The 45,306-nt window shown below is 60.1% G+C and carries 41 protein-coding genes, 1 tRNA gene and 1 pseudogene; 29 read left to right on the top strand and 14 right to left on the bottom strand.

Annotation, left to right across the window (positions count from 1 at the left end):
- Window position 1: 1 nt before the first annotated feature.
- The 5 genes from BMW66_RS16935 to BMW66_RS16915 all read right to left on the bottom strand — a co-directional run bounded on the left by BMW66_RS16935 (window position 2) and on the right by BMW66_RS16915 (window position 4,254).
- Window positions 2-78, bottom strand: a tRNA-Asp gene (locus BMW66_RS16935).
- Between the two features lie 189 nt (window positions 79-267).
- Window positions 268-450, bottom strand: coding sequence for a hypothetical protein (locus BMW66_RS16930; RefSeq protein ID WP_093120191.1), 183 nt, complete (start codon window positions 448-450; stop codon window positions 268-270).
- Between the two features lie 308 nt (window positions 451-758).
- Window positions 759-1,628, bottom strand: a complete 870-nt coding sequence (locus tag BMW66_RS16925) for a 50S ribosomal protein L11 methyltransferase (RefSeq protein ID WP_093120189.1) — start codon at window positions 1,626-1,628, stop codon at window positions 759-761.
- A gap of 55 nt (window positions 1,629-1,683) precedes the next feature.
- On the bottom strand, window positions 1,684-3,027 hold the full coding sequence (locus tag BMW66_RS16920; RefSeq protein WP_093120188.1) for an MATE family efflux transporter: 1,344 nt from the start codon (window positions 3,025-3,027) through the stop codon (window positions 1,684-1,686).
- Between the two features lie 3 nt (window positions 3,028-3,030).
- The gene (locus BMW66_RS16915) at window positions 3,031-4,254 is read right to left on the bottom strand and encodes an MFS transporter (protein WP_245729529.1); all 1,224 of its coding nucleotides are present in this window, start codon (window positions 4,252-4,254) and stop codon (window positions 3,031-3,033) included.
- A 148-nt stretch (window positions 4,255-4,402) separates the two neighbouring features.
- Here BMW66_RS16915 and BMW66_RS16910 point away from each other — a divergent pair, with 148 nt between their 5' ends.
- Window positions 4,403-5,461, top strand: coding sequence for a YeeE/YedE family protein (locus BMW66_RS16910; RefSeq protein ID WP_093120185.1), 1,059 nt, complete (start codon window positions 4,403-4,405; stop codon window positions 5,459-5,461).
- A 30-nt stretch (window positions 5,462-5,491) separates the two neighbouring features.
- Here the strand turns inward: BMW66_RS16910 and BMW66_RS16905 are convergent, their stop codons facing one another.
- A complete protein-coding gene (locus BMW66_RS16905; RefSeq protein ID WP_245729528.1) occupies window positions 5,492-7,687 on the bottom strand; it encodes a primosomal protein N' in 2,196 nt (731 codons plus the stop codon).
- A 105-nt stretch (window positions 7,688-7,792) separates the two neighbouring features.
- Here BMW66_RS16905 and fsa point away from each other — a divergent pair, with 105 nt between their 5' ends.
- The 3 genes from fsa to BMW66_RS16890 all read left to right on the top strand — a co-directional run bounded on the left by fsa (window position 7,793) and on the right by BMW66_RS16890 (window position 10,264).
- Window positions 7,793-8,446 (top strand): fructose-6-phosphate aldolase, encoded by a 654-nt coding sequence (gene fsa, locus BMW66_RS16900; RefSeq protein ID WP_093120183.1) that lies wholly within the window; start codon window positions 7,793-7,795, stop codon window positions 8,444-8,446.
- A gap of 187 nt (window positions 8,447-8,633) precedes the next feature.
- A complete protein-coding gene (locus BMW66_RS16895) occupies window positions 8,634-9,353 on the top strand; it encodes a DUF484 family protein (protein ID WP_093120182.1) in 720 nt (239 codons plus the stop codon).
- Complete coding sequence (locus BMW66_RS16890) at window positions 9,350-10,264, top strand: tyrosine recombinase XerC (RefSeq protein WP_093120180.1); 915 nt, start codon at window positions 9,350-9,352, stop codon at window positions 10,262-10,264. Before BMW66_RS16895 ends, BMW66_RS16890 begins: the two co-directional genes overlap by 4 nt.
- Window positions 10,265-10,382: 118 nt before the next feature.
- Here BMW66_RS16890 and BMW66_RS16885 read toward each other — a convergent pair whose 3' ends face one another.
- A complete protein-coding gene (locus tag BMW66_RS16885) occupies window positions 10,383-11,048 on the bottom strand; it encodes an ArsR/SmtB family transcription factor (RefSeq protein ID WP_093120193.1) in 666 nt (221 codons plus the stop codon).
- Between the two features lie 84 nt (window positions 11,049-11,132).
- On the opposite strand from BMW66_RS16885, the gene BMW66_RS16880 reads away from it, so the two are divergent.
- The 5 genes from BMW66_RS16880 to BMW66_RS16860 all read left to right on the top strand — a co-directional run bounded on the left by BMW66_RS16880 (window position 11,133) and on the right by BMW66_RS16860 (window position 15,048).
- Complete coding sequence (locus BMW66_RS16880) at window positions 11,133-11,987, top strand: sterol desaturase family protein (protein WP_093120179.1); 855 nt, start codon at window positions 11,133-11,135, stop codon at window positions 11,985-11,987.
- Complete coding sequence (locus BMW66_RS16875; RefSeq protein ID WP_093120178.1) at window positions 11,984-13,294, top strand: MFS transporter; 1,311 nt, start codon at window positions 11,984-11,986, stop codon at window positions 13,292-13,294. Before BMW66_RS16880 ends, BMW66_RS16875 begins: the two co-directional genes overlap by 4 nt.
- A 53-nt stretch (window positions 13,295-13,347) precedes the next feature.
- Window positions 13,348-13,995: a DUF1499 domain-containing protein gene (locus BMW66_RS16870; protein WP_175483288.1), complete on the top strand. Its 648-nt coding sequence runs from the start codon at window positions 13,348-13,350 to the stop codon at window positions 13,993-13,995.
- A 9-nt stretch (window positions 13,996-14,004) separates the two neighbouring features.
- The gene (locus tag BMW66_RS16865; protein ID WP_093120175.1) at window positions 14,005-14,358 is read left to right on the top strand and encodes a DsrE/DsrF/TusD sulfur relay family protein; all 354 of its coding nucleotides are present in this window, start codon (window positions 14,005-14,007) and stop codon (window positions 14,356-14,358) included.
- Window positions 14,359-14,640: 282 nt separating this feature from the next.
- Entirely contained in the window at window positions 14,641-15,048 is a 408-nt protein-coding gene (locus tag BMW66_RS16860; RefSeq protein ID WP_093120174.1) for a (R)-mandelonitrile lyase, read from the top strand.
- A gap of 384 nt (window positions 15,049-15,432) precedes the next feature.
- Here BMW66_RS16860 and BMW66_RS16855 read toward each other — a convergent pair whose 3' ends face one another.
- From BMW66_RS16855 to BMW66_RS16840, 4 genes are all read right to left on the bottom strand, one after another.
- Entirely contained in the window at window positions 15,433-16,860 is a 1,428-nt protein-coding gene (locus tag BMW66_RS16855; RefSeq protein ID WP_093120172.1) for a hypothetical protein, read from the bottom strand.
- 161 nt (window positions 16,861-17,021) lie between these two features.
- The gene (locus tag BMW66_RS16850; RefSeq protein WP_093120171.1) at window positions 17,022-18,305 is read right to left on the bottom strand and encodes a beta strand repeat-containing protein; all 1,284 of its coding nucleotides are present in this window, start codon (window positions 18,303-18,305) and stop codon (window positions 17,022-17,024) included.
- Between the two features lie 95 nt (window positions 18,306-18,400).
- Window positions 18,401-19,708, bottom strand: a complete 1,308-nt coding sequence (locus tag BMW66_RS16845) for a hypothetical protein (protein WP_093120169.1) — start codon at window positions 19,706-19,708, stop codon at window positions 18,401-18,403.
- 108 nt (window positions 19,709-19,816) lie between these two features.
- The gene (locus tag BMW66_RS16840) at window positions 19,817-21,217 is read right to left on the bottom strand and encodes a hypothetical protein (protein WP_175483287.1); all 1,401 of its coding nucleotides are present in this window, start codon (window positions 21,215-21,217) and stop codon (window positions 19,817-19,819) included.
- Between the two features lie 799 nt (window positions 21,218-22,016).
- Between BMW66_RS16840 and BMW66_RS16835 the strand changes: the two genes are divergently transcribed.
- From BMW66_RS16835 to BMW66_RS16810, 6 genes are all read left to right on the top strand, one after another.
- The gene (locus tag BMW66_RS16835; RefSeq protein ID WP_093120167.1) at window positions 22,017-22,490 is read left to right on the top strand and encodes a curli assembly protein CsgF; all 474 of its coding nucleotides are present in this window, start codon (window positions 22,017-22,019) and stop codon (window positions 22,488-22,490) included.
- A gap of 26 nt (window positions 22,491-22,516) precedes the next feature.
- Window positions 22,517-23,581, top strand: a complete 1,065-nt coding sequence (locus BMW66_RS16830; RefSeq protein ID WP_093120166.1) for a CsgG/HfaB family protein — start codon at window positions 22,517-22,519, stop codon at window positions 23,579-23,581.
- Between the two features lie 221 nt (window positions 23,582-23,802).
- Window positions 23,803-24,315, top strand: a complete 513-nt coding sequence (locus BMW66_RS16825; protein ID WP_093120164.1) for a hypothetical protein — start codon at window positions 23,803-23,805, stop codon at window positions 24,313-24,315.
- 82 nt (window positions 24,316-24,397) lie between these two features.
- Window positions 24,398-25,000 carry a hypothetical protein gene (locus BMW66_RS16820; protein WP_139196210.1) on the top strand — a complete coding sequence of 201 codons (603 nt, stop codon included), beginning with the start codon at window positions 24,398-24,400 and terminating at the stop codon, window positions 24,998-25,000.
- Between the two features lie 13 nt (window positions 25,001-25,013).
- The gene (gene csgH, locus BMW66_RS16815; RefSeq protein WP_093120161.1) at window positions 25,014-25,409 is read left to right on the top strand and encodes a curli-like amyloid fiber formation chaperone CsgH; all 396 of its coding nucleotides are present in this window, start codon (window positions 25,014-25,016) and stop codon (window positions 25,407-25,409) included.
- Window positions 25,410-25,433: 24 nt separating this feature from the next.
- A complete protein-coding gene (locus tag BMW66_RS16810) occupies window positions 25,434-26,189 on the top strand; it encodes an AprI/Inh family metalloprotease inhibitor (RefSeq protein ID WP_093120159.1) in 756 nt (251 codons plus the stop codon).
- Between the two features lie 164 nt (window positions 26,190-26,353).
- On the opposite strand, the pseudogene BMW66_RS16805 reads toward BMW66_RS16810, so the two are convergent.
- Window positions 26,354-26,626: pseudogene (locus BMW66_RS16805) on the bottom strand (helix-turn-helix domain-containing protein); the annotation flags it as partial.
- Between the two features lie 168 nt (window positions 26,627-26,794).
- Here BMW66_RS16805 and BMW66_RS16800 point away from each other — a divergent pair.
- From BMW66_RS16800 to BMW66_RS16735, 14 genes are all read left to right on the top strand, one after another.
- Window positions 26,795-28,036, top strand: coding sequence for a cytochrome P450 (locus BMW66_RS16800; protein ID WP_245729527.1), 1,242 nt, complete (start codon window positions 26,795-26,797; stop codon window positions 28,034-28,036).
- A gap of 34 nt (window positions 28,037-28,070) precedes the next feature.
- A complete protein-coding gene (locus tag BMW66_RS16795; RefSeq protein WP_093120157.1) occupies window positions 28,071-28,256 on the top strand; it encodes a ferredoxin in 186 nt (61 codons plus the stop codon).
- 7 nt (window positions 28,257-28,263) lie between these two features.
- Window positions 28,264-29,481, top strand: coding sequence for an NAD(P)/FAD-dependent oxidoreductase (locus tag BMW66_RS16790; protein WP_217639330.1), 1,218 nt, complete (start codon window positions 28,264-28,266; stop codon window positions 29,479-29,481).
- 7 nt (window positions 29,482-29,488) lie between these two features.
- On the top strand, window positions 29,489-30,805 hold the full coding sequence (locus tag BMW66_RS16785) for a type I glutamate--ammonia ligase (RefSeq protein ID WP_093120154.1): 1,317 nt from the start codon (window positions 29,489-29,491) through the stop codon (window positions 30,803-30,805).
- Between the two features lie 29 nt (window positions 30,806-30,834).
- A complete protein-coding gene (locus tag BMW66_RS16780) occupies window positions 30,835-32,349 on the top strand; it encodes a glutamine synthetase family protein (protein WP_093120152.1) in 1,515 nt (504 codons plus the stop codon).
- Between the two features lie 33 nt (window positions 32,350-32,382).
- Complete coding sequence (locus BMW66_RS16775; protein ID WP_093120151.1) at window positions 32,383-33,573, top strand: PAS domain-containing protein; 1,191 nt, start codon at window positions 32,383-32,385, stop codon at window positions 33,571-33,573.
- The gene (locus tag BMW66_RS20875) at window positions 33,483-34,961 is read left to right on the top strand and encodes a sigma-54 interaction domain-containing protein (RefSeq protein WP_093120149.1); all 1,479 of its coding nucleotides are present in this window, start codon (window positions 33,483-33,485) and stop codon (window positions 34,959-34,961) included. Before BMW66_RS16775 ends, BMW66_RS20875 begins: the two co-directional genes overlap by 91 nt.
- A 53-nt stretch (window positions 34,962-35,014) precedes the next feature.
- Entirely contained in the window at window positions 35,015-36,028 is a 1,014-nt protein-coding gene (locus BMW66_RS16765) for an ABC transporter substrate-binding protein (protein WP_245729524.1), read from the top strand.
- 79 nt (window positions 36,029-36,107) lie between these two features.
- Window positions 36,108-37,202: an ABC transporter ATP-binding protein gene (locus BMW66_RS16760; protein WP_093120146.1), complete on the top strand. Its 1,095-nt coding sequence runs from the start codon at window positions 36,108-36,110 to the stop codon at window positions 37,200-37,202.
- Window positions 37,202-38,068 carry an ABC transporter permease gene (locus BMW66_RS16755; RefSeq protein WP_093120145.1) on the top strand — a complete coding sequence of 289 codons (867 nt, stop codon included), beginning with the start codon at window positions 37,202-37,204 and terminating at the stop codon, window positions 38,066-38,068. Before BMW66_RS16760 ends, BMW66_RS16755 begins: the two co-directional genes overlap by 1 nt.
- Window positions 38,069-38,075: 7 nt before the next feature.
- On the top strand, window positions 38,076-38,912 hold the full coding sequence (locus BMW66_RS16750; RefSeq protein ID WP_093120192.1) for an ABC transporter permease: 837 nt from the start codon (window positions 38,076-38,078) through the stop codon (window positions 38,910-38,912).
- Between the two features lie 8 nt (window positions 38,913-38,920).
- Entirely contained in the window at window positions 38,921-39,643 is a 723-nt protein-coding gene (locus BMW66_RS16745; protein ID WP_093120144.1) for a type 1 glutamine amidotransferase, read from the top strand.
- A complete protein-coding gene (locus BMW66_RS16740; protein WP_093120143.1) occupies window positions 39,640-40,920 on the top strand; it encodes an RNA polymerase factor sigma-54 in 1,281 nt (426 codons plus the stop codon). Before BMW66_RS16745 ends, BMW66_RS16740 begins: the two co-directional genes overlap by 4 nt.
- 183 nt (window positions 40,921-41,103) lie before the next feature.
- Window positions 41,104-42,246, top strand: coding sequence for a glycosyltransferase family protein (locus BMW66_RS16735; RefSeq protein WP_093120142.1), 1,143 nt, complete (start codon window positions 41,104-41,106; stop codon window positions 42,244-42,246).
- 248 nt (window positions 42,247-42,494) lie between these two features.
- Here the strand turns inward: BMW66_RS16735 and BMW66_RS16730 are convergent, their stop codons facing one another.
- Together BMW66_RS16730 and BMW66_RS16725 are read right to left on the bottom strand one after the other, a co-directional pair.
- On the bottom strand, window positions 42,495-43,457 hold the full coding sequence (locus BMW66_RS16730; RefSeq protein ID WP_093120140.1) for an ATP-binding protein: 963 nt from the start codon (window positions 43,455-43,457) through the stop codon (window positions 42,495-42,497).
- Window positions 43,457-45,306: DDE-type integrase/transposase/recombinase (locus tag BMW66_RS16725; RefSeq protein WP_093120139.1), on the bottom strand; the 1,850-nt coding region annotated here is incomplete at its 5' end. The genes BMW66_RS16725 and BMW66_RS16730, both read right to left, overlap by 1 nt.

The following is a 45,306-nucleotide window of genomic DNA, read 5'->3' as shown; positions in this document are numbered from 1 at the left end:
GTGGCGCGGTTGACGGGACTCGAACCCGCGACCCCCGGCGTGACAGGCCGGTACTCTAACCATCTGAGCTACAACCGCTCACTGCCAGCCCGGGCAGGCCCGAGCGTGAGCGGTGGTTTAGGCGTGCGCGCCCACGGCGTCAAGCAGATATGAAACGCTCCTGACAAAATTGTTCGCGCTCCGCCGACCTCTTTGACAGCTTCGGGAAATCTGTCTGCCCACGACCGAACAAGGGCACACCCAACGACCCGTGAGAGCCGTCAAACGTTAGCGAAGCTGATTGATGAAATCTGCCACGAAAAGGGAGATCGGGTCGGCCTGAAGCGTCCACATGTTGAACTTGCCCAATGTGGTACTCGTCTCGACCCCGTTCAGACGCTCCTGATAGCCCTCGGTCCCCATGTTGACCAGAAGCGCAGCCTTGAAGCCAAAGGACACGCAGGCGATCATTATCAGTCCTGTCCAGGGAATGCGTCCCCTGAACATGCTGCGGCGACGGGACGAAATGACAAGGCAGCCGTTACGATCAATTCGCGTGGATCGACGACCAAAGCGCGAGCGACGGCCGCGTATCCTGTCGATACGATCCAGCCGACTGTAAAAGTCAGAAAATGTGTCAGACATGACTGCAGCCTTACGTTTGGCCCCCACCAAACATGGCCCCAATGGTGTGAAATTGTGGCAAAATTAGGGCAACTGTCACAAAATGTCCGAAATTCGCCGTATTTCCCGCACACATGGGGCGCGCCGCCCCAATCTCAGCACATTTGAAGGGTCAGCGTCGCCCATTCATTCACCTCGTCGCGCGTGTGAACGCGAAACCCCTGCGCCGCATAGGCCGCCACGACCTCATCGGCCTGCTCATGGAGAAGACCCGACAGGATTGCATAGCCTCCAGGCGCGACATGGCGCTTCATGTCCCCGGCCAGCGCAATCAGCGGCGCCTTCAGAATATTGGCGAAGATCAGATCGAATGGGGCGCGGGCGCGGATGTCGGGGTGGTCGAACCCGGCGGCCTCCAGACAGATCACACGCCCTTGCAGTTCGTTGGCGACAACATTGGACTGTGCCACCTCGACCGCCACTTCATCAAGGTCACTGGCCAGAACCGGGTTCGGCCAAATGCGCGCCGCAGCCATCGCGAGCACTGCGGTGCCACAGCCGATGTCGGCCACATTCTCACCGACAACCCCCCCGGTCGCCAGCCGGTCCAGCGCCCGCAGGCATCCCAGAGTCGTGCCATGGTGGCCAGTCCCGAATGCCATCGCCGCCTCGATCAGAAGCGCCTCGACCCCGGCCGGAACCTTGTCGGCGTCGTGACTGCCATAAACAAAGAAGCGCCCGGCCACGACCGGGGCGAGTTCGCGCTTCACCTGGGCGACCCAATCCACCTCGGGCAGTTCCGACACCGCAAAGGGCTTTGCACTGAAACTAACGGCCAGAAGCGCCAGCCCTGCCTCGTCAGGCGCCTCCGTGAAATAGCCACCCACTTCCCATAGGCCGGACCCGTCCTCCAGTTCCATCACGCCAACGCCGGTCGGTTCCGGCGTCAGGCGCTCCATCGCCTCAGCGAGGCGGTAGGCCTCGTCTTTTCCGGCGAGGGTGGTCAGGGCGGTAAAGGTCGGCATGAAAGCGCTCCGGGGGTCAAGGGTGCAAGCGGCCTATGTCCAGATACGATCGGCGTCAAGCGCCCTGCGCAGGCGGCGCGTCGAAGCGGCGCAGAAACCACCACCCCCAGAGCGCCGAGACGATCCCCATCACACCGCCAACAAGGGCCTGCGCGTAAACGACCCCGGGCGCACCCGCCAGATCAGCCAGCCACCAGGCGGCCGGCAGAATCAAGACGCCGTCACGCAGCCAGTTCACAAGGGTGGAGCGTCCGGGCTTTCCGAGATTGTTGAACGCCGCGTTGGACACAAAGAACGCCCCGATGAAGATGAACGACCCCGCCCCGATGCGTGCAAACGCCTTGTAGACCTCGGCTCCGTCCGGAGGCAGGCCAAAGCCGTCGATCACGTATTCCATGCTCACGAGCAGAAGCATCCAAGCCGTGAAGGTATAGGCCGCACAGAACATCATCGCATCGCGATACGTCATGCGCAGCCGGTCGTGCAGGCGTGCGCCGTAATTCTGACCGAAGATCCCCCCGATCGCTCCGGAAAGCGAGAATATTCCCCCAAAGGCAACCACGGTGACGCGGTTGACCACCGCCCACGCCGCCACGGCCGCATCGCCAAAGCCGGCAATCACCCCGGTCAGCAGGTAGTTTCCGAAGGGCGCGGCCATCTGCGTGAGGATCGCGGGCAGCGCCACGGCGACAAACGGAAGCGCCGCGCGCCGCACCGCCCAGAGCGCGGGAGGCGCGAAAAGATCGTGCCGTATGATCGCGAAGCGCAGCGCCTGAACGACCATCACCACCCGCGACAGCACCACGCCCCAGGCCGCCCCGTCGAGCCCCAGCTCCAGCCCGAGGATCAGAAACGGATCGGCCATCATCGCCACCGCCCCGGAGGTCAGCGTGACATACATCGATCGGCGCCCCTCGCCCTCGGCCCGAAGCGCGCCCTGTCCCGCCATGCCGGCAGCCATGATGATCAGCGACGGCATCGAGATAAGCAGATAGCGCGAAGCCAGAGCCAGCGTCTCGCCTGTCGCCCCGACCAACTCCAGAAGCGGCACGCGGAACACGACGACAAGCACCGTCACAATTGTCTGCGCCAGCACGCTCAGCACCGCCGAGGCAGTGGCCTCATGCCGCGCGCGCTCGGGATCGTCCATGCCGATCCGGCGAGAGATCACCGCAGTGGCCGCGATCATCAACCCGACCCCGATCTGCACCGTGAAGAACTGAATGGCAAAGGCGAACCCGATGGCCGCGATCAGGATCGGCTCCCCGATCTGTGACAGCCAGAACAGATTGGCCAGATCGACAAGGAAAACGAAGGTGATGCCCATTGCACCTGTCAGGGTCATGCGCGCCACATGGCCCATTGTGGACCCGTCGAGGAACCGTCCTCGTCGTTGCATTCGCTACTCCGCCGGGGTTGGTGCCATCCAAAGGCTTAGGCGTGTTTCATTTCCCTTTTCTGGATGCCGGGGGATGAGAAGCGCAAGCAGAAACGACACCCCCGCCATGGCTGCGGCGAGCATGAAGACGGCGCCGGGTGAGACAAGCCAGACATACCCAAGCAATGCGGGTAGGACGACGGCTGCAATATGATTGATGGTAAAGGCGACCGCCGCCGTCGGCGCGATATCCCTTGGATCGGCGATTTTCTGGAAATAGGTCTTCAGCGCGAGTGCGAGCGAGAACAGGATATGGTCAACCACATAGAGCGACGCCGCCAGCACCACGCCCCAGCCAAAATAGTAGATGCCGCCATAGGCCAAGAACACGATCACCAGTCCGATATACTCGGCCACCAGTGTCCGCTGCTCACCGAAACGCGCCACCGCTCCGCCCAGAAGCGGCGCGAAGATCATGTTGGCAACAAGGTTGATCAGGAAAAGCGCCGTGACTTCATGCACCTGAAAGCCGAACTTCTCCACCATCATGAACCCGGCGAAGACGACGAAGATCTGCCGCCGCGCGCCGGACATGAACTGCAGCGCGTAATAGAGCCAGTAGCGGCGGCGAAACACCATTGTCTTGATCTGCGGGTCCGGGCTTTCGAACTGCGGATAAAGCACGAAACACAGAACCGCGATCAGCACCGTCACACCGCCCGAGACGAGATAGACGAAATCGTAACTCAGCCCGAGGCTTTCCCACGTCATCACGATCAGCAGATAGGCCACCAGCGTCGCCCCCGATCCCGCGGCCAGCAGCAGGCCGAGGATCTGCGGAGCGCGCTCTTTCGGCAGCCATTGCAGTTGCAGGGACTGGTTCACCGTCTCGAAATAGTGAAAACCTATGGAACTCAGCATGGTGATCGTCAGGATACCGCCGAGCGTCGGGAATTGTGCGGTTAGCGCCGTCGCCACCCCCAGCAGGATAAGCGACACAAGACCGAGCACCTGTTCGCGCATGAACATGATGATGGCGATCACGCCAACGGCCAGAAACCCCGGAATCTCGCGCACCGTGTGAAGCCAGCCGATGTCCGACCCGTCAAAGTTGGCAACCTCAACCACGAAGTTGTTGAGCAGCGCGTTCCACGTCGCGAACGCGATCGGCATCCCCACGGCCATCAGGAACAAAAGCCCCACGGGCCGCCGCCAAAGCGGCAAGTTCCGGGACTCGTCGAGGGTCATTTTAGTTAACATGTGACCTCAATACGCCCGCCCTGAAAAAATGGCGAGCCAAAACAGACCCGCGCGCGCTCGGCCTGATCTGAATCAAGGCAGGAATTCACCACCCCCCTACAAATTTTTAAAATTCGCACATGATTCGAGGCGCGGCATGGATATCCTGACGCTCGTGGAAAACATTGATGAGGCGCCCACTGCGGCGCTTCTGGGACTCGTGACCGGGGTGATCTTCGGCGTCGCCGCGCAACGCTCGCGTTTTTGCCTGCGCGCGGCAACCGTGGAATTCGCCCGTGCGCAGATGGGCCCGCGCGTTTCGGTCTGGCTGCTCACCTTCTCCACAGCGCTTGTCTGGGTGCAGGCGGCGCATCTTCTGGGCCTCATGGACAGTGGGCAGGCCCGCATGATGGCGGTGCCGGGAAGCTGGTCCGGCGCAATCATCGGCGGGCTGTTGTTCGGCGTCGGCATGGTCTTGGCGCGCGGTTGTTCGGGACGTCTTTTGGTGCTGGCGGCGACCGGCAACCTGCGTTCTCTGGTCTCGGGGCTGATATTTGCCGTGGTGGCGCAGATGAGCCTTTCCGGCTGGCTCGCGCCGCTGCGTGACCGGCTCGCCGCACTCTGGATCACCGAAGGGGGCCGCAATCTCGATCTGCTGACCGCACTGCACCTGCCGCGTGAAAGCGGGCTGATACTCGGCCTTGCCATCGCCGTTCTGGCGCTGATCATCTCACGTCGCAACCGGATCGGTACAGGACGTCTGGTATTCGCCTCCGGCGTCGGTTTTTCCGTGGCTGTCGGCTATGTCTTCACCTTCGGGCTGAGCCAGGTCGCCTTTGACCCGGTACAGATCGAAAGCATCACCTTCTCCGGCCCATCGGCGCACACGTTGATGTTCGTTCTCGATCTCAACGCGGTTCTGCAGTTTGACATCGGACTGGTGCCGGGGGTCGTTCTGGGCTCGTTTCTGGCGGCCTGGCTGACCGGGGAGTTCAAGTTCGAAGGGTTCGATAGCGAAGGCAACATGCGCCGGGCAATGACAGGGGCGGTCATGATGGGCTTTGGCGCAATGCTCGCAGGGGGCTGCGCGATTGGCGCGGGCGTCACCGGAGGGTCCATCTTCGCAGGCACGGCTTGGCTTGCGCTCTTTGCGATGTGGGTGGGCGCAATGGCCACCGACTTCGTTGTGGATCAACGCCGCACAGTCGTCGCCTGACGCCGGAAAACAAGGCGGGGATCGGCCCGCTCAGTAGAAACTTTGCGGGTCGATATCGACAGCCAGCCGCATATCGCCCTTGATCTTCACCTGCGCGACCCATTTGGTCAGTGCCGATTGCAGCGCCACGCCCTTGCCCGCTTTCACCAGAAGACGAACGCGATGCCGTCCCTTGATGCGTGCAATCGGCGCAGGGGCAGGGCCAAACACCTCTGCACCGATCGCGCGCAATGGGGCATCGTTGCGCGCCAACAGGTTGCCCGCGTCGAATGCCTCCTGCATGTCGGTGGAACTGATAATGATACCCGCCATGCGACCATAGGGCGGCACCCCCGCCACACGCCGCCCCTCTGCCTCCGCGCGCCAGAACCCCTCTTCGTCGCCCGCCAGAATCGCCCGGATCACCGGGTGTTCCGGCTGATAGGTCTGCAACAGCGCGGTGCCCGGTTTTTCCAACCGGCCGGCGCGCCCCGCGACCTGCCGCATGAGTTGAAACGTGCGCTCGGCCGCGCGCAGATCCGAGCCCTGAAGCCCCAGATCGGCGTCAATCACACCCACAAGCGTCAGGTTCGGGAAATTGTGCCCCTTGGCAACAAGCTGCGTGCCGATCACCACATCCGCGCCGCCCTCGGCAATCGCCCGCACCCCCTCTTTCAACGCGCGGGCCGAGGCGAACAGATCCGAGGACAGCACCGCCAGTCGCGCATCGGGAAAAAGCGCATCCGCCTCTTCGGCGAGGCGCTCCACCCCGGGGCCCACCGGCGCGAGCCGACCTTCGGCCCCACACTCCGGGCAGGTCTCCGGCATCGGTTTGGTCTCGCCGCACTGGTGGCACATCAGCCGTTTGAGAAAACGATGTTCAACCATCGACGCATCGCAATGATCGCAGTTGATCTGGTGTCCACAGGCACGGCAGACCGTCACCGGGGCATAGCCGCGCCGGTTCAGGAACAAAAGCGCCTGCTCCCCGCGTGCGACCCGCGCCTGAACCGCCCGTTGCAGGCTGGGCGAAATCCAGCGCCCGGATGGCAGGGTTTCTGCCCGCATGTCGATCGCCCGCATCTCGGGCAAGACGGCTGTCCCGAAGCGCGCCGTCAACTCCAGCCGCGCATATTTGCCCGCCTGCGCATTGGCCCAGCTCTCAAGTGACGGCGTGGCCGAGGCGAGCACGACCTGCGCCCCGCACAGGCTTGCGCGCAGAACCGCCATGTCACGCGCGTTATAGAGAACACCATCTTCCTGCTTGTAGGAATTGTCATGTTCCTCATCGACAACGATCAGGCCAAGATCGCGGAACGGCAGGAAAAGCGCCGACCGCGCCCCGATGACAAGCTGAACACCACCCTGCCCCGCCATCTTCCAGATGCGCCGGCGCTCTGTCATGGTCACACCCGAATGCCATTCGGCAGGCTGCGCCCCGAACCGCGCCTGCACCCGCGTCAGAAACTCCGCCGTCAGCGCAATCTCGGGCAGAAGCACCAGCGCCTGCCGCCCCTGCCGCAGGCATTCCGCCACGGCCTCCAGGTAAACCTCGGTTTTGCCCGATCCGGTCACGCCGCGCAGCAAGGTCGTGCCATAGCCTCCCGACCGAATACCGTCGCAAAGCTGCTCCGCCGCCACCTGCTGATCGTCGGTGAGGGTCTTGCCACTGAAACCGGGGTCCAGATGGTGAAACGGCAGATCGCGCGGGCTGTCCTCCTCGCGTACCACCCCCTGTTTTACCAGACCCTTCACCACCGAAGACGACACCCCCGCCGCCTCGCTCAGCTCCTTGAGGGTAAAGGCCAGCCCGCCGTACTCGCGTAGCACGTCCAGAACGCGGCGGCGCGCCTCCGTCTCCCGATCGGGCGTCCCATCGCCCAGCCGGTAGACCTTGCGCATCGACGGAGGATTGCCCAGTCCCGGCGCGCGTGTCGCCAGCCGCAGCATCGCGGGAAGCGGCGTGAGCGTGTAGTCGGCCGCCCTCTGAAGAAAGGCGCGCATCTCCTGCCGCATGGGCGCCACATCCAGCACCCGGATCACCGAACGCACCTTCGCCGGATCCCAGTTGCCGCGCCCCGGCCCCCAGACCACTCCCATCACCTTGCGGGGCCCGAGCGGCACCTCGACGAAGGCTCCCTGCCAGCAGCCACCTTCGGGCGCGCGATAGTCCAGTACCCGGTCCAGCGGCTGGGTGGTCAGCACGCCGATCAGCGCGCCCTCGTCAAAAAATTCCGGCTCATCCAAGACTTGCTCCGGCTCCCGCGTTATGGCCCTCAAGAGGGGCTTTCCGCCCTGCCCCTCATGAGGTAAAGCCAACCCGAGCCAAGGCCAAGCCCAAAGGAGCCGCGTATGAAATTCTTCGTAGACACCGCCGACATCGACGCCATCAAGGAACTGCATGCCCTTGGCATGGTCGACGGCGTGACAACCAATCCCTCCCTGATCGCCAAGTCGGGACGCAACATCCTCGAAGTGACCAAGGAAATCTGCGACCTCGTGGACGGCCCGGTGTCCGCCGAAGTCGTCGCCACCGAAGCCGGCGCGATGATCGACGAGGGCCGCAAACTTGCGCAGATCGCTGGCAATATCGCCATCAAGGTGCCGCTCACATGGGATGGGCTCAGGGCGTGCAAGGTGCTGTCCGGTGAAGGCAACATGGTCAACGTGACCCTTTGCTTCTCGGCCAATCAGGCCCTTCTTGCCGCAAAGGCGGGCGCGACCTTCATCTCGCCCTTTATCGGACGGCTCGACGACCTCAATCTCGACGGGCTCGACCTGATCGCCGACATTCGCCAGATCTATGACAACTACGGATTCGACACGCAGATTCTCGCGGCCTCGATCCGCAGCGCCAACCACATGAGCGAATGCGCAAAGATCGGCGCCGACGTGGCCACCGCGCCGCCCGCCGTGATTCAGGCAATGGCTGATCACGTTCTCACCGACAAGGGGCTCGCCACCTTCCTCAAGGATGCCGAAAAGGCCGGAATCAAGATCGTCTGAACCTGCCGGGTGGCGTGCCGCCGCACCGCGACGCGGCGCGCCCCTTCCCGACGTCCCACCGGACCCGCCGACGGCGGAAACCCGCCGCCCTCGCGACCGCACTCCGATCCGCACAAATCCGCGAAGAAAATTGGGGAAATCGTAGCGCGGCTCTGCTAAGGTGCCGTCAAACAGACAAGAGGCCGGCATGAACAGCACCGCCAGAATAGCCCCGAAAATCGAAGACGACCTGCGCGAGAAGATCATTGAGCAGCCCGATCTGATCCTCGACGATCAGGACGTGATGCGCGCGCTGATAGCCGCCAACGAAAAGACGATGGGCGGCAATATCGTCGATCTGCGCGGCATCGCGATGGAGCGGCTGGAGGCACGCCTCGACCGACTGGAGGACACGCATCGCTCTGTCATCGCGGCGGCGTACGAGAATCTCGCCGGCACAAATCAGGTGCATCGCGCGGTCATTCGTATGCTCGATCCGGTGGATTTCGAACCCTTCCTGCACAATCTCAGCGGAGAAGTGGCCGACATCCTTCGGGTGGACGCGGTGCGACTGGTGCTCGAATCGGTTCAGAATGAGGACGACCCGGCGATCCGCAAACTGGGCGACGTGCTTCATGTGGCAGAGCCGGGGTTTATCGACGCCTATCTTACCTCCGGACGCAATGCCCCGCTTCGCCAAGTCACGCTCCGTCAGGTTCAGAGCGGAGCGGGCGCCATCTACGGCGATGCGGCGGGCTGGATCCGGTCCGAAGCCTGCCTGAAGCTTGACTTCGGCGCCGGCCGTTTGCCCGGTCTTCTGGTCATGGGCGCCGAAGACCCGCATCATTTCACGCCGCAGCAGGGCAGTGACCTATTGGCCTTCTTCGCCGGCGTGTTCGAACGGGCCATGCGCCGCTGGCTGTCATGATTTCGCCCGCCGCGCGGGATGCGCTGGCGGGCTGGCTCGCGGCGCAGAGGGCGCTCAGGGGCGCATCCGAGAACACGATTGACGCCTATCGCCGCGATGTCGTCGATTTTCTTGCCTTCATGACGGCCTACAAGGGCGGCGAACAGGGTCTTTCGCCGCTGCTTCAGGTGGGCGTGCGCGACATGCGCGCGTGGATGGCAAAAACGCGCGGTGAGGGTGTGGGCAGCCGATCGCTCGCCCGTAAACTCAGTGCGGTCAAAAGCTTCTATCGCTGGCTTGCCGATCGCGAAGGGGCCGACCCGACGGCGGTGCTCTCGGCGCGCGCCCCGAAATTCACCCGCAAACTGCCCCGTCCGCTGGCCGAGGACGCGGCGCGCGCCGTGATCGGCGCGGTGGATCTTCAATCGCGGCAAGGCTGGGCCGGCGCGCGCGATGTGGCGGTTGTCACGCTCCTCTATGGCTGCGGGCTGCGAATTTCCGAGGCTCTTTCACTCAACCGCCGTGACGCGCCGCTACCCCGATCATTGCGTATCACCGGCAAGGGCGGGAAGGAACGCATGGTTCCGGTGATCCCAGCGGCGCGCAACGCCGTCGATGCCTATCTGCGGCTCTGCCCGTTCGAGGGGGATGACGCCGCCCCGCTTTTCGTCGGCGCCCGGGGCGGTCGCCTCAACGCCCGGACCGTGCAAAAGGTGATGCAGCAGACACGCGCGCTGCTTGGCCTTCCGGCATCTGCCACACCGCACGCCCTGCGTCACAGCTTTGCCACCCATCTGCTCAGCGCCGGCGGGGATCTGCGCGCCATTCAGGAACTTCTCGGCCACGCATCACTGTCAACGACGCAGGCCTATACCGCCGTCGATACAGCACGCCTGATGGAAGTATATCTCCAAACTCACCCAAAGGCATAGGCCAACCGGCCAGCTTCTTGCGTCCCCGTAGCTCGGCAAAGTTCTTTTAAGCATGCGAAGTAAGAGTTGCCGAAGCTCGATCTTTCCGTCTCTCCGACGACAAGACGCCCAGAGTTTCTTAGAGCGCGGCCGTTTTCACTGTGCGCCCCTCTTCCCGCCACTCCGGCAGTCCGCCGTCCATGCGCCGTGCGTTGAATCCGTGCTTGCGCAGGGTGGCAACGGCCTGATGGGCGTAGATGCAGTAAGGGCCGCGGCAGTAGGCAACGATCTCACGGCCCGGATCGAGCGTGGGCAGGATTGCCTCGATGTCATCCAGCGTCGTGTTGCGCGCGCCGGGTATGTGTCCGGCCGCGTATTCGTCGACGGGGCGAACATCGAGCACTGTGACTGACCCTTCGTCAAGCCGTGCGGCCAGATCGTCGCGACCGACCGGTTCCGGTGCGTCTTGTCCGCCCGAAAGCCCGCGCAGGATACGCTCGACCTGCGCCAGATTACGCTCGGCGACGAGGCGCAACAGGTCCATCAGCGCAAGCGTCTTCGCGTCGGTCAGCCGGTAGATCACGGCCTTGCCGTCACGTCGACTGGTGACCAGAGCTGCACGGCGAAGCTGCTGTAGATGCTGGGAGCAGTTGGCGATCGTCAGGCCGGTCTTTTCCGCCAGCGCCTCAACTCCGCGTTCTCCCTGCGCCAGTTGTTCAAGGAGCGAGAGCCGAGCTGGCGCAGAAAGGGCGCGCCCGACAAGGGCATATTCTTCGAGCAGGGCTGTCTTCGGGCTGATTGACACGGCGAACTCCAACCGTTAATCGTTCAAGCGATAACTTGAATAATAGCGATTAATTCGCTTTCCGCAACCCTAGGGTTCATAGCCATGTCCGATACCATCCTCGCTGCCGAACCAACGATCCGCCTTGCGATCTTTCTTGGCGTGCTCGCGGCCATGGCGCTTTGGGAGGTCGCGGCCCCCCGGCGGCGGCGGGACATTCCGAGGGTGATCCGCTGGACGAACAACCTTGGGCTCGTCGTGCTCGACACCGCGATCCTGCGGCTGTCCTTTCCGATCCTTGCGGTCGGGCTGGCGGTCACGGCCGAAGAACGCAGCTGGGGCCTTTTCAACAACATCGACGTGCCCGTGTGGGCCGCGCTCGTCGTCTCGATGCTGGCACTCGATCTGGCGATCTACTTGCAGCACGTGATGTTCCACGCAGTCCCCGGCCTTTGGCGGCTGCACCGGATGCACCACGCCGATCTCGATTTCGACGCGACGACGGGGCTGCGGTTCCATCCCGTGGAGATCCTGATCTCCATGGGGATCAAGCTGGCCGTGGTTACGGCGCTCGGCCCGCCCGCCGTGGCGGTGCTTCTGTTCGAGGTGATCCTGAACGCCACCGCGCTGTTCAATCACGCCAATATCGACCTGCCGCGCCCCCTTGATCGCGTGCTGCGGCTGCTTGTGGTCACGCCCGACATGCACCGGGTCCACCATTCCGTCGACCCGCGCGAGACCAATTCGAACTACGGCTTCAACCTGCCGTGGTGGGACCGGCTGCTGGGCACCTACGTCCCTCAGCCCGCCAAGGGGCACAGGGGCATGGAGATCGGCATCGAGCAGTTCCGCACGCGGCGCGACCTCTGGCTCGACCGGATGCTGGTCCAGCCACTGCGTGGCCCCGCTTCGGGTGGCGCCCTCGACCCGCGCATCACGACGAAGGAGCCATCGGAATGACGGGCAGCGATCTTCAGCGCGGCATGCGCGAGAACAGGGGCCAAGTTGTCCATCAACTGATTCAAGTGATGCTGGTCGGCTTCGCCATCGGCATGACGCGCACCGTCGTCCCCGCACTGGCCGAGAGCGAATTCGGGCTGGAACGCGGGTCCTTCCTGCTGCTTGCCTCCTTCGTCGTGGCCTTCGGCGCAGTGAAGGCAGTGATGAACTTCGTCGCGGGCCGCTGGTCCGAACGGATCGGTCGCAAGCGGGTGCTGTTCTGGGGCTGGGTCGTGGCGTTGCCGATCCCGGTGATGATCTGGTATGGTCCCGACTGGAACTGGATCGTCGCGGCGACCGTGCTGCTTGGCGTCAACCAAGGCCTCTGCTGGTCGATGACGCAGACTGCCAAGCTCGACATCACCAGGGCCGAGGAACGCGGGCTGACCATGGGCCTCAACGAGTTTGCGGGCTATGTCGGCGTGGCTATCGCGGGCATCCTGACGGCCTATGCCGCCGAGTGGCTGGGCGCGCGCGTGGGGCTGCTGGTCTTCGGCTTGGCCGTGGTGCTGCTAGCACTCCTGCTCACCGTGGTCTGGGTCAAGGACACGCTCCCCTGGGCGAAGGCTGAAACGGCCGCGCACAAGGCCGCACCACCGAAATCCCTGCCGCGTTACCCGCAAGGCATATCCGAGCACCCCACAACGGGGGAAGTCTTCGCGCTGATGAGCTGGCGCGACCGGCGACTCTTCGCGATCTCCCAGGCGGGGCTGGTCGAGAAGTTCGTCGATGCGCTGGTCTGGGCATTGTTCCCCGTCTTCCTGGTCACCAAGGGTGCCAGCCTAACGGAAGTCGGCTGGATCGTCGGCACCTACGGCTTTGTCTGGGGCGGCTCGCAGCTCTTCACCGGGCGACTGTCGGACCATGTCGGCCGGTTCTGGCCCAACGTGTTGGGCATGTGGATCTGTGGCGCGGGCGTGGCAATGGTGGTCATGGGCATGGGCGCGCTCTGGTGGTCGGTCTCGGCCGGGGTGGCCGGCTTCGGCATGGCGCTGCTTTATCCGAACCTCTCGGCGGCGGTGGCCGACATCACCCCGCCCGCCTGGCGCGGATCGGCCATCGGCATCTACCGCTTCTGGCGTGATCTTGGCTACGCCATCGGCGCGCTCGGCCTCGGCCTCGCCGCAAGCCTGTCCGGCGCGGCCGAGGCGGCCTTCTGGTTCGTCGCGATCTCCATGTTCGTGTCCGGCGGCCTGCTGTTCTGGCTCTCCGAGGAAACGCACCCACGGCTCAACCCGGCCGAGCCGCCGAAGGCCGCCCATGCTTGATCATCTGACCAGGCGACTTGGCCTTCTGTCCATCCTTCTGGGGTTTGTATCCCTTGCTTGCGGTCGCGGTCTGGGGGTTCCGCGTGGGCGGCTGGCCCTGGCCGCGGGCCTATGACTTCGCCGGCTGGGGGGCCTGGGCGGCGGGTGCCGGGTTCATCGTCGCGCTGGCCGGACTGGTGGTCTGGCTTCGGCGTCGGCGCAGCCGTGTCCGAGCGGTTCTGTTCGGGCTGATCCTGTCGCTGCCCGTTGCGGGGCTTGGCACCGCCTTCGAGATCGCCGCCTGCACGACGCCACCGATCAACGACATCTCAACCGACACCGAAGACCCGCCGGTGTTCTGGTTTACCGCAACACCCAGCGACTACCCGGCGCAGAATGCCAAGCCGCAGCGCGCCGCCTATCCGGAGGTGCGCCCGCTGAAACTGCCGCTTTCCGATGACGAGGCCTTCGGGTTGGCGCTGTCGCTGGTGGAGGACCGGGGGTGGAATGTGCTTTCCGCCGATCCCGCGGAGAGCCAGATCGAGGCCATTGCGCGCAGCCGCCTCTTCGGTTTCGAGGACGAGGTGGCGATCCGTGTCACCGAGACCGATTCTGGCACCCGCGTGGACATGCGCTCGCGCCTCGGCCAGATCGACCGCGGCGCCAATGCCCGGCGCATCAAAGCATTCCTGACAGATCTCGAAACACGCGCCCCGAACTGAGGACTTGCGATGAAACACCTGATCCTGCTGGACGACCCGCCCTACGGCACCGAGCGCAGCTTCAACGGCCTGCGCATGGCCCACGCGCTAACCAAGAATGACCCTGAAGCGGACATCACCGTCTTCCTGATGGCCGACGCGGTGCTCTGCGCCAAGGCCGGGCAGAAGACGCCCGAAGGTTTCTACAACCTCGAACGGATGATCCGCCGGGTTCTGTCCTCCAAGGGGCGCATCCTGATGTGCGGCACCTGCATGGATGCCCGGGGCCTCGCAGAGGGCGACATGATGGAGGGGGCAACGCGCTCGACGATGGACGAACTCGCGCAGGCGACGCTCGCCGCGGACAAGGTGCTGGTGTTCTGATGGAGAAGATGCTGACGCGCACAGCGCGACTATCGACGCCACGCAGGAATACATGATGTACTCGGCCTCCGCGGCCGGCTTCATCGTGTCTCATCAGATTGACCAGTCCGTTGTTGAAACTGCAATGCTTGATGGTAGCAATGCTTGATGGTAGCAACACTTGCTGACATCCATATCCTGAGCGACTATTGTTTCATGACGAGCATGCGATTTCAACGCGCGTCCAGCGTGTGCGCGTACTTGACTGTGTGAATGACAAGGATAGCTTCGGGAGTCCACGAAATGGATATAAAGAAATGCGGAACCCGGCCATCAACTGTCGGACCGGAAGATCACTTCACCGGTGCGGTGCGTATGGATCCGGTCATCACCGCGCCTGACCCGGCCCGCCTCCGTTCGGTTATGGTGACCTTTGAACCCTCCGCGCGCACTGCATGGCATACACATCCCCTCGGGCAGACTCTCGTTGTTCTGTCGGGAATGGGCCTGGCGCAGACATGGAACGGTCCGGTTCAGGAAATCCGCCCGGGAGATACCGTATGGTTCGAACCCGGGGAAAAGCACTGGCATGGCGCTGCACCAAATGTCGCGATGACGCATCTGGCTATTCAGGAAGCGCTCGACGGGTCTGCCGTGACTTGGCTTGAGCATGTTTCCGATGACCAGTACTGCGATCCGTCAGGCGCGTAGCCAGTTCACCAACGGCGCATGGTTGCAGGCTTCGTGCCTTGCGCACTGTCGGGGACGATACCAAAGGAATTTCCCGCCTTGGCCGATCCTTGATGCCCAAACAATTCACCGTTTATAGCTTTTCTTGTCGAATTTCGAAAGAGATCTTTCCGCTGCGCGCTCCGTGTACCCTGTTCAGCAGGTCGTTGCGCTCATTGAATCGCAAATTCAATTTGGGAAGGCGACCTTGGGTAGTTCGATGTGGACAGTTTCAATGACAGGGACATGGATGCCGCGCGGTCGGAACAAATGCCGTCCGGGGCGGCGATGGGGCATCGGATGAGCCGAGAAAGGTGTGCTCAAGTCGATGCTAGACGCTCGCAATATCGAGATCCCGTTCCCGCCCTACTGCAAGACCAAGGCAACATTTCCCCGGCCGGTCTGCGACAGTTGCACGGAATTGCCTGCGCCAATCTGGCGGAGAAGCGCCTCGTTCTCATCCCCCCGAACGTCAAAAAGTATCGCGTTCAAGGATCCCTGCTGAAGCGTGGCCAGAACATTGGCGTCTCCTTCGACAACGCCGGCGAGTGTGTTGCCGTTTCCGATCTGCTCAAAGCGGCCGGGATTGAATCCGATCGCGGCCAGTTGCGGTGTGAAACCGGCGATGTTCGCATTGTTGGTATCGCCCTCGATCTGGATGTCGATCGCGTTGTCGCGCCCTTCCTGCATCAGGTCGGCGAGATTTGCATCCCCAACGACCGCAAGGTCGGTCACATTCGTGCCGCCGACCCCGCCTAGGTATCCCTGCACCACCGACAGGATGTTTCTGTCCCCCTCCACGGTGACTGCGGCATCGTTGGTTCCCATCTGGTCGATCAGCACCGAATTGCCGTCGCTCTGGCCGAGAAGGTCGAGAAAGGCGACGTTGGTGCCGAACTGCGACACACCAATTTCGTTGTCGGTGCCTTCGATCAGCCCCACGCTGAGATCATTGTCGAGACCGTCCTGATCTATACCAAGCGAATTGCCGTCCCCGGTGATCACGATGGCGCCGGTTCGGTTGCTGCGTCCGCGCTGGACGATCCCGAATGCCGTATCGTTGGCGAGGATCTCAAGGTTCATGAGGTTGCCATTCGCAAGCGTGTCCTCGGTGCCCCCGACCTGCGACAATGTGCTTGCCGATACCAGTGGGCGCTGCGCCACTCCGCGCAACGCCGTGGTGCCGTTATTGCTGCCCTGAATCAGCACGAAGATGGCGTTTTCCTCTCCACGCAGAGTGGAGCGGCTGTCCTGACTCACCACGTCGATGCGGTTTCCGGTGCCGTCCATGGTGATATTGGCTGACTGTCCGAGCATCCCGGACTGCTTGATCTGCGACACCGTGCCGATCACGTTGTCATTGCCGTTGATCTGCCGCAGCGAAAGACGATTGCCCCGCTGGGGGGTCGCACCGAGGTTCCGTTGCTGTATTTCATCCACCCGGTTGCCATTGCCCAGTTGCTCGACAAATGCGGTATTGGTGCCGAACGGACCGCGCGCGGTATTGACTTGTCGCACCGCGAGCCCTGCGGTGCCGACGGTGGTGTTGCCCACACCGGACTGCCGGATGGTCAGCCTGTTGTCGAACCCGTTCTGGACGATGGGCTGCGCCTCGGTCCCCGCAAGGTTGATCTCTCCCGTCTGATCAATCGACGCCTCGTTGTCCGCGCCTTCCTGCTCGATCTCCACCGAGTTCTCCAGATTGAGACCCTGCGCCGAGGTGGACCCCGGCAAGGCAGCCAACATCACCAGGGTGGCGGAGACAGAAAGAAGGGGGAAATAACCAAGCGGCATCATGCACTCCTGAACTGGGTGACGGAAACGTTTCCGCAGATCAAGCGGAGTGACCCCGCGACATATAAATCGTATCCTGAGACAGCGCGCACGACCCGTGAACCGGCCCGGACGCGCCCTTTTCTCAACCCGCGTCAACACGGGTTCCGCGACATCACGCGTTACTGCATGATGCCGGCGTTATTGCCGCTGCCGGACTGGCTGAAGCTTGCGGTATTGTTGCTGCTACCGGTCTGAGCCACAGCAACCTGGTTCAGGTTACCAGTTTGGGTGCCAGAGATATCATTGTCGTCGCCAGTCTGGTCGAAGGCGAAGGCATTCGAGCTGCCAGTCACGGTCAGTTCGGCGAAGTTGCCGATACCGTTCTGGGCAACAAGACCCGACTGACCGAGGCCGACAGACGCAGCAGATCCGTTAAAACCGCGATCCCAGCCGTTGTCATCGCCAGTGATGGTGACATCGGCATCGTTGCTTGTGCCGATTTGGTCGATCCCAAGCCCGTTGAAGTCGCCGTCAACATCGGCCTTCGCCTCGTTGGTGACACCGTTCTGACTGATACCAATGTTGTTTAGGGTACCGGATACGGCCGCGACGGTAATCACGTTGTCGGTACCGACCTGGTAGGTGCCAAGCTGATTGAAGTTTCCGCCAAGGGTCAGCGTGCCGACCGTATTGCCCTGACCATACTGCGTGACACCGAAACGGTTACCAGTACCACTCACGTCGAGGTTGGCCGAACTGTTCCGGGCCTGCGCGCTGGCATCGCCCTGAATCAGAACTGACGCCTGTGCACCCGACGCCCCGGCCGGACCGCTCAGCGGAACGGTGGTGCCGTTAAGTGTTCCGGTCATTGCCACGGTCAAAGTGTTGGTCTGGTTGCCTCCTTGCGTGGTGCGCTGGCTGATCCGTTCAATATTGTTCAGGCGCCCACCTTGGGTGACAGTCAGCGCGTTGCCCGACGACGAGCCGCGGGACTGCGAAACACTGCCGACGCGATTTGCACCGCTGAAAGGCCCGTCCGAAGCTTGGGTGATAGTCGCGCTGTTCGAACCAAGAAAAGTGTTGGTGCCGGTTGAGCTTTGGCTGATCGCACCGATCACGTTGAGGCTCGAAGACTGGATGACGTTGATATGGTTGGCGCCTGCTGCGTCAGAAGAACGGTTCGAATTCTGGTAAACGCCGTCGGGACCGCCGTTTGAGTTGGCTTCAAGGCCGATTTCGTTGTAGCTGCCCGACTGCAGGATCGACAGCTTGTTGATGTACCCAGTCTGGGTCATCTCGGTGCCCGATGCGCCGGCATCGTTGTTGTTGCCGGTCTGCTGGATCAGGGCCGAGTTGTCGGTACCATTCTGATCAAGGTGCGCCTCGTTGTTGTCAGCGATGGCGCCGGCCGCCGAGAGCACGATCGCGCTGCCGGAGGCGAGAAGAATATTCTTGAGTTTCATCTGAAGTCCATTTCTCTATTTGGAATTAATTTGTTTTGCCCTCAATGGAAGGCGATCCCGCCGGGCGGCCAAGGCCGCCCGGCGGAGAAGATTCACTACTGGGTAATGCCGGCGCTGTTGCCGTCACCCGACTGCGCATAGCTTGCGGTATTCGACGACCCCAACTGCGCCACGACGGCGGCATTTAGATTGCCGGTCTGCGAGCCGTCGATGGTGTTGTCGTTGCCATCCTGAAGCGTGGCAAAGACGTTTCCTTGTCCGCCGCCCTGCGACAGGTTGGCGGTGTTGTCATCGCCCCACTGACGCGCGACACCGCGCTCAAGGTTGACCGATACGCCAATGGTGGCCAAAGCCGGCCCCATCAGAGCATCGTTGGTGTAGGGAGTGCCCCAGCCGTTGTTGTGGCCACTGATATCGAGCGTGGCGCTGTTGCCGTCGCCCATCTGGTCCACGCCGAAATCATGACCCGAACCGGCAACCGTCACAGTAGACCAGTTGCCAGTACCATCCTGCCGGATCCCAACGTCATTGTATCCACCATCGATCGAGCTGAGGGCAACAGTGTTGTTGAAGCCGTACTGAACAACGCCAACCGCGTTGTTGTTGCCATTGATCTCCAGGGTGCCGACGCTGTTGTCTTCACCATATTGCTCGACACCGAAATCGTTGTTGCTCCCGGTAACCAGCAGGTCGATGCTGTTGTTCTTGCTCGGATCAGTTGGGCTGGCAGAAGCGTATTTGCCCTGGATCAACCACGATGCGGTTGCGCCGGTCGCATCAGAAAAGCGCCGCAGCGATCCAGTTCCGTTGTCGTTGCCGGAGATGTCAACGTCAATCGTGTTGACGCCGCCGCCGCCTTGGTCGGCAGTCTGAGAAATCCGGGCGATGACGTTATCGTTGCCGCTCATGTTGGCTGACAGAGAGTTCCGGGCGGAGGACCGCTTTTTCTGATAGATGCTTTCGATGGAGTTTCCGTCGCCGAATTGTTCCACAGAGGCAGAGTTGCGGGTGTTGCTGCCTTGCGTGGACGACCGCTGCACGACCGATCCCACGTCATTGTTGTCACCGGATTGGTCGATGAACAGGTTGTTGCCGCGATATGCGTTCGGACTTCCGGTGTGCGATTGCAGCACCCCATCGGCTATATCATCGACATTCGATCCAAGACCGATAGAATTACCGTCTCCGGATTGAATGGCTTCGAGATCGTTGTTGCTGCCAACCTGTGCGATAGGGGTGGAGGACGAGCCAGCGTCGTTGGTATCGCCTGCGCTCTGATCGATTGATGCAGACTGTCCTGCGCCGCTCTGATCCAGATACGCCTCGTTGTTGTCGGCCAGTGCACCAGCCGCCGAGAGCACGATTGCGCTACCCGATGCGAGAAGAATATTCTTGAGTTTCATGACTTTTCCCTTCCAGTTGAAGTTCCTGCGCCCGCATACCTCCTGTGAGGGCAAACGCCGGGCTTGATGCGCGCCGACCCGTCGAAACGGCCCGGCGCGCAAATCGCGTTACTGGCTGATGCCAACGTTGTTACCGTCGCCCAGCTGAGTGAAATTGGCGGTGTTATTGTTACCTATCTGAACCACGGCCGCCTGGTTGTAGCTCCCGTTGACGGTGCCGATGATCTCGTTGTCGTCGCCGGTCGAGGACAGGACAAAGGCGTTCTGATCCCCGGTGATCGTCAGCGAGGTGCTGTTCAGATCGCCGGACTGCGTGCTGTACCCCGACAGCAGGCTGCCCGCGGTGATGAGCGCGCTGCCGCCGAAGCCAAGCCCGCCGCCGTTACCGTTGCCGGTGATCGTCACCGTTGCGTTATTGGTACTTCCGGTCTGGTTGACTTTGACGAGGTTCGCGTTGCCGTTGAGCGAACCACCGGCGGTATTGCCATTGCCGTCTTGACGGAATCCAAGGCTGTTGTCATCGCCGGTGATCGACACCGGATACACGATGTTCGTGCTGCCATACTGGCCCACTCCGACGGAGTTGTCGTCGCCGATCACGGACATGCCGGAGGCGCTGTTGCCGCTCCCCTGCTGCGCGATTCCATAGGCGTTAAAGCTGCCATTGATCATCAGACCGGCATCGTTGCCGCTGCCGACCTGCCAGATCGAGGAGTCCTCGGCGCCGCTGGAGGCCGAGAAACCGGCCGTCAGCGGAGACTGGCCATTCTCGTATCCGATAACGCTGAGAGACATGATATTCTGATCGCCGTGCTGCTGGGCAGCGCGCATGAAGTTGTCGCTCCCGTCCTGCTCCACGTTCATCGCGTTATCCTGGCCACTCTGGGTCACACTGTGCACCGAGGTCGCGATCCCAAAATTTCCGGCGACGTTGTTCACCGGCGCGATCGTGTTGTTCGACCCCGTTTGCAAGAAGTTCAGTGCATTGCCCGAACCCTGCTGACGGATACGCCCGCCCATTGTGTTCGCATCGCCGACCTGGTTCATCACCGCGGCGTTGGCATCGGTGCCGCCCGAGAGCGCCTGACGCACCTCTTTCACGCGGTTGGTGTCACCGTCCTGTACAATCGTAAGACTGTTGGCGAGGCTCGATGCGCCGCCGCCAGACTGGATCATGTAGGTGAACTCGTTGCCGCTCCCGAATTGCTCGACAGTGGCCGCGTTCCGGTTTCCGGTCTGCTGAAAGGCGTCGCCGGTGCCAATGCTGTTGCCGTCACCCTGCTGAAGGAAGTCAATATCGCTGTCGTTGCCGAGTTGGTTGATCTCCGAGTTCGGCTTGGACGCATTGCCGTGCACACCGGCGGTGTTGTTGTCGCCGTTCTGATTGATCAGGGCGGAGTTGCCGTCGCCGCTCTGATTAAGCAAAGCCACGTTTTTATCGGCCAGCGCACCGACCGCCGAAAGCACGATGGCGCTGCTGGAAGCGAGTAAAAGTCTGTTGAATTTCATAGAAGTTCTCCCATGCGATTTCGTAACCGCTTCCCCTAAGACCGCCGACCAAAGCTCCGCCATCCCGGTGAAACCGAAGTCAAAGCGCCATTTATGTGTTGAACAGCTGATTACGTTTCAGCCAAAAAGACTTGGTAATGTCTTGATCTCAAAATGTTCCGTTCATACCCCTAATACATTCTACAATTTACAATCTCGGCCCCCGCACGATCGCTGCGACCGTCCTCACTCGAGTTAAGGGATAATTAACACACTACAACCACACTTTTCGACAATTTTTGACACAGTAACGCCAAAATTCGAAAACCACGTGAAACAATTAGATAAATTCGAAGGGTTTGGTATCTGCGACGCAACAAAGGTGGTAAAATTGTGGCGCGCAAGGCCAAGTACTACACGCTTAACATTAATTTTTGTGTAGAAAGACGCCTTATGATTGCAGGTATTTCGAATCGCTTAGCCCTTACACCGCCGGAATCCACCCCGGCAGGGCAAATTGCGGCAACTTTGGGGCAAAACTTTGGTTGACCGCGCGAGGGGACCAAGCCACCATTCAGTTCGGAGAATATCCAACCGTATGGAGGTGTGGAGAAATGCCAAGCCGTCAGCGTGACGCAGATGCAACACATCGGTCGTGACGGACAGCCGTTCTTGCCTTTCGGGCACCAGCATGTTTCAGAAGCGATACAATAGCGAAAAAGAACATTCTCGGACAGACGACGGGCTATTCCGGCCCGTTTGGAACACGAAACTATAATAGAATACCTACGGCAGACACGAAATCTGAGGGATTGCGCGGATGACATTGACCCGACACTTTACTGCGACTGCAATCCTTGCCTTAGGCGTAGGGCTGGGCGCGGGGGCCTCGGCGCAGGATCTTGTCTACAAACCTGTGAACCCGAGCTTTGGCGGGAACCCACTTAACTCTTCACATCTGCTAGGTCTGGCCAACGCACAGCGCAGCGCCACCGCCCGCGACGCGGAAGACCGAACGTCGAGCTTCACCGATCCGACTACACCCGGCAGCTCAGACGCAGACCTGTTTGTTCGACAACTTCAGGGCCGTCTCCTTTCGGCTTTGGCCGCTCAGGTCACCGACGCAATCTTCGGAACGGATCCGCAGGATAGCGGAACGGTCACTTTCGGCAGTACGACCATCACATTCGAGCGGACGATCGATGCCATCCGGCTTGAGATCGTTGATAACCTCGAGGGAACGGTCACTGAAATCGTCGTTCCGCAACTCGTCACGGATGTGGCCACAAATTGACCCAACCCAAGAGCCGGAAACCAGTCATGATAACAAAAACTCTTCGCAGGGCGGCATTGGTGGCCAGCGTTGTCGCGGTCGCGGGCTGCTCGGAAATGCTGGATGATACGTCCTCCAAGTATCCCCCGAAAGTCATCCCCGTAACCCAACAGAATCTGGATCTCAGGCTTTTGCCTGCGCCGAAGTCCCGGGTGACGGTTTCCGTTTACGACATGCCCGACCTGACCGGGCAGTTTCGTGAGCGTGAAAACGTGCAATCGCTCTCGCGCGCGGTGTCCCAAGGAGGCGGTGCGCTGTTGACCACCGCATTGCAGGATGCTGGCCAGGGACGGTGGTTCACGGTGCTCGACCGGACCAACCTGGACAACCTGCTGCGCGAACGTCAGATCGCGACGGAAATGCGCCGCCTGTATCGTGGGGAGGACACGCCCAACCCGTCGGCTGTTCCGCCGCTGCGCCATTCCGGCATCATTATTCAGGGGGCCGTTGTCGGTTATGACGCCAACGTGCAGACCGGCGGCTTCGGCGCGCGCTATCTGGGCATCGGCGGCGATACCCAGTGGAAACTCGATATCGTGACCGTCGCGCTTCAGGCCGTGGCCATGTCCACGGGTGAGCTTCTGGCGAGCGTGATGGTCGAAAAGCCCATCGCCTCGACCTCCGTGCGCGGCGGCACGTTCACCTTCATCGAACTTGACAAGCTTCTGGAAATCGAAACTGGCGTTGCCGCGAATGAGCCCAAGCAGCTCGCCGTGCAGATGGCCACGGAAAAGGCGGTCCGCAGCCTGATCATCAAGGGCGCCGAGGTCGGGGTTTGGTCATTCGCTGACCATCGGGCCCAGCAGTCGCTGATCGCCGCACACCGAGCCGAGAAATACGGAGAAACGCAAATTCCCGAGGCCGCGAAGGCGCTCGCTCGGCCGGACACGCGCAATGCCACCCATGTGGTCGCCACCCGGCCGGTTGCCCGGCCCAGACCGGCCTCCTCCGCCCCCGTGCGCGAACGGATCATGTCCCCTGCCACGGAGTCTGACGGACAGTCGGACACCCGCCCGCCCCCGCCCCCCGCAGAGGATGAAGTGATCGGCTGATCCGGGGCAGGCATATTCACACGAATAGGGTCGCGCTGTTGCGCGGCCCTTTTTCGTGGAGTCGCGTGGAATCGGAGTTTCGCGCACGGCTTGGGAGGGGCAATCTTGCGATATTTTACGCAAATCTCTGTGAGATATGTGCCGATATCCACATCTGCGCCATCTCTTGCCCACATTTGCCCGCCAAGGTCGCAATGTAACACTGGCATAAAGGCATAGAGATGGGTCCTTTTCAGTCCTGGGTAAGAACGGCGACCCTTGCGGGGGCGCTCGCCGTGGCTCTTGCCGCGACCTCCGCGAGCGCGAACGAAACCGCCAAACTTTTGGAGCTCGATATAGCGGGCGATGACAATACACTGCAGATCACGCAGCACTTCACGCAGAGCGGAAGCGCCGCGGTCAACGACAGCACCCGGAACATCCTTTCGATCACGATCACCGGAAACCGGAACGGCGGCGTTGCCGAAACATGGCGCACAAGCCTGCCGTTTGCCTCGAGACTCGCGCCCGGCGAGATTGTTCAGTCGGGCTTTGGCAATGCCCTGAGCGTTTCGGTAACGGGCCATGACAACCTGTTCGCGATGGCACAGTCCGGGCAGAACAACCGGATCAGCGGTGAGATCTTCGGGAACAGCAATCAGAGCGTCGTGACACAGGCCGGTACCGGCAACACGACCGTTTTCCGGCAGACAGGGCAGCGCAACAACATCGTTGTTTCGCAGCGCAGCTATTAGTGCTAGAATAAAGGTTGGTTTATAAGTTCATGGGTGAATTATGAAAACGACCTTTGCAATCGCGCTACTGATCTCGGGTATCGTGGCCGAATCGACACTGGCGGGCGAGAACAACACGGTCAACCTTCTGCAGAGTTCTACGGACGGAATCGGCAACACGCTCAGCATTGATCAGTCCGGCGCGTCAAATTCCCTGCTGGCGGGCCCGCCTGATGGTAGCAGCCAGGCCCTTCAGATCGGTGGCGGAAATCAGGCGACGCTGACCATCGAGGGCGACGGCGGCCAGATGCTCCTGCAACAAGGCACCGTAGATCAGCCCGGTTTCGGCAACACGGCGCTGGCCATGATAAGCGGCCTCGGCGGTCTTGGCACCATCATTCAGGATGGATCGGGAAATTCCGCCGAAATGCAACTGACGTCCAACGACGCGTTGCAGCCCGCGACAGGTTCGATCGGACAGTTTGGAAACGGGAACAATGCATCGCTGAATGTGTTCGGCGCAAACGTGAACGGGGAAATCACCCAGCAAGGCAACAACAATACCGAAACGCTGACCGTCAACGGCTCGAACACGAGCGTATCCTACACCCAGGTGGGCAACGGCATGACTCCGACCGCCGCAAGTCCCGGTGTCTCCGTGTTCACCACCGCCGGCAGTGTCTCGATCACCCAGACACAGTTCTGATAGGGTCGGATCAATGGCTTCCTTCCTGCGCGCCGCCTCGGTTGCCGCCTGCGCGGCGATCGTTACCTTCACTTCAGCACCCGAGGCGCGATCCGACATGCCTGCCCCCGTCGTTCCGGAAATCCTCCTGACGCCCGGCGACGGGTCCATCCGCATCGAAGGCGTGGTGAGCGGCACCGGCCCCGCCGACATCACCGCTACCCTTGCCATCACCCACAAGGGCAGCGGCGGAAACATGAGCACTCGGCAGTCTCGCGACATATCCCTCAAGGCGGAGGATTTTCGTACGCCAGTGGCAACGACCGGCATAAATTTCGGGAGCGGTTCCTATCTCTCTGTTGACCTAGAGGTGACCTTTGACGACAAAGTCATCGCAGAAACTCACACAGTGATCGGCTGGGAAGACTGATCAAAGGGACAGGGATTACACTTCATGCGACTGCTGTTTTCTTCGGCCGTTATCGGTGCTTTGCTCGCAGGATCTCAGATGGCCGAGGCGCAAAGCCGCGCCGACCTGATCGAGGCCTTCTCGGGTGACTGGTTCATCTTCGACTCCGCGCGCGGGACCGGCTCCAGCGCCTGTCAGCTCAGCCTCGGAACGCAGCCTACCGCCGAGGACGGACCGATGCCCCTGTCGCAACGCCATTGCACCGCCCCGCTCACTGATGTCGCCGTATGGGACGTTCAGCAGGGGCAGCTCGTCTTCGTCGATGAGGCCGGAACGCCGCTCGCGCAGCTTGGCGGCAATCAGCGCCGACTCACTGGTAACCTTGCCCCCGACGGCGAAGGCGTCGTGGTCGAACGGGCAAACGGCGATGGCAGCAACCTTGAAATTGCGCAGGCGGTACAGAAATATCGCTGCTTTTTTCTGGGTGTCTCCTCCGATTGCGCCAGCGAAGAGGATCTGAAAGCGCCCGAGTTCCCGCAGGAGGCGGAACAACAGACCGCCAGCATCGAAACGCTGGGCAACGTTGTCGCCCGAAGCCAGCCGCGTCGCGATTCCTCACAGGTTGGCACCATTCCGGGCAATACCTGTATTCAGGTTGACCAGTGCCTCGTCGCCTCCGACGGGCTATGGTGCCGTGCGGGCTTCGGCGACACGACCGCTTGGATTGCGCGCAATGCCGTGCGTCAGGGCGAGTGGCCGATCATTACTTTCCGCAGTGACTGCACTCAGGACAACGAGTAAGCCTCAACATAACAGCCAACGGGCAGCTCGTTGACGGAACCCCACCGAACACCCCGTTGACGACGTCTCCAAACGCGCCCCGGTGCATTTGATATGCACACGATGGATCAGTTCACCGGGTCAACGAGGTTGTCAGCCGCCAGTAGACTTCGGAGGTTTCATCCTTCTTTGATGTGCACCAGTTCACCATATCAGATCGCTGTCTGCGGCTGGCAGGGCGACAGCGGCAAGCACGTAGGCCCCCGCTGACGCCGACAACGTCACACAGGGTTCAGATCCTCTTTCGACACAGCGTCCGTGTCTCGATGTGCGGTGAACCATTTGTTCAGCGCCGACATGCCGATACCGAGATCATCAGCCACCTGCTTTTGCGTCAGCCCACTGGTCAGCGCGATGCGCACCGCATCTTTGCGGAATTCGTCTCTCCGGCATTCCAGTTCGATGAGGTGATGCACACCGTGATGTCATTCTGCATCTGTCATCAGGTGAAACCTTCCGCCAATGGATTGCTTCGCGAACACAAGAGAACGCTTAAATTAATTTATTACTAAATATCAGTATATTATATATTTCCGTAGAGTTCTGGAACGATACTTGCATGTAGATTGGGAAAGTCGATCAAACAGCGACAGGAAGCTTTGACCATGCCCAGTGACGTTCAGTCCAATACTTCTTTGCCATTTCTCGATGTGTCGGACCCTGCATTTTCCATTCGTTCACAAGCCGTGGCAAAGGCGCGCGATGGATCATGGTGCGCGCGAACACCTTATGGATTGGCCGTATTGCGCTACGATGACGTCCAGAAGATGCTCCGGCACCCCAAGATGCGGCAGGGCTCTTACAGGTGGCCATCCCACAACGACGTGACGGGAAATTTTGCCCGTTGGTGGGAGAACATGCTTCTGAGCCAGGAGGGCAATGATCATGCCCGACTGCGACGCATGGCCAACCCGGCCTTCTCCCCCAAGCTTATCACGTCATTGAAGCCCAGGTTCGAAGAATTGGCCAACCGTTTGATCGACGATTTTGCTCCCAGAGGGGAGTGTGATTTCATCGCCGAGTTTACCGAACCCTACGCGACCGGCGTGATCTGCGACCTTCTTGGCCTGCCAATCGAAAAATGGCGCGACCTTGCTGATATTGCGGGTGACATGGGGCTGGCACTCGGTGTCACGTTCAAGCAGGACCTGCCCCGGATCGAAGCAGCGACGCAACGAATTTTCGCTTATGCCGAAGAGTTGGTCGAGCACCGGCGAAAAGAACCTTCCGATGATTTCATTGGGACGTTGGTGAAGGCCAATCAGGATAGGTCACAGCTTTCTGATCAGGAACTGCTGGACATGATCGTGCTGGCCATTTTCGGCGGCATCGACACCACGCGCAATCAACTGGGCCTTGCGATGGTGACTTTCATTGAACACCCCGATCAATGGGCGCTTCTGGGTGATAATCCGGATCTGGCCCGCGCGGCGGTCGAAGAGGTCATGCGTGTGCGTCCGACGATCACCTGGGTCACCCGCGAGGCGACCGAGGCGTTTACCTACAACGATCTGCAGATCCCGCAAGGCACGACCGTTCATCTCTTTTCGCAGTCGGCCGGGTCCGATCCGGCGGAGTTTCCGAACGCGGAATTCGACATCACGGCCAAACGGAGTCCGCATTTCGGCTTTGGTGGGGGTACGCATCATTGCCTCGGCCACTTTATCGCCCGCGGCGACATGACCGAAGCGCTCAAGCTGCTGGCCCGGCGTCTGAAAAATCCCCGGTTCAACGGAAATGCGAAATGGTTGCCTGACAGCGGGAACACCGGAGCCGTGACGCTGCCTATAGCGTTCGATCAGGCGTGATCTTCAACATTCATTCAACGACAGGGACATGGACATGAAAATCAAGGTCGACCTGGATGCTTGCCTGCAGCACGGCCAATGCGTGATTGCGGCGCCGGAGATTTTCTCCTTCGACGATGATGGCAACCTTCAATGGAAGGCGGCGCCGGACGAGGCGCTGCGCGATGACGCAGAGGCAGCTGCGGATGCCTGCCCTGAGCAAGCGATCATTGTGGAGTGAGACGGGAATGACTTCACCCAGAATCGCGATTGCCGGGGCCTCGCTTGCGGGGGTGCGAACGGCGGAGGCTCTCAGGGCCGCGCTGCCGAACGCACGGATCGTCCTCGTCGGCGAAGAACGCCACGCACCCTACAACCGCCCCCCTCTTTCCAAGGATGCGATCGAAGGGCTTGCGTCGGGTCATCCGTCGCAGGAGCAGATACTTGAGAAGCTACTCTTGCGCAGCAAGCTGAGCCCCGGCGATGTGGATCTTCGGCTCGGTCGCGCCGTGGTGTCAGTGGAAAGTGGCCAGTTGCGACTTGCCGACGGAGCGCGCGTTTCCGCCGACTGGATCATCGCCGCAACCGGGCTGCGTCCGCGCCATCTTCCGCAGAAGGGGGCAGAGGAACGTCGGTATGTCCTGCGCGGCTTTGATGATGCGTGCCGCCTTGCCGGTCGGCTTCGGGCCGGATCCCGGATGGCGGTGATCGGCGGGGGCTTCATAGGATGCGAGATCGCCTCGACCGCTTGCAAGCTGGGCCTGCATGTCACCATCGTGGAACCGGAGCCACAGCCGATGCTGCACGCGTTGGGAACTCGCGTGGCGGCGGCAATGGGCAATCTGCATCGCCGCCGCGGTGTACGTCTTCTGACTGGGCGCAGGGTTCATTCTTTCAGCAACGGGAACGTCGTGCTGGATGACGGAGAGGCGCTCGAAGCAGATGTGATCGTTGAGGCGCTCGGGACGGTTCCGAATACCGAATGGCTTACCGGGACGGGAGTGGATCTTTCTGATGGGGTGCTTGTCGATGACAGGATGATCGCCGCCGGCAGCAGCAACATGCTTGCCGTGGGTGACATCGCGCGCTTTGCCAACTTGCGCTTCGATGCAACCTGCCGCCGGGTCGAACACTGGTGCGTACCGGGACAAACCGCCCGGCGTGCGGCAGAAACCATTTCGGCACTAAGCGAGGGCAGATCACCGTCTGGTGGTTTTGCACCGATGCCGAGTTTCTGGAGTGAACAGCACGGGATGCGATTGCAATCATTCGGTGCCCCGGCCCTGGCCGACACGCAAACCGTTATCGAAGGCGATTTGAGCCAGGTCGGCGAGGCGCCGATCATCGTGGAATACGCCCGTCGCGGAGAGCTTGTGGCAGTGGTCGGACTTGGCGCCCGTCCCAATTCGCTTGCCCGGCATCATGCCCGTCTCGACAAGGCCACAATTCAAACCATGAGCGCATGAGGATCCAATGACAAATGCCCTGAAAGCATCACTCGACTCATTCGGCGCCGAAGTCGTGCATGTCGGCCAGTTCGATTATGCCTCGGTTTTCCGCGAACGGCGTCTGCGCAAGGAACAGTTCCTTCACTGGTCGAAAGATGCGCGCTTTGCCAATGTTTTAGCCTATTGGGACAGCACCGATGAGCTTTTCGGCGGAACATCCTACTATACTGAGACGCTGGAGATTGACGCAGAGTCCATGCGGCGCAACCCTTCGGAGCCGAACGCGGTTTCGGTCATTGCCGAGTTGTCCGGGGAGGCGCGAGAATTGATGCCGCGACAGGTTCTGCGTGTGCAGATCGAGCGGGCGGAACGGCTGGGCTATAAGGTCGACGGCGCGTTCGAGTTCGAGTTGATCGTTCTCGATGAGGATGCCAACTCGGTTCGCGAGAAGGAATTTGAGGGACTCGGCAAGTTTGCTGCCGACAACAAGTGCTGGTCGGGAAGCACTGCCAATGCTCATGCGGGTTTCATCGCCGGCCTGGAGGCGGAGATTCTGGATCACGACATCTCGCTTTACGGACTTGGTGTCGAACTTGGGCCAGGTTGCCTTGAGGCGACACTAGGCGCAACCGAGGGGCTGCGCGCAGCAGATGACGCGGCGTTCCTACGGATGGCGGCACGCAGCTTTGCCCGTCAGCAAGGCAAAACGATCAGCTTCATGCCGTATATCGGCGCCGACTACCCGGGCATAGGTGGCCACTGTACGCTCAGCCTGAAGGACAAGACGACGGGAGGTAACCTCTTTTCCAACCCGCAAGGGACTACGAGCAAGTTGGCGCGGCAGTTCATCGCCGGGATGATGGAAGTTGTGCCCGACGCCTTTGCGATGTGCACATCAAGCGTGAACGGCTATCGCCGTCTTGCGCCCGGAAGCTGGGCGCCGAAGTCTCTGACATGGGCGGAATATCCGTTCACAGTCGCCGTGCGATCTGTGCCCAGCAAAGAATCCCGCGCACGCCTCGAATTCCGCGTCCCGCCGGCCGACTGCAACCCCTACCTTACTATGGCGCTGATGCTCGGTGCCGGACTTGACGGTATCGAGCGCGACTTACCTGTGCCGGCCCCGGCAGAAGCTGCAGGCCCTGATTTCGTGCCTGAAGGGGCACAGCGCTTTCCGCGCGATCTTGCAGAAGCGGCGGACCGTCTTGCCGGTTCAGACCACGCCCAACGAATCTTCGGTGAGCCGTTCACAAGGAATTTCGCGGCCGCCTGTCGCGCCGAACACGCCAGCCTTGCCAAGGCTGTAAGTGCGCAGGAGCGCGGCAGGTATCTCGAAGGCTGAATGAAAACAACATCGACAGGGAGACAACGATGAATACCCAGATCAGAGGTGGAACAAAGGTGGTTCAGAATACCGACACTGATTACCATCGCGAAGCGGATGCACCGGGCCGCGCGGAACTGGTGGAACGGGTCCGCCGGAAGATCGATACACTTGGCGTTGACTACATCTATTACCAGTACATTTCCATTACCGGCCGGGTCATGGGAAAGGCAGCGCCCGCGCGCCACTGGGAAACGCAGGCACGAAAGGGCGTGCAGACATGGATGGGCGGGGTCACCAACGTTCTGCCTAATTTCAAGGGGGAACTGATCGGCTTCGATGCCAACGCAATGGAATGTATTGCGCTGCCCGATCCCGACACCTTTGTGCAATTGCCATGGGACAAGCGTGTTGCCCGGGTGTTCTGCACGCTGTTTTACAGTCTTGAAGAACCCGATTGCCCCGGTGCCTACTATGAATACGATACGCGCGGCAATCTCAAGCGGTTCGACCGCGAGTTTCGCGCAGCGCACAACGGACTGCACCTGCGTGTCGGGCTGGAGCCTGAAATGCTCTGGCTCAAACCGAAGGAAGGTGAAGTGCAGCCCTATGAAGGGATCACCGAGCCGCTCGCCTACCATATCGGACAGTTTGAGAAGGCCCGCGACCTCTGGATGCAGGTTTCAGACTACGCCCGTGCCATGGGCCTCGATATGATCCAGGGCGACTGCGAGGATGCTCCCGGCCAGATCGAACTCAATTATCAGTTTGATGATGCGCTTGCGACCTGCGACCGGATGACGACCTATCGCCAGATCTGTGCAGAAGTCGCCCGGCAGCGGGGATTGATTGCCTGCTTCATGGCGAAGCCGTTCATGGGTTACGCGGCCAATGGCTGTCACCATAACTGCTCGCTATGGTCAGACGGCGGGCGGGAAGTGCAGGAACTGGTACCCGGGGAACTTCCGGGGATGGAAGAAAACTGGATGTACTCCAAAGGCGGAGTGAACATGTTCGAAGGCACGGATGGCACCTGGTTGCCGTCCGAGCTTGGCCACTGGGCGCTTGGTGGATCGCTGAAACATATCGGTGCGCTTACGTCGATCGGTGCTTCGACCGTTAACAGCTATCGGCGCTTCAACGATTATGGTCTGTGGGCCCCGATTGGTGCAAACTGGGGGCTTCAGAACCGCTCTTGCACGATCCGTATTTCGTCCCCCGACCGATTCGAATTCCGGGCCGTCGACAGCATGGTAAATCCGCACCTGTTCTGTAGTGCTCTTCTCAAGGCGATCGACGACGGGATTCGCAACAAGATCGACCCCGGCGCGCCGGAATCGCGCAATGTTACGGAGGTCTGGCAATCAGGTGGTGATGTCGAACTCATTCCACTCAATCTGAAGGATGCTCTCATCGCATTGGAGAAGGATGAAGTGATCCGTTCTGCGCTGCCAGGCCGACTTTACGATGTATACAACGAGTACAAGCAGGACGAATGGACGCGCTTCCTGCGTGAAGTCACCAACTGGGATGTGGACCAGTATCTGCATTGCGTGCCCTGACCTGTACCCAGTCCGCAAACGAAGGAGATCCGCATGGGCAAACACATCACAGACCGAACCGAGATGACCGACACGCTTTGCCGTGACGGGTTGATTGCCCATGCGTGCGAAACCCAAGAGCGCAGGCTCGGACTCAAGCCCCGAACGGCGGCCGGGCAACCTTGGTCACTGATCTATCCGCTGGCAGACCGCGAACAACTTCAGGGGCTGTTCGCGCAGACCGATCCGGGGCCACATGTCCTGTCGCTCGATATGCGGTGCCGGGATGGCGGTCTGATCGAGGCAACGGCCATTGCTACGCTCGTTCAGGATGACGCAGGGCAAACTTGTTTGCGAACTGTGAAATGGCCACGCGCGGGCAGCCTGAAGGACCTTGCAAGGCTGGCAGAGGAGAATGAGATCCTCGGTTCTATTCTGGAAGCGTCTGACGATGCAGGATGGTGCATGGAATGGAGAGAACCCGTTGATCTCTCCGCCCCCGAACAGGAGATTATCCGGCAGGTTTTCGAGAATGGCCCGCGCTGGCGCTTTTGCAACGCGGCAATGGCCCGGCTCTACCGGACGCCGGATGGTGCGGATTTCAATGAGCGTCCCGTCCACGAGACCTTTCCGCGCAGCAAAGAAAACGAGGCGTTCATTCGCCAGCTGATCCATGCGGATTTCAACATAATCGGATCGCCGTCCCGCGATCTGCGGTACGATGGTGTCTATATCGAGGTCGAGAACGATGTCCGCGGTCAGGTCCGGGGCAACCTGCTCTATCGCATGTGGGGCACGGTGCGGGACGTGTCAAAGCATGCGCGCCGGAATGCGGTGCTGCGCGAGCAGATACAAACCCTTGAGACGGTTCTATCCGGCCTGCCCGAAGGGATACTGGTCGTGGATGACGAGGGCCAGGTTCTCGTGACGAATGCCGCGGCAGAAGAACTTTTCGACATGTCGCACGAAACCCTTCTTGAGTGCAGGCTGAGGGATCTGCTCACCCCGGCGCTCGCTCTGCCCGACCTTTTCGACAGCGCGGCAGAGCAGGTTCCAGGACATCCGACACGCATTATTCCCGTCCAGTTGAGACGCCCGGACCGGCCCGCACAGGCGGATCTTTCGGTTCGGTCGGTCCGGCTCAACACCGAGGAATGTCTGGTCGTGAGTTTTCGTATGCGGCTTGGATCGGCGCGGCTGCCCGGTGCAGAAAACGCTTCTGCCGCCGAGCAGGCACGGGGCTAAGGATGGGAGAGCGCGTGATCAAGCCACCCCAAACCAAGGTCGGCATTGGTGTCACAGAGGCCCTTGACGCGATTCCGGACGGGCTGATCGTGCTCGACGGCGAACGGCGGGTCGTTTTCTGCAATCGCGAGGCCCGAGTGATCCTCGGCCTTGAGGCCGAACAGATCGTGGACCGATCCTTCAGCAAGGTTTGCCGTGACAGTTCGCTCAACTGGGTGCTTCTGGAGGAGATGATCGAGGCCGGGCGCAACGGCAACGTCGTTCTGAGGGGGGATGCCGTCGGCTCGGTTTTCGTGACGCTTCGTCGTGCCGACCCCACCGGACAATCGGATGGCCACGTCATCCAGCTTCGTGATCTGGCGGTGTTCGATCACGCTCGCAGAAAGGCAGAGGGACGACGGGATCCAGTCGCAACTCCAGGCGCGGCGGATCACCGGATACGGCCGGATTTCGCGCGGCAACGCAGCATTTCTCCGTGGCTCGATCGGATGCTCTCACGCGGGGAGCGGGCGCTGGTGCAGGGTGCGCGCGTAATCATCACCGGCGAATCCGGGGTCGGCAAAACCGAGGTCGCCCGGCATCTGCATGCCTTTGTCGCTGGAGCCACAGATCCGTTTGTCGCGGTGAACTGTGCCGCGATCCCCGAGAGTCTGTTTGAATCTGAACTTTTCGGCTACGAGAAAGGTGCGTTTACCGGCGCCTCCACCGACGGCAAGAAGGGGTTGATCGAAGCTGCTGAAGGGGGGACCTTGTTTCTCGATGAAGTGGGCGAAATCCCTTTGCCGCTTCAGGCCAAGCTTCTGTCTTTTCTGGAGGACGGGGTTATCACCCGAATTGGCGGGACGCGCCCGCGCCGCGTGAATGTGCGTGTGATTTCCGCGACGAACCGCGACTTGCCCGAGATGGCCGAGGAGCGGCAGTTCCGGCTGGACCTCTACTATCGACTTGCGGTCGTCAACATGCCCATGCGGCCCCTGCGCGAGTTGCCCGAAATTCTTGGGTATCTGGTCGACAGATTTCTTGCCGCGATCAATAAGCGCCGTTCCGTTCCCCTTGTGCTCGACGAGGATATGCGCGCGCGTCTTCTTGCGTATGACTACCCGGGCAATATCCGCGAGCTGTGGAACCTCATTCAGCAAATTTCCGTGCTCGGGGTGGACGAGGATGAAATGCCCCGCCGCCTTATGGCGCTGGCCCCTGAAGAACCGCCAGCGCAGCCGGACGGGCAGCCGGACCTTTCCGCGGGCCTGGATCTCAGAGCGGCAGTCGCGGAGTATGAATTGCGGATCATCAAGGATGCAATCCGTATACACGGCAGCAAACGAAAGGCTGCCGCGGCTCTTGGCGTCGATATCGCCACAATCTCAAGAAAAACAAGAAACCGATAATCAACCAACAGAGGATAACAACCATGAAAATCAGAATGATAGCATCATACACGATGGCTCTTTCCGTTGCTGCCGCCCCGGCACTGGCGGAGGGCACGCTCAACGTGCTGACCTGGGAGGGCTATGCCGATTCCTCCTTCCTTGACCAGTTCGTTGAAGAGAGCGGGTGCGAAGTCAACGCGACTTATGTCGGCTCGAATGACGATTTCGCTCCCAAGCTCATGGGCGGCGGCGGTGTCTATGATCTTATCACACCCTCGATCGACACGACTGCGCTGATGATCGATCTTGATCTGGTCGAGCCCCTTGATCCATCCATGATCGAGGGCTGGGACGGCATCTATCCCAAGTTTCTCGCCCTCGACGGGATACAGCGGGACGGCGAGTACTACGGGATGCCTTACAGTTGGGGCGCGATTGCCTTCATGTATCTCGACAAAGCCTTCGATGAGCCGCCAACATCGCTCGACGCTCTGTGGAGTGAAGAAAACTCAGGAAAGATTTCGCTCTGGGATGACAAGAGCTCGATCTACGTCGCTGCGCGCAGAAACGGCGACATGAATATCTACAATCTGTCTGACGAACAGATCGCCGCCGCCAGAGAGTCCCTGATAGAGCAGAAACCGCTGGTGCGGAAATACTGGTCAACGGCCGGTGAGCTGGTGGATCTCTACAAGGCGGGTGAGGTTATCATCTCCAATACCTGGGCGGGCTACCAGTCTTCGCTTCTGGCGGCAGAAGGAATCGAGGTCACCGAGTTTATCCCCGAGGAAGGCGCAGAGGGCTGGATGGATTCATGGATGGTGGTCAAGAACACCCCCAATCGCGAATGCGCGTACAAGTTCCTGAACATGCAGCTTTCAGAGCAAGGACAGTGCGGTGTGGCCAATGTGAATGGGTATTCGGCGGCGAATGCAGAGGCGGCACGCTCTTGCATGACCGATGAGCAATTCGAGGCCCTGCATCAGGATGATCCCGAATACCTGGACAGCCTGCTGATCTGGGCTCCGCTCGGGGATCGTTTCGAGGCCTATCTCAATGCCTGGAACTCGGTGAAAGCACAGTAGATCCGGACGACAGGAACCAGAAACAAGGCGGAGCGTGTCCATTGGCGCTCCGCCCCACTCAGAGAGGGAGTAGAGGCAGATGGCCTCCATTATCGAACTCGATCGGTTGTCCAAGCACTACTCCAGCAGCATCGTTGCTGTTGATAATGTGACATTCGCGGTCGAAGACGGGGAATTCGTCACGCTTCTGGGCCCATCCGGTTGCGGCAAGTCAACGTTGCTTCGGATGATCGGGGGCTTCGAAGACCCGACAGACGGCGCGATCTGGCTAGCTGGAAAAAACGTCACCTGGGACCCCCCGCACAGGCGGGATGTGAACATGGTGTTTCAGGACTATGCGTTGTTTCCGCACATGACAGTCGGGGAGAATATCGGCTATGGCCTCAAGCTGAAGAAACTCAACCGCACGGAAATCGGAACCAGTGTTCAGGGGGCCCTCAGTCTTGTCGGTCTCGAGGACAAGATTGATCAGCACCCCTATCAGCTTTCAGGCGGTCAGCGTCAGCGTATCGCACTTGCCCGGGCCATCGTGCGCAGACCGAAAGTTCTGCTTCTGGATGAACCCCTTTCGGCGCTGGACGCGAAACTGCGCGGGCAGATGCAGCTTGAATTGAAACACCTGCACGAAAAGGTCGGCATCAGCTTCATCATGGTCACCCATGATCAGACCGAAGCGTTGGTGATGTCGGATCGCGTCGTTGTCATGGACAGTGGCCGCGTTGCGCAGGAAGGCTCCCCCAATCTGCTCTACGATAATCCCAATTCTCCTTATGTGGCGAATTTTATCGGAACGACGAATTTTCTCGACGCCCAGATAGCACGAGTTGACGGGGACCGTACGCGAATTTCCGTTGCCGGAGTCGAAATCGAAGCCGTTGGCGAAACGCACCGCCGGGCTGGTGATGCCATAACCGTCGGCTTCCGCCCCGAGAAGGTTCGCATTCTCAAGGATGGCGAAACCGGCGACAACGAGATCCCCGGTGAGATAGCCGAGGTGGTATACTACGGGTTGGGTCTGCGCCTGTCCGTGGCTGTTCAGGGTGGCGGACGTGTCTACGTCGACAGTCTTCTGCCGGATCGGCTGGCCGATTCACAGGTGCCCCCGGTTGGTCACCCGGTCCGCATGGCGCTTTCTTCGGGAAATATCTTTCTCTTCGATGAGGGAGTGGCGTAATGCGGTTTTTGAGCGAGAAGCTGCCGGGAGTGGCGGTATTGGGCATTCCGCTACTATGGATTTCGGTGTTCATGCTGCTGCCCTATGCCATCATCGCCACCTATAGCTTCTGGACCAAGCAGTACCCGACATTCAGTCCTGATTTTCAGTTCGGCAACTACCTCACGCTGTTTACGGATCCGCAGTATTCCAAGGTTCTGATACGCACGCTGAAGGTTTCACTTCTGGTATCGCTGTTCTCCTTTCTTCTTGGCTATCCCTTCGCTTACTTTCTGGCCTTCCGCTGCAAATCGCAGGCTTTGCGAACATGGCTCTACATGGCGGTTATCGCGCCGCTTTGGGTGAGCTACCTGCTGCGCGCCTATGTGTGGAAGACGATCCTCGGGACCGAAGGAGTCCTGAACTCCTTTCTCATGAGCATCGGCATTCTGTCGGAGCCGTCGGATATGTTCCTCTACAATCAGTTCGCGATGGTCGTGACGCTCACCTATATCTTCATCCCGTTCATGGTGATGCCGATCTATACCGCTCTGGAAAAGATCCCGCGCAATCTTGTCGAGGCTTCCGCTGATCTCGGGTTGAGACCGATACCGACATTTCTGCGGATAACACTGCCCCTGTCGATACCCGGTGTCGCGGCGGGATTCACCATGACCTTCTGTCTCACGTTCGGCGACTTCGTCGCGCCGTTCCTGGTTGGCGGGCCGGATGGCAATCTGGTTGCCAACGTTATCGTAACGCAGTTCGGGACTGCGTTGAACTGGCCGATGGGGTCCGCCTTGTCGATTCTGGTTCTTGTCATCGTATTGACGGTTCTGTCGCTTTCAGGGCGTGTTGAACGCCACTATAGCCCCAAAGAGGTATGATATGGTCATGACCCTTAGTACCCCGCGGGTTGCCGCGCCCGTGAAGAAAAAGCGTAGCGTGGTGCAACGCTTTGCCGCCGATACAGCGTTCATGACCTTTGTGGCGATCCTGATGGCGTTTCTCTATATTCCGATCTGGATTCTGATCATCTTCAGTTTCAACGACTCCCGTTCGCTGACATGGCCGCTGTCAGGATTCACGCTGGAATGGTATCAGCGCCTGTGGAACAACTCCCAGCTTCAGGACGCCATCGGAAACAGCTTCTACGTGGCCAGTTGTGCGACGGTGCTGACGCTTCTTGTAGGTGTGCCAGCGGCGCTGGCGCTGCATCGGTTGCATTTCCCGGGCAAAACTGTCTTTCGTCGGCTGGTTGTTCTTCCGATCACATTGCCCGGCGTCGTGACGGGTATTTCCATGCTGAACCTGTTCCGGGTTCTCGGCTTCGATCTTAGCCTTGAGACGGTCATTCTTGGCCACGCCACGGCGCTTCTGGCCGTGGTGGTCACCCAGGTGTCGGCGCGGCTCGAACGGCTTCCCAAGTCACTGGAAGAAGCGTCGGCCGATCTGGGCGCCACCCAGATCTATACATTCATCCATATCACCTTGCCCAATATCCGCTCCGCGGTGATCGGGGCGGGATTGCTGTCCTTCGTGCTGTCGTTCGATGAAATCCCGGTGACCTTCTTCCTGACCGGGCGCGACAACACGTTGCCGATGTATATCTATTCGACGATGCGACGGGGCGTGACCCCCGAAATCAACGCCGTCGGAACTCTGATTGTTCTGTTCTCGCTGATCCTTATTGTCGCGGCGGTGATCGCCACGCGGGATCGAAAGCACTGAGAGGCCCGATGAAGGTTTGTATACTTGAAACCGACCGCCCGGATGATGCGAAGCTGGCCGGTCACGGCACCTATGTCGATATGCTCGAAGCCCTGCTTGGGCCGGCTCTGCCGGAAGCGCGGTTTGACAAGATAGATGTCACAGCGGCGGCATTGCCGGAAGATCCCCGCCGGTTCGATGCATATCTGATCACGGGGGCGCGAGCGGGTGTGTACGACGACCATCCTTGGATTTCGCCTCTCATGGCCTTTCTCCGCAAGGTGGCAGAGGCCCGGGTGCCACTGTTCGGGGTCTGTTTCGGCCATCAGGTCATGGCGCAAGCGTTCGGTGGCGAGGCGAGAAAGGCGGAATGCGGCTGGGTTCTGGGCCGCAATACGCAAACCCTGACGTCAGATGGCGAAGCCATTTTCGGGGCAGGTCCGCTTGAGGTTCTGTCGATTCACCAGGATCAGGTCATCACGAAACCGCCGAATAGCCGACGCCTCGTCGATAACGCGGCCTCTCCCAATGGGGCGCTGATCTATGATGATTTTCCCGCGATGTCAGTTCAGTTTCACCCCGAGTTTGAACGTGAATTCTTCGCCAAACTGCTCGACATGTTTGCCGGCTCCCGCTTGTCGGTAGAGCAGGTCGAGTCGGCCAAGACGGGGCTGGACAGACCTTTGGATACGGAGAGGATCGCACGGGGGATTGCCGATTTCCTAAGATCGAGAACGCTCAGCCCGGAATGAAACTCAGCCCGCAAATCGTTCTTGCTCAGCAAACCCGGCTAAAGCTCAGTCAGGACATGCTGCGTGCGATCGGCTTTCTTGAATTGTCCAATCTCGAACTGGCGATAAGCCTTCGTGAGATAACCGCTGACAACCCGTGGATAGAGTTGCACCTCCCCTCCGCGCTTGAATCCGGGATTGCGGTCGAAGCTGAAACTCCGTCGCTGATATCGCATGTGCTTGCGCAGTTGCCTGATCTGGTCCCGGCGCCGCAGGATCGTAGTGTGGCGCTGGAACTGATTGACGAGATGGATTCCAACGGCTTCATCATCCGTCCAATAGAGGAAATCGCGCAAAGGAGCGGGCTCCCCATCAAAGAGGTGCTGCGAATTCTCACTGCCTTGCAGAAAATTGAACCGCGTGGCCTTTTCGCAAGATCGGTTTCGGAATGTCTTGCGCTCCAGCTGGAGGAAACCGAGACGATTTCCGAGGAGATGCGTTGTGTGCTCGATGCCTTGCCAAGTCTTTCAAGAGGCGGGTTTGCCGCGCTCCAGCGCGAAGTGGATTTGCCTGAGGATTCCGTGACCGCGGCATTGGCACGACTGCGCACGCTAAACCCCCGACCAGCGGCGTGTTTTGCTTCGTCCCACGCGTTGCCGCGGCTTGCCGACCTCGTTTTTCACAATAGAAGCGGCGCCTGGGAGGTGGACGTGAACCCCGACACCATGCCGAAGGCGACCTTGATCGACCCGGGAACGGCGCATAGGACCGCCGGCACCCGGCTGTCTCAAGAACGGTCAGAGGCACGCAACCTGATCATGGCCCTTGAGCGTCGCAGACGATCACTCCTTTCAATCGGAAGGATTCTGGCCCGCGAACAGGCTGAGTTTCTTACAAAGGGTGCGGGCGCTCAACGCCCTCTCACAATGCGGGCAGTCGCGGCGGAACTCGACCTGCATGAAAGCACGGTGGGGCGGATCGTCAATTCCGGGGCCGCCGCGACACCTCTCGGGACGTTTCCATTGCGGACATTTTTCTGTCGGGGCGTGCGTCGCCGCGACCAGACGGCCCCGCCGACCAGTGAACCCGCCATCCTTCTGCGCATCAACGAGATCGTCAAAGCAGAGGAGCCCGGCGCCCCCCTTTCGGATGCCGGAATTGCCGAGAAACTAGCGAGTGAAGGAATCATGGTTTCGCGGCGCGTGACTGCCAGGCTAAGAGCACGTGCAGGACTGGGAAATCGTGCGGAGCGACGGCGCAGGCACCACACGGCCGATCCGAAGAACGACTTAAAATAGCCGCCCCCCTATCCGCCTTTGCCCGCGACGTCGAAGCCAAACGCGCGATGAGGGGTTTTGTGTGGTATTGGCAACGCGCACTCGATCAGACACTCAGGCATATGTCGCGCGCGTTGCGGGAGAATTGGCCCGCAGTCTATGATGATGCGATGTTCAAGACCTTTCACGCAAGACCGTTCTGAGGTGACCGTCCTCGAACAGGTCGGCCGTCACGCCGCGCGCAAAGGGCTCGGCCCGGTGGCGCGGCGTGTGCTTGCCCGGCCCTTTAGGCGCGGAAACGCACCACGCTACGCCGTCATCTTTGAGGCGAATCGAATTTCCTATTCGCAGATTTTTCCGTTTGTGCAGCACGCGGCGGAGATCGAGCGGCGGCACGGCGTGCAACTGCGGTTCTACACCGTCGAGACGGCAGAGACGCTCGATTTCTCCAACGTTGACCGCGTGCTGATGCAGCTATGGTTCACCCGCGAGCGTGCCGTCTTCGAACGGCTCTTCGAGCGGGCCGAACGTGGCGGGGCAAACGTCGTCGCCTTCCTTGATTCCTTCGCGCATAACGACCTGAGGCTGGCCCCGGTTCTCGACCCCCATATCGAATTCTATCTCAAGAAGTCGCTCTTTCGTGATCGCGGCCAATACGATGCGCCCACGCTCGGGCATACCAACCTGACCGACTTCTATAACCGGGTCTACGGAATCGAAGATGAGCAAACGCGATGGGAAATCCCTGAAGGCTTTCTTGACAAGCTGCGGCTATCGCCCAACTTCTTCACCGCCCCCGATCTCTATCGCTACTTTCTCGATCACGATATCGAGGCCCTCTTGGCCGGCCCGCGCGACATCGACGTGCACGCCCGTCTCGGCAGCCAGGGTTCGCCCTGGTACTCGGCCATGCGACAGCACGCGTCGAACGCGGTTTCCGCCCTGACCGGACTCAAGGTGGTCTCGGACGGGCTCGTAGACCGGCGCCGCTTCAATGCAGAGCTCAAAGGCTCGAAGATCTGCTTCAGCCCATTCGGCTATGGCGAAATCTGCTGGCGCGATGTCGAGGCGGCGGCATTCGGTGCGGTGCTTCTCAAGCCGGATATGGACCATCTTCAGGTGCTCCCGAACATCTATAAGGCGGGCGTGACCTATGTGCCGGTCAAATGGGATTTCTCCGACATCGGCACTCAGGTTGCGTGGATACTCGCCAACCCGGACGACGCCGCTGGCATTGCCCGGGCAGCATTCCTGCGGATACGCGACTATCTGGAAACCTCCCGCTTCGTGGATGACATGAGTTTTCTTTTCCAGGAACACGATGGTGTTGCCCGACGCTTAACCTGACCTGCGGGCCCGCACGGGACACTTCGGCGGCAGACGGCTGCGCCAGTGCCAATGGGGCGAATGTATGCGCGCCCAAGTGATTCGAAATACAAGCATCTGGTGTAACATACTGGTTTTAATTGCCTTTTCACAACGCCAACTTTCTTGCTTGGCGAAAGCGTGCGCACTTGGACCGAAAGCTTGCGCACAAGAACCGACAAAAAAAGGCCCGCACAAGGCGGGCCTCTGCATACCAGATTTCGCAGCAGTTATCTGGTTCGCTTGAGAACCTCTATGAGCCGAGCCTGGTCGAAACCATCCTGATAATTGGGCATGGTGAAAGGGGAGTATCCGACCGGGGTCGAGTAGGTCTTGGCGTATGCATAGGAGAAGTGGTCCTTGGTGCAGACTTCTTCTTTCAGAAACTTGGCTCGAGTGAACGCCTCGATCAGCATCTCGATGACCAACCCCCATCGATTGCAGCAGGTGAATGCGAGGCGTTCAAGGAAGTCTTCAGTTGCAAGCGGCGTGAAATCCAGTCCGGCTTGTTCCGCATAGCTGAAGGTCAACTGCAACATCTCGTCTTTATCGGCTGGACAGGACAAGTCGATCTCTTGGAACCGAACAGTCCGAAGCAGGCGAGAGAGCTGCTCTTCCTTCGCGACATGCGTCGCAAGGCTCGGTATGCCAGACAGGATTAACATTAGCGGCCAGCGTGACTCCTTGAGCAGAGTCTTGAAGCTATCGAGTATCTGCTGATTGGTCCTTTCGCCGTCCTCTGAGAATACGTGCTGGCATTCATCGAAGTGGATGCCCACTACACCCTGGAGCTTGGCGTATTTTATGACCATTTCCCAGATATCGGACTGGGTCCGACGCCCCTTCAGCGGGTAGCCAAGTTGATGCAAGACCTTCAGGCCAAGATCTTTCCAAGTGACTTTACCGGACAAAATGCAGTGGATAATCGTCCCTTGCCGCCCATCAGGCATGACCACCGACCCGTCGTTGAATCGTTCCAAGAGGCGCTGGATCTCGCGTGATTTGCCCTGGCGGGATTCTCCGATAACCATCAATCCCCGCGCTTCAAATGGGTTTCCGGCTGACGCCTTTGTGTAATAGTCGGTGACACACCAAGACATAGCTTCGAACAAAGCTTCTCCCCGATTGAATGGAAAGTGGGCGCTCTTGAGAGGTGCAGACACTTCGACGATCTTGGTATTGATGAATGACATTAGTTGAGACCTTTCAGGTTTTGCGGGCGAAGCAGCGTTTCCGGCGTGTTTTCTTTTGATTTTCGTGGCTTGACCGGTTTGTTCGTTCGCTTTGTTTCACCTTCAGCCGATACGATGTCTGAGGTTCCGCCATATCCTGATCCCGCATCATCTGATGCGTAGTCGGGATCGACAGTAGTCGATGCCGAACTATCATCGACGCCAACGAAAAAGACCCCGTCGCCAGGTTGGATATTGGTGATCTCACCCGGGCGGGTCGTTCCCGCCAAAGGCTGAGATCTTATCGCCCGCGCACCCGCGAAGACCGCTTTCGCCATCTCCCGGCATTCTGCAACGGTCGAGTAGCTGCGCGGCAGATTATGCTCCACTCCGATCGCTTTGATTTTATCGTAGCGCTGCCGCCTTGTTCGCATGATGCGGTCCTCGTAGATTTCACGGCTGTCGGGGTCCTCCCGCCGATATTCAGCCATGAGCCTGAGAACTTCCGGGAGTGTCATATCCGCGAACGCCGTGACCTGAAGCGCAACTTCGACGGGGTCCTTAACCCCCGGCAGAACGACGGTCGCCGAGTTCAGATCATCAGGATCGATGAAAACCTTGACCTTGCCTTTTAACCGATCCCGCAGGATCTGAAATTTATCTGAGTTGAACCAGATGCCGTGGAAGACGCGCACGCCCTCATCTGTTGGCGTGACCATTTCTTCCCATCCCAGCCGAATGCGTCTGTCATGGGGGTCAATAGGTGCAACCTGACCACGCGTTGCATTCACGGATGCGTAGACTTCCGCCGGACGACGTCCATGCATCCCAACCCCATAGTGTCGGATGGATGGATATTCGTCGATGAAATACTTGGTCAGTATTTCGTGCAATTGCTCGACGGTCAGAACGCCGTTGGCCACGGCGTCGTAGCCTGGCAACTCGCCTGGACGTCCACCCGTGTAGCCCGGGAGCGCGCGAAAAATGTCGATTTCCATCGTTCCGAAAAGCCGTTCGCCGATTGACCTGTCTGTGGCGGCATATGTCCGCGTGGTGCTATTGACGCTTCCGATGCCCATAAGGGCGCCAATTGTTTTCGAGTTTCGCAATCCGGGGCCGTTGTCATTCTTGACGTGCATAAGCCCAACCGCAGAGGCTGGATGGCCGCTACATCCATAGAAATGCTTCTCTCGGTCCTTGTCACGGGTCGCCATCCGGAACAGTGCAAGCGTGGCCTCTGCATTTGGATTCTCAGCAATGACCCATGCGAGCGGCATCCTGGTAGCGACGTCGATCATGACCAGAATCCACAGGCGTGTTTTGATATACTCATCTAATTTCTTGAGGGCGTCCTTTTGGTTTCTGGACAGGTGCTCCCACACGCCCGCATTCTTGGCAGAGACAATCAAAGAGATTTTGCACTCATCGATTTGGACGTGCTCACCGATCATCAGGGCCTGATAGTCGGTGCTGCCGCGGCCACGCTTGTTCCGAGCTTCACGAAGCCCTTTGGTCGCGACCAGCAGTTCGGTCGGACTCAGTAGGTCGTCCCGATGTTTGGACACCGTTTTGTGCGACGGTATCACAAGCTTGGGCAGGTCGTTGCGTGCTCTCTTCTTGTTTTCCTCCCGTATGCTGGTTTCAAGATATTGCAAGACATTGGAGACGAGCGGACTGCGAAGATCTAATCCTTCCTTCTCCCACGCTTCAGTCATCAATTCCCGAACCAGAAAACAGATACGCGGCGTATGATTCCCCTTCAGATGATCCAGTGGAACAAGCGCGTCGATCGGCGACTCATTTGGATCAAGATTTTCGTAGACTTCGAGGTTTTCTACGAGCGTTCTTCCTCTGTAGATGACCATTCCCT

The organism is Salinihabitans flavidus, from assembly GCF_900110425.1.
In the GTDB taxonomy this organism is placed as follows: Bacteria; Pseudomonadota; Alphaproteobacteria; order Rhodobacterales; family Rhodobacteraceae; genus Salinihabitans; species Salinihabitans flavidus.
Note: the sequence above shows the minus strand (reverse complement) of the source record. Positions and strands in the feature narration are given on the sequence as shown.

Bases quoted from the DNA above. Each gene is read 5' to 3' on its own strand.
- BMW66_RS16930 (WP_093120191.1), bottom strand. From the start codon at position 450: ATGATCGCCTGCGTGTCCTTTGGCTTCAAGGCTGCGCTTCTGGTCAAC.
- BMW66_RS16925 (WP_093120189.1), bottom strand. From the start codon at position 1,628: ATGCCGACCTTTACCGCCCTGACCACCCTCGCCGGAAAAGACGAGGCC.
- BMW66_RS16920 (WP_093120188.1), bottom strand. From the start codon at position 3,027: ATGCAACGACGAGGACGGTTCCTCGACGGGTCCACAATGGGCCATGTG.
- BMW66_RS16915 (WP_245729529.1), bottom strand. From the start codon at position 4,254: ATGACCCTCGACGAGTCCCGGAACTTGCCGCTTTGGCGGCGGCCCGTG.
- BMW66_RS16910 (WP_093120185.1), top strand. From the start codon at position 4,403: ATGGATATCCTGACGCTCGTGGAAAACATTGATGAGGCGCCCACTGCG.
- fsa (WP_093120183.1), top strand. From the start codon at position 7,793: ATGAAATTCTTCGTAGACACCGCCGACATCGACGCCATCAAGGAACTG.
- BMW66_RS16895 (WP_093120182.1), top strand. From the start codon at position 8,634: ATGAACAGCACCGCCAGAATAGCCCCGAAAATCGAAGACGACCTGCGC.
- BMW66_RS16890 (WP_093120180.1), top strand. From the start codon at position 9,350: ATGATTTCGCCCGCCGCGCGGGATGCGCTGGCGGGCTGGCTCGCGGCG.
- BMW66_RS16880 (WP_093120179.1), top strand. From the start codon at position 11,133: ATGTCCGATACCATCCTCGCTGCCGAACCAACGATCCGCCTTGCGATC.
- BMW66_RS16875 (WP_093120178.1), top strand. From the start codon at position 11,984: ATGACGGGCAGCGATCTTCAGCGCGGCATGCGCGAGAACAGGGGCCAA.
- BMW66_RS16865 (WP_093120175.1), top strand. From the start codon at position 14,005: ATGAAACACCTGATCCTGCTGGACGACCCGCCCTACGGCACCGAGCGC.
- BMW66_RS16860 (WP_093120174.1), top strand. From the start codon at position 14,641: ATGGATATAAAGAAATGCGGAACCCGGCCATCAACTGTCGGACCGGAA.
- BMW66_RS16855 (WP_093120172.1), bottom strand. From the start codon at position 16,860: ATGCCGCTTGGTTATTTCCCCCTTCTTTCTGTCTCCGCCACCCTGGTG.
- BMW66_RS16850 (WP_093120171.1), bottom strand. From the start codon at position 18,305: ATGAAACTCAAGAATATTCTTCTCGCCTCCGGCAGCGCGATCGTGCTC.
- BMW66_RS16845 (WP_093120169.1), bottom strand. From the start codon at position 19,708: ATGAAACTCAAGAATATTCTTCTCGCATCGGGTAGCGCAATCGTGCTC.
- BMW66_RS16840 (WP_175483287.1), bottom strand. From the start codon at position 21,217: ATGAAATTCAACAGACTTTTACTCGCTTCCAGCAGCGCCATCGTGCTT.
- BMW66_RS16835 (WP_093120167.1), top strand. From the start codon at position 22,017: ATGACATTGACCCGACACTTTACTGCGACTGCAATCCTTGCCTTAGGC.
- BMW66_RS16830 (WP_093120166.1), top strand. From the start codon at position 22,517: ATGATAACAAAAACTCTTCGCAGGGCGGCATTGGTGGCCAGCGTTGTC.
- BMW66_RS16825 (WP_093120164.1), top strand. From the start codon at position 23,803: ATGGGTCCTTTTCAGTCCTGGGTAAGAACGGCGACCCTTGCGGGGGCG.
- csgH (WP_093120161.1), top strand. From the start codon at position 25,014: ATGGCTTCCTTCCTGCGCGCCGCCTCGGTTGCCGCCTGCGCGGCGATC.
- BMW66_RS16810 (WP_093120159.1), top strand. From the start codon at position 25,434: ATGCGACTGCTGTTTTCTTCGGCCGTTATCGGTGCTTTGCTCGCAGGA.
- BMW66_RS16795 (WP_093120157.1), top strand. From the start codon at position 28,071: ATGAAAATCAAGGTCGACCTGGATGCTTGCCTGCAGCACGGCCAATGC.
- BMW66_RS16790 (WP_217639330.1), top strand. From the start codon at position 28,264: ATGACTTCACCCAGAATCGCGATTGCCGGGGCCTCGCTTGCGGGGGTG.
- BMW66_RS16785 (WP_093120154.1), top strand. From the start codon at position 29,489: ATGACAAATGCCCTGAAAGCATCACTCGACTCATTCGGCGCCGAAGTC.
- BMW66_RS16780 (WP_093120152.1), top strand. From the start codon at position 30,835: ATGAATACCCAGATCAGAGGTGGAACAAAGGTGGTTCAGAATACCGAC.
- BMW66_RS16775 (WP_093120151.1), top strand. From the start codon at position 32,383: ATGGGCAAACACATCACAGACCGAACCGAGATGACCGACACGCTTTGC.
- BMW66_RS20875 (WP_093120149.1), top strand. From the start codon at position 33,483: ATGTCTGGTCGTGAGTTTTCGTATGCGGCTTGGATCGGCGCGGCTGCC.
- BMW66_RS16765 (WP_245729524.1), top strand. From the start codon at position 35,015: ATGGCTCTTTCCGTTGCTGCCGCCCCGGCACTGGCGGAGGGCACGCTC.
- BMW66_RS16760 (WP_093120146.1), top strand. From the start codon at position 36,108: ATGGCCTCCATTATCGAACTCGATCGGTTGTCCAAGCACTACTCCAGC.
- BMW66_RS16755 (WP_093120145.1), top strand. From the start codon at position 37,202: ATGCGGTTTTTGAGCGAGAAGCTGCCGGGAGTGGCGGTATTGGGCATT.
- BMW66_RS16750 (WP_093120192.1), top strand. From the start codon at position 38,076: ATGACCCTTAGTACCCCGCGGGTTGCCGCGCCCGTGAAGAAAAAGCGT.
- BMW66_RS16745 (WP_093120144.1), top strand. From the start codon at position 38,921: ATGAAGGTTTGTATACTTGAAACCGACCGCCCGGATGATGCGAAGCTG.
- BMW66_RS16740 (WP_093120143.1), top strand. From the start codon at position 39,640: ATGAAACTCAGCCCGCAAATCGTTCTTGCTCAGCAAACCCGGCTAAAG.
- BMW66_RS16730 (WP_093120140.1), bottom strand. From the start codon at position 43,457: ATGTCATTCATCAATACCAAGATCGTCGAAGTGTCTGCACCTCTCAAG.